The following is a 40,788-nucleotide window of genomic DNA, read 5'->3' as shown; positions in this document are numbered from 1 at the left end:
GGCCCCCCGCCGCCGCCCCCCCCCCCCCCCCGCGCGGGGGCGTCCGGGCCGCGCCCGCGGGGGCCCCCCGGGCCCGTGGAGTCCGGGGGCGCCCCCTTCGCGCGAACCGCTCGCGGTCAGTGGAAGAAGTGCCGAGTGCCGGTGAAGTACATCGTCACGCCCGCCTTCTTCGCGGCCTCGACGACCAGCTCGTCACGGACCGAACCGCCGGGCTGGGCCACGGCCTTGATGCCGGCCGCGGTCAGGATCTCCAGGCCGTCCGGGAACGGGAAGAACGCGTCCGATGCGGCGTACGCACCGCGGGCCCGCTCCTCGCCCGCCCGCTCGACGGCGAGCTTCGCGGAGTCGACACGGTTGACCTGGCCCATGCCGACGCCGACGGAGGCGCCGCCCTTGGCGAGCAGGATCGCGTTGGACTTGACCGCGCGGCACGCCTTCCAGGCGAAGGCGAGCTCGGCGAGTTCGTCCTCGGAGAGCGCCTCACCGGTGGCGAGGGTCCAGTTGGCCGGGTCGTCGCCGTCGGCCTGGAGCCGGTCGGTGACCTGGAGCAGCGCGCCGCCGTCGATCGGCTTGACCTCGACCGTGGAGGCCGGGGCGTCGGGGCAGCGCAGCACGCGGATGTTCTTCTTGCGGGCGAGGACCTCGACGGCACCGTCCTCGTAGGCCGGGGCGACGATGACCTCGGTGAAGATCTCCGCGACCTGTTCGGCCATGGCGACGGTCACCGGACGGTTGACGGCGATGACCCCGCCGAACGCCGACAGCGGGTCGCAGGCGTGCGCGTTGCGGTGCGCCTCGGCGATGTCGTCGGCGATCGCGATGCCGCACGGGTTGGCGTGCTTGATGATCGCGACGCACGGCTCGGCGTGGTCGTACGCGGCCCGGCGCGCGGCGTCGGTGTCCGTGTAGTTGTTGTACGACATCTCCTTGCCGTGCAGCTGCTCCGCCTCGGCCAGGCCGCCGGAGCCGGAGGTGTACAGCGCGGCGGGCTGGTGCGGGTTCTCGCCGTACCGCAGGACGTTGCCGCGCTCGTACGTCGCGCCGAAGAAGTCGGGGAAGCCCGAGTCGTCGGCGGCGGCGTAGTCGTCCGCGAACCAGGAGGCGACGGCCACGTCGTACGCGGCGGTGTGCTGGAACGCCTCGGCGGCGAGCCGCTTGCGGGCCGTCAGGTCGAAGCCGCCCGCCTTGACCGCGGCCAGCACGTCGGCGTACCGCTCGGGGCTGGTGACGACGGCCACCGACGGGTGGTTCTTGGCGGCGGCGCGGACCATCGACGGGCCGCCGATGTCGATCTGCTCCACGCACTCGTCGGCGGAGGCGCCGGAGGCGACGGTCTCCTTGAACGGGTACAGGTTGACGACGACGAGGTCGAAGGGTTCGACACCGAGCTCGGCGAGCTGCTCGCGGTGTGCGTCCAGGCGCAGGTCGGCGAGGATGCCGGCGTGCACGCGCGGGTGCAGCGTCTTCACCCGGCCGTCGAGGCACTCGGGGAAGCCGGTGAGCTCCTCGACCTTGGTGACCGGCACACCGGCGGCGGCGATCCTCCCGGCGGTCGAACCGGTGGAGACGAGCTCGACGCCCGCCTCGTGCAGACCGCGGGCGAGGTCTTCGAGCCCCGTCTTGTCGTAGACACTGACCAGGGCGCGGCGGATGGGCTTATTCACCGACATGACCGAGATGAACCTTTCGTCCCTCAATGCGATAGCCGTTACGGGCGAGCCGCCCCACGACCTCGACGAGCAGCTTGCGCTCGACTTCCTTGATGCGTTCGTGGAGAGCGGCTTCGCCCTCCGGCGTGTCCTCTTCGGTCACCTCGACCACGCCCTGCGCGATGATCGGACCGGTGTCGACGCCGTCGTCGACGAAGTGGACGGTGCACCCGGTGACCTTCGCGCCGTACGCGAGGGCGTCACGCACCCCATGGGCACCGGGAAAGCTGGGGAGCAGGGCGGGGTGGGTGTTGACGAAGCGGCCGCCGAACTCGGCGAGGAACCGTTTTCCCACGATCTTCATGAAGCCCGCGGACACCACGAGGTCCGGGCGGTGCGCCGCGGTGGCGGCGGCGAGCGCCGCGTCCCACTCCTCGCGGGTGGCGTGGTCCTTGACCTTGCAGACGAAGGTCGGGATCCCCGCGCTCTCCGCCCGTTCGAGGCCGACGATGCCGTCGCGGTCGGCGCCGACCGCGACGACCTGGGCACCGAAGCCCGCGGGGTCGTCGGCGATCACGTCGAGCAGCGCCTGGAGGTTCGTACCCGAGCCGGAGACCAGCACGACCAGGCGGGCCGGGGCGGCGGAAGGAGGCGGGGAGGCCACGGCTGGGGCCCTTTCTCGCGTGGTGAAGCCTCGCGCGGTGAAACAGAGCGACGCTATTTGTACGGTCGTACGAATGAATCGCGCCCCTCGATACGGGGAACTCTACGAAGAGGCCGACCGTCAGCAACGATACCGGCACCTTTGGGGACCCCCCACGGGACGGGGGTGAGGGCCTCGTCCGAAGGGGGCGGGTGGCCGCGCGCAAGGTATCGGCCACTCACCGCCGCGCTCCCAGCTTTCGGCCCCTCCTGGCCGGGAGGTAGCGTCAGGGACAGCGAACCGTCCGCAGGGCGGAAATGACGAGATGGGGAAGACGTTCACCATATGCCGGACCGACGCCGTCGCACCGCCTTCCGCCACCCGCTGCCCGAGCGGTCCTCACTGCTGCTGAGGGAACGCCAGTCCCCGTCGGGCCCCTCCTCGGACAAGGACGACAACCCGTTCGCCGCACCGCCGGAGAACCGCCCCGACCAGCCGTGGCAGCCGCGCCACCCGTCGCACGGCGGGAACGCGAACGGCGGCGGGAACGACGGCTCGGACGGGAACGGTGACGGGTCGCCCGAGGGCGGCTCCTCAGACGACCGTCCGGTCTGGGGCAGCCAGTGGAGCAGCCATCAGCCGGGCCGCCAGAGCGGCGGGTTCGGCGGCCGTCCCGGGGGCCAGGGCGGGCCGAACGGCCCCGGTGGCCAGGGCGGCCCCGAGAACAAGCCCGGTGGCCTGCGCTGGGACCCGACCGACCCCGCCCAGCGCCGCGCCCGTTACGCGCTGCTCTCCGGCATGTGGGCCTTCTTCTTCGCGATCTTCGACTTCCCGGAGATCGCCCTGCTGCTCGGCGCACTGGCCGTGTACTGGTCGATCAGCGCCCTGCGCGCCAAGCCGAAGAGCCCGACGACGGAGGGTGGCACTGCCGGTTCCGCCGGTACGGGCTCCGCCTCCGCCCCGTCCGGCGCTCCGGCCCCCGGGCCCGCCGCCCCCTATGCGCAGGGCCAGACCAGGCCGCAGACGACGGCCGCGGTCAGCGGTCTCGTCACGGCGCTGCTGGCACTGTCGATCGTCGCGACGACGTTCACGGTGCAACTGGTCTACCGCGACTACTACACCTGCGTGAACGACGCGCTCACCAAGTCCGGCCAGCTGGCCTGCAACGATCTGCTGCCGAAGCCTCTGGAGCCGTTCTTCGGAGTCAGGAACTAGCGCCTCCCGGTCCATCCGCCGGCCCTGCCTCCGAAGGCGGGGCCGGCGGCGTTTCGATCCCGGTGAAGAGGGGGGCCCAGGGCGCCTCCTCCTCGGCCCGCTCCTGCCAGGGGCCGGTCGGCAGGAAGTAGTACGACCCGAGACCGGAGCCCCCCGCGCTGTCGTCCCGCGCCGGTGCGGGCACGGGTGCGGACGGCGGCGCGGCAGCGGCTAGGCCGCGGCTGCCGGGCGCCGTCCCGGCTGCCGCGTCCTCGCCCCGGTGCGCACGCGGCAGCCGCCATGACTGCTGCCCGTCACCCGACTGCTCCAACGCCCTGACACCGGCTGCGGCGGGAATCGCACCGTCCTCCTCCGCGCCGGGGCACTCCCGCAGTCGCCATCCCCTCAGCAGCAGCGCCCCGGGCACTCCGAGCAGCATCGTCCATGCCAGCGCCGCCGCCCCGGTGAGCCACCAGACCGGGCCGAACTCCGCGAGCGCCCCGGTGCCCAGCGGCCCCCCGGCGGCCGCGGCCAGTACCGCCGCACCGACGCCGCATCCCACCGCGGCGAGCGCGGCCGTCAGCGTGGTCTCCCACAGACCCCACACCCCTTGCCGCATGCCCCGCACGGGCACCGCGTTCCGCGCCGTGAACCAGGCGATCGTCGCCCCGGCCGCGACCGGCACCACCACGGCCGCCCAGTTCGGAGGCGTCCCCGGCCCCACCGCCGGCACCGCCGCGAGCAGCGGAAAGTTCGGCAGCGCCGGGTGGCCGGTGAGGGCGAACGGAGTGACCGTGGACGCCGTACCCAGGGCGAAACCCGGTCCGAGCCCGTACGCGGCCGCCCACATGGCCGCGTTCGGGACGAGCACCAGGGCCAGGAGTGCGACCGAAGCCCGTCCCGTCCAGTCGCCGGAGAGCCCCAGGAACGAGTCCTGCACCGCCCGTTCGTGCCACACCAGCGCCACCGCTGTCACCAGCGCCCCGCCGCCCAGCAGCGCGACCGTGCCGGCCGCGGCCGACCGGCACACCGCGTCCACCCGCTCCGGGAACCGGGACCGCGCGAGCATCCGGCGCAGGCGCGCCGGCGCCCAGGACGGCGCCGGTCCGACCGGCCGACCGGCCGCCGTCCACACCCCGGCAGCCGCCGCGCCCGCCACCACCGGAACCATCCGGAACAGCAGCGACCACCGCTGCGCGGGCATCGGCCCGCCCTTCGCATAGAGCGCGACCACCGTCGCGACCAGCAGGTATCCGCCCGTGACCAGGCAGAAGGCGGTGCGGGCCGACGGCGCCGCGCGCCCTTCGTCGGACTCCATCACGTCGCGGGCGACCCGGTGCACGAGCCACACCAGCGCCGCGGTGAGCAGCAGCGGGACGACACCGACGGGTGCGGGAGCCCCGCTCAGCGTGTCGGTCCTGACGAGTTGGGCGCCGTGCGCCAGCAGCCAGATCCCGGCCGCCGTGTGGAGGGCCCCGCCCAAGCCGCTGTCGGGGGCCGGGGAGCTGATCCACACCACCATGACGAGCACGGTGAGCGAGCCGAGTCCGAGTCCCGCGGCAAGTACCCCCCGCAGAAAAGCGGATGCGAGTACGGAGGTCCGCCCCCGCCCTGCCGGGAGCTGTGAGCGTTCGGTCATTTGGGTCACATCTCATGTTCCCAACGACAGATGCCCATTTCGTGCAACAGGCGCATGACCGCTGTGTCGTTCAATATACGGTTATGCACTTTTTCACCCAGTGGAGGCACGCCGGAGGTCGGGAATGACGCAGAGTTCCACCGACACGGCCGACCCCTCCCCATTGCCCTCCCCCAAGGAGCGGCGCCGACTGCGCGAGGCGAAGGCGCTGAGTGAGGAACAGGTGGCGAGGGCCGTGGGTGTCACCCCGGCCACGGTCCGCGCCTGGGAATCGGGACGCACCAGCCCGCAGGGGCGCAAGCGTGAGACGTACGCGAAGCTGATATGCCCGGACGGCGCCGGCGGTACGGAGCCGCAGGACGCCGTCGAACGCGCCCCCGGCCACAGCGCCCGCGACGCACGGACCGGACCCTCCGGCCCGACGAAGCGGTCGCCGTCCCCGCCACAGCCCTCACCGTCCCCGGCGCCGGTCCCACCGCCACCACCGTCCCCGCCATCGGGACGCGCACCGGCGGGGACCGGATCGGTGCGCTCCGTCGCACCGGCACCCATACCCGGCGGGGCCGACACCCCGTCCCGTACCGCCGCGGAGGCTTTCGACGAGCTGTACGCGCGCAACGCCGGCGCCCTCTTCCGCCAGACGTTCCTGCTGACCGGGCGCCGGAACCTCGCAGGTGAATCCGTCGAGCGCGCCTTCGAACAGGCCTGGCACCGCTGGCCCGAGGTCGCGGTGGACCGGGATCCGGCGGGCTGGGTGCGGGCAGCCGCGTACGAGTACGCGGTGTCGCCCTGGCACCAGTTGCGCCGGGCGCACCGTCAGGTCGACCCGCCGCCCGACGCACCCGGTCCGCGCGCCCTGCTCCAGGCCCTGCTCGACCTGCCGTCGTCGTACCGCCGCACGCTGCTGCTCCACGACGGCGTGGGCCTGGATCTGCCGGATACCGCCGCGGAGACGGAGGCGAGCACTCCGGCGGCGGCGGGCCGGTTGAGGAACGCACGGGCCGCGGTCACCGACCGGATACCCGGGCTGGCGCTCCCGCCGGATCCCGCCGGCCAGTCGGCCCTGCTGCGCGAGCAGTTGGGTGCGCTCGCCCTCACCCAGCCGATGGCCGCACTGCCCGCGGCCCGCGCGATCCGGGCCGGCAGCGAGCACCGGGCCGTGCTCTGGACACGGGCGGCCATCGGCTTCATGGTCCTGCTCCTCGGTCTCGCGGCGATCGTCACGCTCACGGCTCCGGCGCGGTACGAAACGCCTTCGGCACCCGCCGAGCGGGTCGGCGGAGTGGCTCCGCGCAGTGGTCCGCAACGGCTGAGCCCGCACGACCTGAAGGTGCACAGGAATCTCAGCGAGGAGGTCGTGCACGGCCGGGCGCGGCTGGTTCCGCAGCCGAGATGACCCGGACGCCCCGGACGCCCACGAGACGGGCGCACACATGAGAAAACGGCGCGGGCCCGTACCCCTGGAAGAGGGGTACGGGCCCGCGCCGTCCGTCCGCCCGAGCGGAGACGGAACCGCAAGGAGCGATCAGGCGCCGAGGATCTCGCGCGCCAGCTTGGCGGTCTCGGTCGGCGTCTTGCCGACCTTGACGCCGGCGGCCTCGAGGGCCTCCTTCTTCGCCTGCGCGGTACCGGAGGAGCCTGAGACGATGGCGCCGGCGTGGCCCATGGTCTTGCCTTCCGGGGCGGTGAAGCCCGCGACGTAACCGACGACCGGCTTGGTGACGTTCTTCGCGATGAAGTCCGCCGCACGCTCCTCGGCGTCGCCGCCGATCTCGCCGATCATGACGATCAGGTCGGTCTCGGGGTCGGCCTCGAACGCCGCGAGGGCGTCGATGTGCGTCGTGCCGATGACCGGGTCGCCACCGATGCCGACGGCGGACGAGAAGCCGATGTCACGGAGCTCGTACATCATCTGGTAGGTCAGCGTGCCGGACTTCGACACGAGACCGATGCGGCCGGGCTTGGTGATGTCGCCCGGGATGATGCCGGCGTTGGACTGACCGGGGGTGATCAGGCCGGGGCAGTTCGGGCCGATGATCCGGGTCTTGTTGCCCTTCGAGCCGGCGTACGCCCAGAAGGCGGCCGAGTCGTGGACGGCGATGCCCTCGGTGATCACGACGGCGAGGGGGATCTCGGCGTCGATCGCCTCGACGACGGCGGCCTTGGCGAAGGCCGGCGGCACGAAGAGGACGGACACGTCGGCGCCGGTCTTCTCCATCGCCTCGGCGACGGAGCCGAAGACGGGTACCTCGGTGCCGTCGAAGTCGACGGTCGTTCCGGCCTTGCGCGGGTTCACGCCACCGACGATGTTGGTGCCATCGGCCAGCATGAGCTTGGTGTGCTTCATGCCGGTGGCACCGGTCATCCCCTGGACGATGACCTTGCTGTCCTTGGTGAGGAAGATAGCCATGGTGTTGGAGTCCCTCGTCCCTTACTTCGCAGCCGCGGCGAGCTCGGCGGCCTTGTCGGCCGCGCCGTCCATGGTGTCCACACGCTGCACGAGCGGGTGGTTGGCGTCGGAGAGGATCTTGCGACCCAGCTCCGCGTTGTTGCCGTCGAGGCGCACGACCAGCGGCTTGGTGACCTCTTCACCCTTGCTCTTGAGCAGCTCAAGAGCCTGGACGATGCCGTTGGCGACCTCGTCGCAGGCGGTGATGCCACCGAAGACGTTGACGAAGACGGACTTGACGTCCGGGTCGCCGAGGATGATCTCCAGGCCGTTCGCCATGACCTCTGCGGAGGCGCCGCCACCGATGTCGAGGAAGTTGGCGGGCTTCACGTTGCCGTGGTTCTCACCGGCGTACGCGACGACGTCCAGGGTCGACATGACCAGACCGGCACCGTTACCGATGATGCCGACCTCGCCGTCGAGCTTGACGTAGTTGAGGTTCTTGGCCTTGGCGGCAGCCTCGAGCGGGTTGGCCGCGGCCTTGTCCTCGAGGGCCTCGTGGCCGGGCTGACGGAAGTCGGCGTTCTCGTCGAGAGACACCTTGCCGTCCAGCGCCAGGACGTCGCCGGAGGCGACCTTGGCGAGCGGGTTGACCTCGACGAGGAGCGCGTCCTCGGCGACGAAGGTGTCCCACAGCGTCACCATGACCTCGGCGACCTTCTCGGCCACCTCGGCCGGGAACTTCGCCTGGGCCACGATCTCGCGGGCCTTCTCGATCGTCACGCCGGTGTTGGAGTCGACCGGGACCTTCGCGAGGGCCTCGGGGGTCTTCTCCGCGACCTCCTCGATGTCCATGCCGCCCTGCACCGAGGCCATGGCCAGGAAGGTGCGGTTGGTGCGGTCGAGGAGGTACGAGACGTAGTACTCCTCAAGAATCTCCGGCGCGGTCTCGGCGATCATCACCTTGTGGACCGTGTGGCCCTTGATGTCCATGCCGAGAATGTCGGTCGCCCGGGCGACCGCCTCGTCGGGGGTGGCGGCCAGCTTGACGCCGCCGGCCTTGCCGCGGCCGCCGACCTTCACCTGCGCCTTGACGACAGACTTGCCGCCCAGCCGCTCGGTCGCCTCGCGGGCTGCCTCAGGCGTGTCAATGACTTCACCGGCCAGCACCGGTACACCGTGCTTGGCGAAGAGGTCCCTCGCCTGGTACTCGAACAGGTCCACGCGCGTCCGTCCCTTTTCAGTGGTCTCGCGGTTCTTTTTCAGCGTGGGCGTGCCGCGAGGGGCAACGTGACTGCTCTGTCACAAGGAAGGCGCACACGGTTACCGAGTACGCGGCATGTCCATCTCGCAGGTTATCCCCGCGCCCCGCAGGACCCTAAATTGCAGATCACACCTGAGCGGTGATTACGGTCACAGACCGTGCTGGTGGCCGGGTCGCAGTGGACAAAACGGCACGTGGGCGTCGGCGGACCGGGAGGGTCCGGGACCGGGCGGCGCCCACGGTCCGGCCCGGTGGTCCCGACCCGGCGGAGAACCGTCCGCCGGCGCCGGAGGCCGCCCCGGCGCTCCGCGGCGGCCCGGATCTCCTCGGCCCGGGTACTCCGGAGCAGTGACGGCACGGCACGGTCCGGGACGATCCGGAGGTGGGCGGACGGACGGGCGGACGGGCGGAGTCGGCGGGCATTCGGTCGGGGCCGGACCTCCGCCGCGGCTGCCCGGCGTCCCGGGCGCGCGCGGCTTGCCTGTCAGCGAGAGATCTCCGTGTCCGGTACGGGCAGCGGCCTCCTCTCCAGCGCCGCGGCCATCACCTCCGGGAAGAGATCCGGAGTGCAGGCGAACGCCGGTGCTCCGAGGGCGCCGAGGGCCGCCGCGTGCTCGCGGTCGTAGGCCGGCGCGCCCTCGTCGGAGAGGGCGAGCAGGGTCACGAACTGCACACCGGACGCCTTCATCGCGGCGACCCGCTTCAGCATCTCGTTGCGGATACCGCCTTCGTAGAGGTCACTGATGAGGACGACGACGGTGTCGGCGGGACGGGTCACCCGGGACTGGCAGTAGGCGAGGGCCCGGTTGATGTCCGTGCCGCCGCCGAGCCGGGTGCCGAAGAGCACGTCCACCGGGTCGTCGAGCTGGTCGGTGAGGTCGACGACGGCCGTGTCGAAGACGACGAGCCTGGTCCGCAACGTACGCATGGAGGCGAGCACCGCGCCGAACACGGAGGCGTAGACGACGGAGGCGGCCATCGAGCCCGACTGGTCGATGCAGAGGATGACGTCCTTCTTCACCGACCGGTCGGCGCGCCCGTGACCGATGAGCCGTTCGGGGACGACCGTGCCGTACTCCGGGAGGTAGTTCTTGAGGTTGGCCCGGATGGTGCGGTCCCAGTCGATGTCGTGATGGCGCGGCCGGCTGATCTTCGACGAGCGGTCGAGCGCGCCGGTCAGCGTGGCCCGGGTCCGGTCGGCGAGCCTCTTCTCCAGGTCCTCGACGACCTTGCGCACGACGACCCGTGCCGTTTCCTTCGTCGTCTCGGGCATCGCCTTGCTCAACGAGAGCAGCGTCCCGACGAGATGGACGTCCACCTCGACGGCCTCCAGCATCTCCGGCTCCAGCAGCAGCGTGGAGAGGCCGAGCCGGTCGATCGCGTCGCGCTGCATGACCTGGACGACGGAGCTGGGGAAGTACGTGCGGATGTCGCCGAGCCAGCGGGCCACGGACGGGGCGGAGGCGCCGAGCCCGGCCGAGCGCTCGTTCCCGCCGCGTCCGCCGGGCTTGCTCCCGCCGCCGTACAGCGCGTTCAGCGCGCCGTCCATCGCCGCGTCCCGTCCGGTCAGCGTGCAGCCGGTGGACTCGGCGCTGTCGCCGCCCAGTACCAGGCGCCAACGCCGCAGCCGCTCCTCGTCCGTCGCGCCGCGCCCGGCTTCCGGGCGGTCCGGACCGGCCTCGCCGCCGGTGGGGGTGTCCGTGGCCGTCGTCATCCTGTTGCCCCCAGCAGTTCCGTGGTGTGGCCGGTGGCGCTGCCGGCCGGGTCTGCGGTGTCCGGTCCCAGCAGCAGCCGCAGGACCGGCATCACCGCTTCCGCCCGATCCTCGTCGAGGCCCGGACCGAAGCCGGGGGCCGCTGCTCCGGCTGCGCCCGCGGCCGGTGCCCCGGCGGCCGGGCCACGTCGTACGAGCTCGCCCAGCGTGCGCCGTACACCTGGTTCGTACGCGGAGAAGGTGCGGCGCAGCAGCGGCAGCACGTCGGTGAAGGTGCCGGCGGGGACACCGGCCAGCCAGGAGTCGACCAGCCCGAGCAGCCGCTCGTCGTGGACCAGGAGCACGCCGCCCCCGCCGACGAACCCCTCGATCCAGGCGGCCGCGTCGGCCGGGGGTGTGCCCGGTGAGAGCGCCAGGCCCATCAGCCGTGCCGCGTCGTCCTCTTCGATCCGCCCCTCGTCGAGCAGCAGCCGTGTCGCCCGGCCCCGGACGACCCCCGCGACCGTGTCCCGGGCGGCCAGCCTGCGCAGCACGGCGGTCCAGCGGCCGCGCAGCCCGTCCGCCGCCACGGCTCCGGCGAGCAGCCCGACCGCACCGTGGACGCCATCCACCTTGCGGCGCATCTCGGCGGCGCCTTCGGCGTCGAGCCCGGTACAGGCGGGCGGCAGTGCGACGCAGATCCGCTCGGCGAGCCCGGCCGCGACCTCGCCGAGTGCCGCGGTGTCCGTGGACCGCACGTCCCCGTATCTCAGCGTGCGGGCCAGGGCGGGCAGGGCGTCGGCGAGGTGGCCGACATCGGCGTCGAGCGCGGCCCGGTCGGCGAGCACTCGCATCACGACGGGCAGAGCGGCGGGCAGCGCGGCGAGGAGGCAGTGCTCGGCGAGCGCGGTGATCCCGGCGAGTGAGGTGGCCGACACGGCCTCCGATTCGGCCCGGGCGGTCGCGGCGGAGAGCACGGTGGTGCCCCAGACGCCGGCCTCCGCCACCCGTACGTACAGTTCGGGCTCCCAGCACAGCCGCCAGCTCTCCCGGAAGGTGCCGGTACTCCCCCGGCCGGCGGACGGTTCGCCCCAGCCGACGGCGAGGAGGCGGAGCCGGTGCAGCAGACGGCTGCGGGCCGCGTCGGTGTCCTTGCGGAGGTCGAGTTCCAGCTCCCGTTCCTGCGCCTCCGGTCTGAGCCGCAGGGTGCGCTGGAGCCGGCTCAGATCGCGCTGCAGCGGCACGGCCGGAGCGGTGTCCGGTACTTCGCCGAGCGTCTCGCCGACGACGAGCCGGTCCCGGACGAGTGCGAGCGGCACATCGGATCCGTCGCACATCACGGCGCGGATCGCGTCCGTCGCCTCGCTCAGTCCGGCGAGTGGACGGCCGCGCATGGCGGCGAGTGTCCCGGCGAGCCGGACCGCCTCGATGACGTGGGCGGACGACACGAACCGGTCCTCGTCACGCAGGAGTCCGGCGACCTTGGTCATCCACCGCTCGAGGGGACGGTCGGGGGCGGCGAAGAGGTGGTCGTACCAGCCGGGCGAGTCGATCCCCGCGCCGTATCCGCTGCGCCGGGCGAGCCGACGGTGGGTCCAGGGCACCCAGGTCAGCTCGGCCTTGAGCTTCGGCAGCCCCTTGAGGAGGGCCCGGTCGGCGGTGACGGTCGTCCGCGCGCGGAGCGCGGGCACGTGCCAGGCACCGCAGACGACGGCGATGCCGTCCCCGAACTCCTTGCGGGCGGCCCGCAGCTGGATCCGCATGTACGCCTCGCGGACGGCGTCGCGGGGGTGCCCGCCGTCCCCGTGCACCTCGCGCAGTGCCGCCATCGCCTCGCCGATCGCGGCGAAGGGGGCGCGCGGGTCGACGAGTCCGCCGTCCGGAGCACGGTGCTCGACGACGTCCTCCCACCAGCGCTCCGGGTCGTCGTATCCGGCGGCCTCGGCGAGCACCCCGATCGGGTCGACCGGTGGCGCGCCGGCGCCCTCACCCCCTTGCCCGTCCGCCCCGGCCCCGTCCGGGGAGTCCGTCATGGCAAGGGAGTTCGCCGCGGGCAGGTCGATGAAGCGGACCGGGACGCCGTGATCCAGCGCCCAGCGGATCGCGACCCACTCCGGTGAGAAACCGGCCAGCGGCCAGAACGCCGCCCGCCCGGGGTCGTCGACCGCGTGGGCGAGCAGCGCGACGGGCGGACGCATCCGGTCGTCGGCGGCGAGCGGCAGCAGCGCGTCTCCCTCCGGCGGGCCCTCGACGAGGACGGCCTTCGGGAGGGCGGCGTCCAGCGCGGCGCGGACCGCCCGGGCGGAGCCGGGGCCGTGGTGCCGGACCCCGAGCAGCAGCGGCCCGTCGGCGGGCGTGGTCCCGGTCATACGGAGACCTCGCGGCAGGCGCGGTAGAAGTCCTTCCAGCCGTCCCGCTCCCGGACCACGGTCTCCAGGTACTCCTGCCAGACGACCCGGTCGGCCGCGGGGTCGCGGACGACCGCGCCCAGGATGCCGGCCGCGACGTCTCCGGGCCGCAGCACGCCGTCGCCGAAGTGGGCGGCGAGCGCCAGTCCGTTGGTGACGACGGAGATGGCCTCGGCCGTGGACAGCGTGCCCGACGGGGACTTGACCCTGGTGCGGCCGTCGGTCGTGACGCCGTCGCGCAGTTCACGGAAGACCGTGACCACCCGCCGGATCTCGGCCATGCCGTCGGGGGCGGCCGGAAGGTCGAGCGAGCTCCCGATCTGGTCGACGCGTCGGGAGACGATGTCCACCTCCGCGTCGGGTGTGGCGGGCAGCGGCAGCACCACGGTGTTGAAGCGGCGGCGCAGCGCGCTGGACAGCTCGTTGACCCCGCGGTCGCGGTCGTTCGCCGTCGCGATGACGTTGAAGCCGCGAACGGCCTGGACCTCCTGGCCCAGCTCCGGCAGGGGGAGGGTCTTCTCCGACAGGATCGTGATGAGCGAGTCCTGCACATCGGCGGGGATGCGTGTGAGCTCCTCGATCCTGGCCGTCATCCCCTCCGACATGGCGCGCATCAGCGGGCTCGGCACGAGAGCCTCGCGGCTGGGTCCGTGTGCGAGCAGCTGCGCGTAGTTCCACCCGTAGCGGACCGCTTCCTCGGGCGTGCCCGCGGTGCCCTGGACGAGCAGCGTCGAATCGCCGCTGACCGCGGCGGCGAGGTGTTCGGAGACCCAGGTCTTGGCGGTGCCGGGGACACCGAGGAGCAGCAGCGCCCGGTCGGTGGCGAGCGTCGTGACGGCGACCTCGACGAGGCGGCGCGGCCCCACGTACTTGGGTGTGATCACCGTTCCGTCCGTCAGCACGCCGCCGAGCAGATAAGTGGCGACGGCCCACGGCGAGAGCCGCCAGCGTGCGGGCCGTGGACGGTCGTCGGCGGCGGCGAGCGCCTTCAGCTCGTCGGCGAAGGCGTCCTCGGCGTGCGGGCGCAGAGCCTCGGCGCCGATGCCTGCGGTGGTTTCGGACACGGTCATGGATCCCCCTCCAGATCGATCGACCGGATGTGGTCCCCACCGTGCACCATGCCACTGACAATGGACCGTTTCCGCAGGTGGAGGCCGATTGTCAGTGCCGCGTCCTACCGTCGTCACCATGCTGCTATCTCACGGGGGAGAACCCTTGCGCACCGCCGCCCCGGCGATGTGCATGACGGTGGACCAGGTCCTCGCGCTGGCGCCTGACGAGGCGTCACGCCGGGCGGGGGGCAGGCTCGGTTCGGCCGGGTCGTGGTCCGGTGCGGGCCACGACGGGGCGGGGGCGGCGTGGGGGCTGTGCAAGGGGAGCGGGAGCAAGCCGTACCGGACGGTGGTCGACACGACGGCGCCCGCGTACAGATGCACTTGCCCCAGCCGGAAGTTCCCGTGCAAACACGCGCTGGGTCTGATGCTGCTCCGGGCGTCGGACGGGACGGCGGCCGGTACGGCGGAGGTGCCGGACTGGGCCGGGGAGTGGCTCGACGGCCGGCGCAGGCGGGCGGCGGAACGAACGGGCCCGGGCCCCGGCCCGGCCGCGGCCGGCGCGGGTGCGGACGCGACCGGAGGTGGCGCGGGCCCGGCGGATCCCGAGGCCGCGCGGCGGCGCGCCGAGCGACGGGCGGAGCGGATCACCGGCGGCGCACAGGAGTTGGAGCAGCGGCTCATGGATCTGCTGCGCGGCGGCCTGGCAGCGGCCGACCGTTCGGGGTACGGGCTGTGGGAGGAGACGGCGGCCCGCATGGTCGACGCACAGGCACCGGGACTCGCCTCCCGGGCAAGGGAGTTGGGCGCGATCGCGGCGTCCGGTCCGGGCTGGCCGGTGCGGTTGCTCCAGGAGTGCGCGCTGCTCCACCTGCTGGACACCGCCTGGCTGGGCATCGACCGGCTGCCGGAGCCGCTGGCGGCGACGGTACGCACGCGGGTGGGGCTGACGGCCGCCGCCGGCGGTTCGCCGGTCCGTGACCACTGGCTCGTCCTCGCCCAGTACGACACCCCGGACGGCAGGATCGTCACCCGCCGGATATGGCTGTACGGGAGGGACTCGGGGCACACCGCGGTTCTGCTGTCCTTCGGGGCGCCCGGGCGCTCCCCCGGCCAGGCACTTCCGGTGGGCGCCACGGTCGACGCCGAGATCACGCCCTACCGGGGGGCCGGGCAGCTGCGGGCGGAGCTCGGCGGACAGTACGGCACGCCGGTGCCGGGCGGCGGTCCCCCGCCGGGCTCCACGACCACGGCGGCGGTCGCCGCGTACGGACAGGCCCTGCGGGACGATCCCTGGCTGGACTCCTGGCCGGTGACGCTGAGCGAGGTCGTCCCCGTGCCGTCGGGCGACGGCTGGCAACTGGCGGACGCCGTAGGCGGTTCGGCGCTGCCCGTCGCCCCGGCGGCGCTGTCCCGCCCCGGCCTGTGGAAGCTCGTCGCGCTCTCCGGCGGCGCGCCCGTCACGGTATTCGGCCAGTGCGGCCACCGTGGCTTCGAACCGCTCGCGGCCTGGGCCGGCGACCCGGCCGCCGGTGCGGCCGAGACCGTGCCGCTGATCTGATCCGTTCCGTATCCGACCCTGAAGGAGGACCGATGCCCCCTACCACCACCCCGTGGGAGGAGCTCGTCACATCGGCGCTGCTCGGCACCGACCGACGTCCGCCCGGGACGGGGACCGCGCCGGGACCGGTCGCGCTGCTCGACGCGGCGGCGCTCCACACCGTGCGGAGCAGGGCCGGTCTGCTGCCCGCACCCGCGGCCGAACGGCCCGGGACGGCCCCTGCCGATCCCCGGCCGCCCCTGCCGCCGGCCGCCCGGCACCGGCTCGCCCAGCTGCTCGCCGACCGGGCGGCACCGACCGGGGCGGGCGGCAGGCGCGGTGCGGCGCCGGATCTCACGGAGCTGATCCCGCAGTGGCTCGCCACCGCCGACCTGCGTGGCTACCGGGCGCCGGCCGAGCTGCTGCCGGCGCTGCTGGACGCGGCCCGTGCCCGCACCGACCTGCGGCCGCAGGCACTGGCGTTCGCCGGGCCGCGCGGACTGTGGCTCGCCGGGCTGAACCCCGAGTGGAGGTTCGCGCTGCGCGGCTCGTCCGGCGCCGCGCAACTGCCCGAGCCGACGGACGGCGAGGCGGTGCGGCGGCTGTGGGAGGAGGGCCTCTTCGCCGAGCGGGTCGCGCTGCTCGGAGCCGTGCGGGCGCACGATCCCGGTGGTGCGCTCGCACTGCTGGCCGGCAGCTGGTCCACCGAGCGTGCCGAGGACCGGCTGATGTTCGTGGACTCGCTGCGTTCCGGACTGTCCGGTGCGGACGAACCGTTCCTGGAGCAGGCACTCTCCGACCGCAGCCGCAATGTGCGCGCCACGGCCGCCGAGCTGCTGTCCGCGCTCCCCGGGTCGGCGCTGGCCGGGCGGATGGCGGCCCGCGCGTCGTCGTGCGTCAACCCGGACCTGACGGCCGCTGCCATGTCCGTCGCCGTGGAGGCGCCGCACGAATGCGACGCGGCGATGCAGCGGGACGGCGTGGTGACGGTGCCTCCCTCCGGCCGGGGTGAACGCTCCTGGTGGCTGGGTCAGTTGGTGGAGGCCGCCCCACTGGGCGGCTGGCGGGGACGGTTCGGCGGCCGGTCGGCGCAGGAGATCGTCGCACTGCCCGTCGCCGACGGCTGGCGCGAGGAACTGCACGCGGCCTGGTGCCGGGCGGCGGTCCGGCAACGGGACCCGGAGTGGGCCCGCGCGCTGCTCGGCTCCTCCTCGACGCCTCCGTCCACCGGGCCGGGTACGGCGTCGCTCGCCGAACGGTCCAAGCTCCTGGCGATACTGCCCGCGGCCGAACGGGCCGCGTGGGTGGCCGGCTTCATCGCCGCGCACGGGCTGTCTGAGGCGTTCCAGCTCCTGGGGGTCTGCACCGTCCCGTGGTCGGAGCCGCTCGGCGGATCGGTCGTCGACGCCCTCGACATCGCCCGCGACGCCGGGAGTTACCCGTGGAGCTTCAGCGGGGTGATGGGGCTGGCCGAGCGCTGTCTCGACCCGGCCGCGGCGGACCGGCTGGAGGTCCTCACGACGACACCTGACGAGCCGGAGGACGCGTCGCCCGGCGCGGCCGGCTACTGGTCGGAGGCGTTCCGCCGACTGGTCTCCACGCTGCGCCTGCGCGCGGTGATGGAGGCGGAACTGGCGGCGGGGGCGGCCTAGGGGTACGAGGGCCACGCCGGAACCGCGAGGTGCGCGGCCCCCGACCGCGCCGCGCCCTCGACGGCCGGACGGGCTGGATCCGGTCCGGTCCGGCCGTCGAGGTCACACGCGAGAGCACGGTGACCGGGCCGCGCGCCGGCCGGCCCGCCCGGACCGGGCGCCCCGATCCAGCGCCCCGATCCAGCGTCCGGATCAGGCGTCCGCAGGCTGCCGGACGTTCGCGTTCACCCAGTCGACGATCGAGGCGGTCGTCGCGCCCGGGGTGAAGATCGCCGCGACACCCTGCTCCTTCAGCGGCGCGATGTCCGCCTCCGGGATGATGCCGCCGCCGAACACCTTGATGTCCTCCGCGTCGCGCTCCTTCAGCAACTCGATCACCTTGGCGAAGAGCGTGTTGTGGGCGCCGGAGAGGATGGAGAGGCCGATCGCGTCGGCGTCCTCCTGGATCGCGGTGTCGACGATCTGCTCGGGCGTCTGGTGGAGCCCGGTGTAGATGACCTCCATACCGGCGTCGCGCAGCGCCCGTGCGATCACCTTGGCCCCACGGTCATGGCCGTCGAGGCCCGGCTTGGCCACCACCACTCGGATCGGACCGGTCACACCCATCACTGCCTCCACATGCGTCTCCCGTGCCGGAAAGGGCCGGGGATGTGAACGAACGTTATCGACAGCATCCCGCAACCCGCCGTTTCGCGGTGGACCGGGAGGGGGAAATCACACCTGGGACATGTTCGCCAGGCCGCGTTCCCGCATCACGCGACGCCATTGCCGCGCGGGGCACGAGGCAGGGGGAGCCGCTGCGAGGTCGCCGTATCACCGCGCCGTCAGCCGCACGGCACGGTGATACGGCTCGTCGGCCGATGGCCCGACCGGCCGTCCGCACCTCGACCACGGCACCCCATGAGGGCATACGGGAGCGGAGCCGCCACCCCGTGCGCCGAAGCAGGAGGTCGGCCATGAAGGTCCTGCCTTTCCTTCCACTGCTGCTGCGCCAGCCGTGTCTGCGCCGCACCTGGGTGTCATCGGCGCTGCTGAGAGCCACTGCACTGGAGCTGTTCGTGCTCGCCGGACATGTACTCCTCTATCCCGCGGGCATCGGCGGGGAGCGGCGGGACACGCCGCCCCGGTCCACCCGTCCGCCCACCGCTCCGGCCGGGACCCGCGCCCTGCCCACCGGGGACATCGAGCGTCCGCCGGTCGTGCTGCTGCACGGGTTCATCGACAACCGCTCCGTCTTCGTGCTGCTGCGCCGTTCCCTCGCCCGGCACGGCTGGCACCACCTGGAGTCCCTCAACTATTCGCCGCTCACCTGCGACATCCGCACCGCCGCCGAACTGCTCGGCCGGCACGTCGAGGAGATCTGCGCCCGCACCGGCCACCAGGAGGTCGACATCGTCGGGCACAGCCTCGGCGGCCTGATCGCCAGGTATTACGTGCAGCGGCTCGGCGGCGACCGGCGGGTCCGCACCCTCGTCACTCTCGGCACCCCGCACGGCGGCACCGCCGTCGCCCCCATGGCCAGCGCGCACCCGATCGTGCGCCAGATGCGCAGCGGTTCCGCCCCGATCGAGGAGCTGCGCCGCCCGGCGCCCGGCTGCCGGACCCGGTTCGTGAGCTTCTGGAGCGAGCTGGACCAGGTGATCGTCCCGGTGGAGGCGGCCTGCATCGACCATCCGGACCTCGATGCGCAGAACGTGCGGGTCAGCGGGATCGGCCACCTCGCGCTCCCGGTCCACCCGGCGGTCGCCGCCGGGATCCGGCAGGCGCTTGAATCCCCCGAGTCCGCCTCCGGTCTCATGGGAGCCACTTCGGTCGCCTGAATGACCGGAATCCTCACCGTTGCGGGCAGCCACGCCGCGGCGGGATGCGGTCAGCCGCGCGTTGACGCGTCCTGACACACCCGTAAATAGAACGCGTTTCGAACATAGGGCCAAAGCTCTGTGCACAGCCCGCCGAAAGACGGCCGATTGCCCGTTTCCTGTGCGGGCAAAACCTGCCGAAGATTGTCGGCGTCGCATACCGGCGGGTACAGTCGCGGCCACTGCTTTCCCCTGGGTCCTCTCACCGGGCCCCAGACCCAGGTCCTGCTGCCGAGGCGAGAGAGAAGTTGGTGAACGACCAGCACCCCCACGCCGGGCATGTCGGTTACGACAGCCACTCCACGGGCAGCTTCGACAACGACCCGCTCTTCGGCTCCCTCCCCGGCAGCTACGACAGCGGCACGTACGACACCACCGGCTACAACAGCGGCTACGACGCCGGACAGGCCGGGTACAGCGGCCAGTACGACTCCACGCAGTGGGCCACCGGCGCGCATCAGACCGCCGCGTACGACGCCCATGCCGCGTACGGGAGCCAGCAGCCGCAGCAGTACGACACCACCGCGACCTGGATGCCGGAAGCGCCGGGCATCCCCACGCAGGCCGGCACCCCGGACGCCTCGGGCCAGTGGGACACCGACGACTGGTACCGCAACAGCCAGTGGGAGATGGCCGCGACGGCCGCCTACGACACCGGCGCGTACGACGCCACCGCCTGGAACGGCGGCGGCGCGCCCGAACACCACCAGCAAACTGCGCAAACTGCGCAGGAGTCGTACGAGACCGAACAGGCCCCCTACGAAACGTACGAGACGTACGAGGACCAGGGTTCCTACGATCCGTACGAGCCCTACCGGACCGCGGAGACGGACGAGGCCGCGGAGACATCGGTGTTCGGCATCACCGGCACGGAGCACGATGCCACCGAGGACCCGGGGGCGGACCCCGCCCAGGACCATGCGGCGGACTCCACCTCCGACCACGTCCCGGACCACGCCGACATCCCCCGTCCGGCGAGCCGTCCCACCACTCGCGGCGGCGGTGGCGGCCGCGGCCGGCGCCGTACCCCCGCGAAGCGTTCCGCTCTCCTCACCGTCGCCGTCCCCTCCGCCTGCGTGATGAGCGTCGCCGGCATCGCCGCCGCCTCCGTCGGCGGGCTGGGCAGCGGCGAGGAGAAGCAGGACGACGCCACGTCGATGGCGGCCGCCGACCCCGGCAGCGTCAAGCCGGTGGCGGCCAACAACAAGCTGGACACCCAGCTCGCCAATCTCAGCGCCGACGCCGAGAACTTCGCGGACCGCGCCAGCCGCACCCAGGAACGCATCGACCTGAAGGAGCGGCAGGCCGCCGAGAAGAAGAAGCGCGAGGAGGAGGCGGCGCGCAAGGAGGCGCTGCGCCCCAAGTTCCTTCTGCCGGTCAAGGAGCACGGCCTCAGCGCGTACTTCGGCCAGGCGGGCGTCAACTGGATGTCCGTGCACACGGGGATCGACTTCCCCGTCTCGTACGGCACCCCGGTGATGGCCGCGACCGACGGCACCGTACGCACCCAGTGGAACAACGCCTACGGGAACATGGCCATCGTGACCATGGCCGACGGCACCGAGACCTGGTACTGCCACCTCAGCAGCACCAAGATCCGCTCGGGCCCGGTCAAAGCCGGTGACGTCATCGCCTACTCCGGCAACTCCGGCAACTCCACGGGCCCGCACATGCACTTCGAGGTCCGCCCCGGTGGCGGAGCGGCGGTGGACCCGCTGCCCTGGCTCCGCAGCCACGGCCTCGACCCGACCTGAGCGGCGGCCGGGAGACACGAGCCGGGCGGAGCGGGCAGGCCGACGTCGACGAGCCCGGCGCCGCAGCGACCTGACCGGCGTACTTCTGCGGACGCACGGACCCGGCCGCCCGGACCGTCATGAGCGCCACCCGCCCGGCAGGACGGCGAGCGCCCGCGGCCGGGTCGGGTCGCGTCGGGTCGGGTCGGGTCCTAGAGCTTCTCCACCGGCGCGTACCGCAGCAGCAGCTTCTTCGGGCGTTCGTCCCCGAAGTCGACCGTCGCCTTCGCCTGGTCGCCGATCCCCTCGACCGCCGTCACGGTGCCGAGCCCGAACTGGTCGTGCGTGACCCGGTCCCCGACCACCAGCGTGACCGTCGGCTTGTCCGAGGTACGCCGGGTCGCGAAGCCCGAGGGGCCCGAGCGGCTGCGCGACGAGGACAGCGACGAGGTGATCCCCGACGTCGGTCCGGCCGGGGCCGCCATCGGCCCGGTCCGCTTCCACGCCAGGTGCTGGTCGGGGATCTCCTCCAGGAACCGCGACGGCGGGTTGTACGAGGGCTGGCCCCACGCACTGCGCATCGCGGCCCGGGTCAGGTAGAGCCGCTCGCGGGCGCGGGTGATCCCCACGTAGGCGAGGCGCCGCTCCTCCTCCAGCTCCTTGACCTGCCCCAGCGCGCGCATGTGCGGGAAGACGCCGTCCTCCATGCCCGTCAGGAACACCACGGGGAATTCCAGCCCCTTGGCGGTGTGCAGCGTCATCAGCGTGATGACGCCGGAGCCGTCCTCGTCCTCGTCGGGGATCTGATCGGAGTCGGCGACGAGCGCGACCTTCTCCAGGAACTCGGCGAGCGTCCCCGCGGCCGCTCCCTCCGGCCCGTCGGACTCCCCCCGCTCCTGCTCGAATTCGAGGGCGACGGCGGCGAGTTCCTGGAGGTTCTCGATCCGGGTCTCGTCCTGCGGGTCCGTGGACGCCTGGAGTTCGGCGAGGTAGCCGGTCCGCTCCAGCACCGCCTCCAGCACCACGGCCGGTCCCGCGCCGGATTCGACGATCGTGCGCAGCTCCTCCATCAGCGTGTTGAACCGCTTGACGGCGTTGGCCGAGCGGGCTGCCATGCCGTACGCCTCGTCGACCCGACGGAGCGCCTGCGGGAACGTGATCTTCTCGCGCATCGACAGGGCGTCGATCATCGCCTCGGCGCGGTCGCCGATGCCGCGCTTGGGCACGTTCAGGATGCGGCGCAGCGGGACGGTGTCCTCGGGGTTGGCGAGCACCCGGAGGTAGGCCAGGATGTCGCGGACCTCCTTGCGCTCGTAGAAGCGCACACCGCCGACGACCTTGTAGGGCAGGCCGACGCGGATGAAGATCTCTTCGAAGACACGGGACTGCGCGTTCGTGCGGTAGAAGATCGCGACGTCGCCCGCCCTGGCGTCACCCGCGTCGGTCAGCCGGTCGATCTCGTCGGCGACGAACTGCGCCTCGTCGTGCTCGGTGTCCGCCACATAACCGGTGATCCGGGCACCCTCGCCCGCGTTGGTCCAGAGGTTCTTGGGGCGGCGGCTCTCGTTGCGTTCGATGACCGCGTTGGCCGCGGAGAGGATCGTCTGCGTGGAGCGGTAGTTCTGCTCCAGCAGGATCGTCTTCGCGTCCGGGTAGTCCTCCTCGAACTGGAGGATGTTGCGGATCGTCGCGCCGCGGAAGGCGTAGATCGACTGGTCGGCGTCGCCCACGACGCACAGCTCGGCGGGGGCGTCCGCCGGGCCGGCCGGGCCCACCAGCTCCCGTACGAGCGTGTACTGCGCGTGGTTGGTGTCCTGGTACTCGTCGACCAGGACGTGCCGGAAGCGGCGGCGGTAGTGCTCGGCGACATCGGGGAACGCCTGGAGCAGATGGACCGTCGTCATGATGATGTCGTCGAAGTCCAGCGCGTTGGCCTCGCGCAGTCTGGCCTGGTACATCGCGTACGCCTGGGCGAGGGTCTTCTCGAAGCCGTCGGCGGCCTGGCCGGCGAAGGTCTCCTCGTCGATCAGCTCGTTCTTCAGGTTCGAGACCTTGGCCGTGAACGACTTCGGCGGGAACCGCTTCGGGTCGAGGTCCAGATCGCGGCAGACCAGGGCCATCAGCCGCTTGGAGTCGGCGGCGTCGTAGATCGAGAACGACGAGGTGAAGCCGAGCCGCTTCGACTCACGGCGCAGGATCCGCACGCACGCGCTGTGGAACGTCATGACCCACATGGCGTTGGCGCGCGGTCCGACGAGCTGCTCGACGCGCTCCTTCATCTCGCCCGCGGCCTTGTTGGTGAAGGTGATCGCCAGGATCTGGCCGGGGTGCACCCCGCGCTCGGCCAGCAGGTGGGCGATGCGGTGGGTGAGCACCCGGGTCTTCCCGGAACCGGCCCCGGCGACGATGAGCAGCGGTGAGCCGGCGTGCACGACGGCGGCGCGCTGCTCGGTGTTCAGCCCGTCGAGCAGCGCGGCGGCGTCGACGACCGGACGGTGGGCGCCGTCCCGGTAGTACCCGTCCCGCGGCGGCGGAGGTGCGTCGAAGACGCCCGCGAAGAGATCCTCCGGCACCGCTTCGGGTGCGGAGTCCTCGGGGGGCGGCGGGGGCTCTTCCTCCGAGTGCTGGAGGCCGGCCAGGAAACTGTCGTCAAAGAGGCTGCTCATCGCCTCACGAGTCTAGGGCGCCGCACCGACACTCCGCGGCCGCATGGGAAACCGCGGACGGAAGACGCGCACGTACGGAGAGCGCGTGACCGCACCGGGTGAGAAAACCGGGGCGCGGACCGGCCGCGCCGCGTCCGCTCCGCCAAGGTCACGAAAATGTATCGGGCATATCGAACATCAACCTTCACAGCAGCACCACGGTTGGCTAGCGTGCTCGATCGGGCGGCCCGTACCCCCTTGAGGCGATCCACGCCGAGCGGGCCCCCACGCCGAATCCGGACCGCCCTCGCGGGAGTTCGGAACCGGGGACCCACACGCATCACCGGGGTGAATCGGTCCGCGTCCTCCACCGGGACCGTAGGGCAGCCTTCCGTTCCGCCCGAACCCGACAGCTAACCCGGTAGGCGGTCCACGGAAGGAGATGCCGGTTTTGGCATCGCATCGCAAACCGCGCAGCCGGGTACGCACCACCACCCCCGCCGTCGGGCTCACCACGGCCGCGCTGGCAGGTGTGACCCTGCTGTCCACCCAGAGCGCGCTGGCCGCCCCGGCCGCTCCCAGGCCCAGCATCGAGGACGTACAGAAGAAGGTCGACGACCTCTACCGGCAGGCGGGCACCGCGACCCAGCAGTACAACAAGGCGAAGGAGGCCTCCGCCACGCAGCGCGTCAAGGTCGACGCCCTGCTGGAGGACGTGGCCGAACGCGCCGACCGGCTGAACGAGGCGCGCAGGACGCTCGGCAGTTACGCGGCAGCGCAGTACCGCACCGGCTCCATCGCACCGATCGCGACCTTCTTCCTGGCCGACGACCCGCAGTCGTACTTCGACCAGGACCAGCTGATGGCACGGATGACCGCCCGGCAGCAGAAGGCGGTCACCGACTTCGGCACCCAGCAGGCAGCGGCCTCGGGGAAGCGCGCCGAGGCGGTGAAGAGCCTGGAGACGCTCACCGAGTCCCAGGACACGCTGCGCACCAGCAAGCAGGACGTCCAGCGGAAACTGGGCGAGGCCCGCACGCTGCTGACGAAGCTGACCGCCGAGGAGAAGGCGCGGCTCGCGGCGCTGGAGCGCAAGAAGGAGGCGGAGGCCAGGCGCAAGGCCGCGGAGCTGGCCCGGCAGCAGGCCGCCGCGAAGGCCGAGGCGCCGACGGAGGCCGCCGGAGGCGCCGGGACCGGTTCCGGCAGCAGCGCCACCACGAAGGCCGAGAAGGTCCTCGCCTTCGCGCGCGCCCAGATCGGCAAGCCTTACGTCTGGGGCGCGACCGGCCCGTCCTCGTACGACTGCTCCGGGCTGACCCAGGCCGCCTGGAAGGCGGCGGGCGTCGACATCCCCCGGACCACCTGGGACCAGGTGGAGATCGGTACCCGGATAGCGACGGCGGATCTGCGCCCGGGCGACCTCGTCTTCTTCTACGACGACATCAGCCATGTGGGGATCTACAAGGGCGACGGGATGATGATCCACGCCCCGAAGCCGGGAGCCAACGTCCGCGAGGAGTCCATCTACTACATGCCGATCTATGGCAGCGTGCGCCCGGCCTAGGGCGTGTCCGCCCACGGAACGCGTGAGCTCCTGCCGGATCGGGCAGGAGCTCACGCACGGACGGGGCCGGCTCAGGTCCAGAGGGTCGCGATGAAGATGTTGGCGACGGTCAGCCCGCCGACCGCGGCGAAGACGCCCTTCTCCACCCTCTCCTCGTCGCGCTTGACGTAGATCAGCGCGAGGATCACCACCAGGACCGCCAGCTTCACGCCGATCTTGATGTTGTTGACCGGGTGGTCGTCGGCCTGGTTGAAGCCGACCAGCGCGACCCCGGTGACCAGCATGGTCAGTGCCCCGTGCAGCATCGCCGGGACGAAGCGGGCCGTGCCCGCGCCCATCGCCTTCATCTGGGTCAGGAAGCCGCCCAGGAGGGAGGCGATACCGATGATGTGCAGCGCGACGAAGACATTGATGAGTACCTGCATGGAACCGCAGCCTAGCTGGGGCCATACCACCGCTCTCCGGCGAGGTGGGGCTTCCTCGGTCTTTCACTCGCGCCGGTACGAATTGCCTGGCTCCGCCGCCATCTCCCCGGTCACTCGACGACAACGCCTCGCCAAATTCAGGCAATAACAGTCATTACGACTCCTGCTCAAGGGCCGGGTTTAGCGTCCATAGCCAGGTGACCGGCTTCACCACCGCTCCGCACCCGGACGGCAGCCGGGCCACCCCGCCGAGAAAACCGGCGGCGGGCCGCTCCCCCTGTTGGCGTCCCGCCGCCGGACCCCGGTGGCCCGCCGGTAGGCCCCGACGGGCAGTCGACAGCAAGGAGCCCCGCCCTCGTGGCAGCGCATCGGAAACCCAGGCAGCGTCCCCGCACCGGCTCCGCCGCCCGCACCGCGGCCACCCTCGCGTTCGCCGGAGCCGCGACCGCCGCCGCACTGCCGGGCTCCGCACACGCCGCCCCACAACCGACCCCCGCCCAGGTCAAGGCCAAGGTGGACCGGCTGTACCACGACGCGGAAGTCGCCACCGAGCAGTACAACGGCGCGAAGGAGAAGGCCACCGCCGCCGCCAGGTCACTGGACGCGCTGCGCGACGAGGCCGCCCGCAGGGCCGACCGGCTCAACGAATCCCGTCGCGCGCTCGGTTCGCTCGCCGCCGCCGAGTACCGCAGCGGCGGCCTCGACCCCGCCGTACAGCTGTTGCTCTCCTCGGACCCCGACCAGTACCTGCAGCGGGCCTCCTACGTGGAACGGGCGGCCGACCGGCAGGCCGCCGAGGTCGACAAGGTGCGGCGACAGGTCGCCGAGATCGCCCAGCTGCGCGCCGAGGCGAAGGAGCAGCTGGCCACGCTCACCGCCCGCCGCGCCGACCTGGAGAAGCACCGGACGGCGGTCAGGACCGGACTGGCCGAGGCCCAGCAGCTCCTGGACACCCTGTCGCCGGCGGAGCGCACCGCGTACGACCGCTCGGACACCGCCCGCGGCGCCGGTCGCGCCGACCGCGGCGCCCCGCGGCTCGGCGCCGTCCAGGCTCCCAACGCCCGTGCCGCGGAGGCCATTTCGTTCGCCTTCGAGGCGCTCGGCAAGCCGTACGTCTGGGGCGCGACCGGCCCGTCCTCGTACGACTGCTCCGGGCTGACCCAGGCCGCCTGGCGCTCCGCCGGTGTCTCCCTCCCCCGCACCACGTACACCCAGATCAACGCGGGGCAGCGGATCTCCCGTTCCGAACTCGCTCCCGGAGACCTGGTGTTCTTCTACTCCGGTGTCAGCCATGTCGGCCTCTACATCGGCGACGGCGAGATGATCCACGCGCCGCGTCCGGGAGCACCGGTCCGGGTCGCCCCGATCGACGAAATGCCCTTCGCCGGAGCGACCCGGGTGGCATAGGCTCCGGGCGCCCCGCAGCCCGGAACCCCGCCGGGCCGGCCGAAGGAGAACCCGGTATGCCCTTGGACGCAGAGGTCCAGACCCACGCCCGTACACTCGCCCTCCGGTCGCCCGACCATCTCCGGGTCGGCCCGTTCACCTTCCGCCACAACCCCGGCTGGGAGATCAAGTACGCCAACTACGCGATCCCCGACCGTGACGCCGAACCCACCGCGGCCGAACTGGACGCCCTGATCGCCGCCTTCCGCGAGCGCGACCGGATGCCGCGCCTGGAGTACCTGCCCGGCTGGGCACCCGCGGTCGAACGCGCGCTGCTCGCCGCCGGTTTCACCGTCGAGAACCGGCCCCCCGTCCTGGCCTGCGTCCCCGGCGGCCTGCTGCCGACGAGGCCGGTGGACGGCCTCGCCATCGCCGAACCGGCCACCGACGCGGAGTTCGGCGCCGCCGCCCTCGTGCAGCACCACGGCTTCGGGGGAACCGGCGAGGCCGGGGGCGGCGAGGCCGCCTGGCTGCGCGCCGCGGTGGCGGGCGGCGGAGTGGCGGCGCTCGCCACGCTGGACGGTGTCCCGGCGGGCGCGGGCGGCTGCTCGCTCCCCGTCGACGGCCTCACCGAACTCTCCGGCCTCGCCGTCGCCGACGGCTTCCGCCGCCGCGGTATCGGCGCCGCGCTCTCCGCCCATCTGACCGCGACCGCGTTCGAGCGTGGCTGCCGTGTGGTCTGGCTGGAGCCGGGCGACGCCGACGTGGAGCGGATCTACGCGGGCGTCGGCTTCCGCAGGGTCGGCGAGAAGCTGAACATCTCGCTCGACCCCGACCGGTCGGCCGGCTGATCCGGAGCAGTCGCCGGGCCCGGCCCGTGGGAACCGGCCGCCGGGCCACCGGACTCGGACCGCCCTCGGGCCCGGGCCGGCCGGCGGCTCAGACCAGCCGCCGGGCCGTCGCCCACCGCGTCAGCTCGTGCCGGTTCGACAGCTGGAGCTTCCGCAGCACCGCCGAGACATGCGACTCGACGGTCTTCACCGAGATGAACAGCTGCTTGGCGATCTCCTTGTACGCGTAGCCGCGCGCGATCAGCCGCAGCACCTCGCGCTCGCGCTGCGTCAGCCGGTCCAGGTCCTCGTCGACCGGCGGCGCGTCCGTCGAGGCGAACGCGTCGAGGACGAACCCGGCCAGCCGGGGTGAGAAGACCGCGTCGCCGTCCTGGACCCGGAAGACCGAGTCGACCAGGTCTGCGCCGGTGATCGTCTTGGTGACATAGCCGCGGGCGCCGCCCCGGATGACACCGATGACATCCTCGGCCGCGTCCGAGACGGACAGTGCCAGGAAGCGCACCGGGTTCTCGACCGAGCCCATCAGCGGGGCGCAGCGGCGCAGCACCTCGACGCCGCCGCCGCCCGGCAGGTGCACGTCGAGGAGGACGACCTCGGGGCGGGTCGCCGTGATGACGGTGACCGCCTGGTCGACGTCGGCGGCCTCGCCGACGACCTCGACGCCGGTCTCCTCGGTGCGGCCGATCTCGGCCTGGACTCCGGTGCGGAACATCCGGTGGTCGTCGACGAGCACGACCCGTACCCGGCGCTCCGGGCCCCCGGTCGCTTCGGTGGTCTCGGTCATTCGCTCGCCCTTTCCATCTCCAGCTCGACTTCCGTGCCCCCGCCGGGCACCGAACGCAGCCGCGCCGTACCGCCGTTGCGCTGCATCCGGCCGATGATTGACTCCCGTACGCCCATTCTGTCCCCCGGTACGGAGTCCAGGTCGAATCCCGGGCCCCGGTCCCGTACGGAGACGAAGACGGTGCGGCCCTCGACCTCCGCGTAGACCTGCACGGCGCCGCCTTCGCCACCGTACTTGGCGGCATTGACCATCGCCTCGCGCGCGGCCTGCATCTGGGCTGCCAGCTTCTCGTCGAGCGGGCAGTCGCCGACGACCACGACCTCCAGCGGGACACCGTGCTTGTCCTCGACCTCGGCGGCGGCGCGCTTGACCGCTTCGGCGACGGTCTCCGGTTCGTCGTCCTCGTCCTTGCCGTTGCCCTCGGGGTTGTACAGCCAGTTCCGCAGTTCGCGTTCCTGGGAGCGGGCCAGTCTGCGGACCTCGCCCGCGTCCTCGGCGTTCCGCTGGATCAGAGTGAGGGTGTGCAGCACGGAGTCGTGGACGTGCGCCGCGACCTCGGCGCGCTCCTGGGCCCTGATCCGCATCAGGCGTTCCTCGGAGAGGTCCTGGGTCATGCGGACGAAGTAGGGGCCGGCCAGCAGCGCGATGCCGGTGAGGACGGCGATCGCCGCGGTCAGGACATTGCCGAGCTGCGCCGCCGAGCCGCGTACCACCATGAAGACGGCCAGACCGAGGCCGACCAGGGCGACCCCGGCCAGTGCCCGGGCCAGATGCAGCACCCGGCGGCGGCTGCCGACTTCCATCCAGCGGGCCCGCCGGGCGTTGTCGGCCTGCCGCCACACCAGGACGGAGCCCGCTCCGATCAGCAGCGTCGGCCAGATGTAACGGTCCGCCTTGCTGCCCATGTCGACGTTGCCGACGAAGACGACGGCCCCGACGAGCAGTGCGACAAGGGCGAAGACCTGCCCCTTGTCGGGCTTGCGGAGTCTGCGCCGGCCGTCGGGGGCGGTCTCGAAGACGGACCGCGGGGCGTCGACCCCGCCGACACCGAGCGGCACGACGATCCAGAACACGGCGTAGAGCAGCGCGCCGAGACCGTCCGCGAAGAAGAGCCCGAGGAAGACGAACCGCACCCAGGCGACGGGCAGCCCGAGGTGACCGGCGAGTCCGCGCGCGACTCCGCCGAGCAGCCGGCCGTCGGCGCTGCGGTACAGCTTGCGCAGCTGCGGCTCCTCCGGTTCGGCGTTGAGGGAGCTTGCGGCTCGGGTCGTGGCGGCTGGCATGGACCGATGGTCACACGGCCGGGCGGGCCGCGGCATCAGGGTCGGCCCCCACGCGACCCTGAGACGGCCGGACGGGCGTCCCGCCGGGTTCCGCGGGTTCCGGGGTCTCCCCTCGGGGTCCGCGGCGGCCAATATCAGGGTCCGGCCAGGGTCGGTGCGGGTCCCCTCGGTGCCGCCCGCCCGTCACCATGGACGCATGACCGTTCCGCAGGACGCCGGCCCCGGCGTCGCACCGCCTCCCGCACCGAGACCGCAGCTGCACCGCAGCCCGCGGCAGAAGATGGTGGCCGGGGTGTGCGGCGGACTCGGCCGGTACTGCGACGTGGACCCGGTGATCTTCCGGATCGTGCTCGGTGTCCTGTCGGTGACCGGCGGTGTCGGCCTGATCTTCTACGGCTTCGCGTGGCTGCTGCTCCCGCTGGAGGGCGAGGAGGAGAACGAGGCGCGCAGGCTGCTCTCCGGCCGGGTCGAGGGGGCGTCGCTGATCGCGGTGCTGCTCGCGCTGATCGGCTGCGGGCTGTTCCTCTCCATGCTGGGCAACGGCGGCACGCTGGCGTTCTCCGCGATGCTGACGCTCGCCGTCATCGGCTTCAGTGTCTGGACGCAGCACCGCAGGGCCGCTGCTCCCGAGGATCCGCTGCGCCCGGCGGCCGCGCAGGCGGTGGCGGACGCGCCGCCGGAGGTGAAGGCGCCGCCGTCGCCGGGCAGCCCGTCCTGGTGGCGGGATCCGATCATCAAGGACGGCACCTCGGGGCCGGTGGGCGCCGGCTACCTGTGGGGGCCGGCGGGCGCGGCGGACGGCGGCGCGACGGCGCGTCCCCGAGGGGCGGCGGACGCCCCGTACCGCGCGCCCGGGCGGGTGCGGGCGAACCGGGGGCCACGCTCGATCGGCGGTCTCGTGCTGCTGTGCGCGCTGGCCGCGGGCGGTCTGGGCACCGGACTGAGCTGGGAGACCCATCCGTTCGGTACGAGCCTGCAGTTCGGGCTGGCCGCGGCGCTCGCCGTGTTCGGTGCCGGGATGGTGGTCAGCTCGTTCCTCGGCAGGACCGGGTTCGGCACGGTCCTGCTGTCGATGATCACGGCGGTGCTGCTGGCGGGGGCGACCGCGCTGCCGAAGGACATCAGCACCCGGTGGGTGCGTGAGGAGTGGCGTCCGGTGGCGGCGGCCGGGGTCCGGCCGGGTTACGAGCTGGACTCCGGCGTCGGCACGCTCGATCTCACCGGGCTGCCGGTCCCGAAGGGCGACACGGTCCGGACGGGGGTGCGGGTCGGCGCGGGCCGGGTCGCCGTCGTCGTGCCTCCGGCGGTGACGGTCCGGGTACGGGCGGAGGCCGGGATCGGTGCCATCCGGCTGCCGGGCGATCCGCCGGACGATGTGGACGTCGGTCCCTCGCGGAACGCGCACCGGACGATCGCCCCGCCCGCGGGCGTGACGCCGGCCGGCACGGTCGAGCTGGATCTGGAAGTCGGTATCGGACAGGTGGAGGTCATCCGTGCTGCGTCATGAGATCCGGCCGGGCCGGGCGGTCGCGGGCATCGCGATGCTCGCCCTGGCCACCGGCTACGCGGCGGACGCGGCGGGCGTCTGGGACGCCCCCTGGGTCTTCTTCTTCCCGGTGTTCTCCGGCGGCCTCTGGCTGGCCGCCACGACGACGTGGATCAGCTACCGGATCCGTCGCCGCCGCGACGCGAGGAGGGCGTCCAGGGAGAACGACGCGGCGCCGCCGAGCACCAACGGCAGCCAGGCCATGAGGTAGACCAGGTCGTTCCCGAAGTAGTACGGCGTGACCTGCCAGCTCACCGTCAGCCACAGGCTCAGCGAGATCAGCGCCCCGCCGAGCGCGGCGAGCCGTGCCCACAGTCCGATCAGGGTGCCGATGCCGACGGCGAGCTCGCCGAGGGCGATGGCGTACCCGAAGGCTCCGGGGCCCTTCAGCGCGAGGTCGACGAGGGCGGGGATCGCGGCGGAGTCGCGGACCGCGTGCATCGCCGCGCCGATGGATCCGGGACCGTCGGCGCGGAAGAAGGAACTGTCCGTCAGTTTGTCGAGCCCGGCATAGATGAACGTGACGCCGAGAAAGATCCGCAGCGGCAGGAGAGCCTGCTCCCGCGCCAGATCCCGTATGTTCCTCGCCTCACCCAGACCGCGCGTATTCATGCCATACCCACCCATAGCGAACTCACCTTCCGTCGACCCGTCACCAGACCATACGTAAGCCGCGAACAGGCTGCTCAACAGCCCTGCGGTTGGTTCGGGCGCGGCCGGTGACACGCACCCGGTCCGCCGGTCCGGCGCGGGCCGGTCAGTCCGTGACGTCGATCTCGACCCGGTTCGTCTCCACTCCGGCGGCCGTCACGACCTGGACGTCCACCCGCCCGGGTTCCACCTCCACCGGCACCGGCACGACGAGCACGGTGTCGGCCGGGTTGGCGAAACCGCCGGCCACCGGGACCAGTGGCACGTGGACGTGGACCCGGCCGATCCGGACGACCATCCGGGCCAGCCGGTCCGGGGCCCCGGCGCCGGGCGGCACGAAACCCGCGCCGCGGATCTCGATGTCGTCGCCGGTCCGGATCGGCGCGTCCAGGTCCCCGGCTTCCCGGGCCCGCACGACGGACAGCACGACCGGGCGCCCGCCCTCCGCGTACTTGCCCGCGAAGTACGTCGCCGCGGAGACGGCCACCAGCAGCGCCAGCCCCCAGGGGAGATCGGGCAGCTGATCGGGCCGGCGGGCCAGCCGGACCGCGGCGAAGAGCACGGCGACCGCGCTCACCAGCACGTACTGAACATCGGTGAAGGTGCCGCGCCCGGAGTCGTCGGTGAGCAGATCGGCGGCGCGCGGCCGGTCGGCCCGCAGCTTCTGCAGGCGCTGCGCGAGGACGCGTACCGTCACCACCCTGCGGACGAGCACGGCGATGGCGCACACCAGCGCCAGCACGGTGAGCACCCCGGCGCCGCGTGCCAGGTCCAGCCCGTCGATCAGCGCGTCACGCTCCGCATGGCCGGAGGCACCCGCCAGTTGCAGCGCGAGGACGAGTACGGAGAAGACGGCGAGCAGCACCCAGGCGACTGCGACCGCCCGGGAGGTGGACAGCCGGTTGTCCTCGCCGATCAGCGGGGCGAGGACGCCGCCGCGGGACCGGTGGAAGCGGGCGGCGCCGGTCAGCAGCCCCGCGGTGACGAGTCCGGCGACCAGACCGGCGGTACGGGCGGTCGACCAGCCCGCGCCGATGGCGGTGCCCGCCTCACCGACGACCAGCACGGCGACGCTCCCCCAGACCGCGATCAGGGTGCGTGTCCAGACCTGGTGGAGCCAGGCGTCGCCCGCTTCCCGGCTGCGTTCGGCGACCGTGCGGGCCGACTCGGTCAGCTCGTCGGAGACCCACTGCCGGGTCGCGGACGTCGACTGGGCGACGCCGGCCGGCAGCCCCTGGCCCGCGGCGAGTCCGTCCCGCTTGGCCAGGAAGGCGGCCACCGCGCGCCGGTGCCCCTCGCGTGCTCCGTGCGGGCAGTCGCCGCACGTACAGCCACCGCCGTGCGTGCCTTGTCGTGCCTCGTCCAACGCCACGGAGAACGCCGCCCTTTCCCGCCCGGGTACAGCCAACTGACCACTGATTTCTGCGAATTGTGCCGTACCGGGCGGCTGGCGGCCGCATCGGGGCCGCCGGGACCAGCGGATCGTCAGAACGTTCGAGAGATCCGCTTCCACAGCGGCTGGAAGTTGATCCACGCCACCAGATCGCTGCCGAGCTGCTCACGGGTGGCGACCGCGTCCCCGTGTTCGATCAGCACGGGCTTCCCGGCGGCCTGCGCGGCGAGCTGCACCTGGCAGGAGCGCTCCATGGTGAGGAACCACCAGGCGGCCGCTTCCACCGAGTCGCCGACCGTCAGCAGCCCGTGGTTACGCAGGACGAGCGCCTTGCGGCGGCCGAGCGTGTCCGCGATCCGGCGCCCCTCCTCCTCGTCGACGATCACCCCGGTGTAGGTCTGATGGACCGCGTGATCCTCGTAGAACGCGCAGGACTCCTGGGTGATGGGCTCGATGAACTCACCGAGCGAGGAGAGCGCACGCCCGTACACGGAGTGGGTGTGCGCGACGGCGACGACGTCCGGCCGGGCCCGGTGGATCTGGGCGTGGACGGCGAACGCCGCCTGGTTGACGTGGTGGCGCCCCTCGACGACCTGCCCGTCGCCGTTGACCAGGATCAGCTCGTCCGGTCGCAGCCCGTCGAAGGGGGCACCGAACGGATTGACCCAGAAGCAGTCGGCGAACTCCGGGTCCCGCGCGGTGAGATGGCCGGAGACGCCGTCCTCGTACCCGAACTCCCCGAACAGTCTCAGCGCCCCGGCCAGCCGCTCCTTCCGGTACGCGCGTTCCTCGCCGGCCGACTCGTGGACGGGCGGCATCGCGAACTGCAGCTGTTCGACGGGTATCGGGGTGGGCTCGGGCATGACGACTCCTCGGTGCTCCCAGGGCATTCGGTCGGAAGCTACCGCCGGTCACCTCAGGTGGGCCAGAACGATCACATACCGATTCGCGCACGGGTCCGGCCACCGCGGATTCGGACCGGTGTTCACCTGCTGAGTACGAGGTAGGCGAGGCCGAGCGTTCCCCGGTAGCCCCCGTAGTAGCCGGTGCGCCGGTCGTCGACCGCCGCGACGACACCGTCGTGCAGCGGATGCCCCGGGTTGGCCAGCGCCCAGCGCTCACCCCGCCCGATGTTGGCGTTCGCCTCGAAGAGATCCCATTCGCGCTGGTCGGCGACGGTCACCTGGAGCGGCCGCAGCCCGGCGGCCTCGGCCTGCCGGATCAGCTCCAGCAGCGAACCGAAGTCCTCCGGTTCCGCCCCCAGTCCGGCCAGCGCCTGCGGCGACGGCTCGCGCTCCCAGAACCCTTCTCCGAACAGCACCCGACCGCCCGGCCGCACCGTCGCCCGCAGCGCCTTCAACGCCTCGGTGGTGGAGCCGGGCCAGGCGTGCGCGGCCCCGATGGACACGGCCAGGTCGTAGCCGTCGTCACCCCACTCGGCGGCGGGCGTCTCGTGGAACCGTACGCGCTCCGCGAGTCCTCGCTCCCCGGCGAGCGCGCGGCCCCGTGCCACGGCCTCGGTATCGGTCTCGACGCCGTCCCCGGTGCTCCCGGGCGCCGACTCCACCAGCCGCATCAGCAGCTCGCCCCAGCCACTGCCGAGATCCACGATCCGCGCCCCGGGACCGGGAGCGCAGGCATCGACGAGCTGGGCGGCATGCTCCTCGGAGAGCGGAGTGTTCCAGGTCAGACGGTCGTTGTGGGCGGCGGACATCAGGGCGCGTATCTCATCGGCGGACATGGGAATGGAGCCTGGCACAGATAGCGGTTCGGTTCTGCCCTTTTTCACGGGCCCGGGACCAGGTGCGTGGACGCGCCTCCGGCGGGCGGGCGTGCCGCTCCGCCCACCGGAGGCGGATACGGCGATGCCGCCGCCCGGACGAACGGACGACGGCATCACACGGACCCTGCGGGGAGGGTCACTCCCACTCGATGGTGCCCGGCGGCTTGCTCGTGACGTCGAGCACGACGCGGTTGACGTCGGCGACCTCGTTGGTGATGCGGGTGGAGATCTTGGCCAGGACCTCGTACGGCAGGCGCGACCAGTCCGCCGTCATGGCGTCCTCGGAGGAGACCGGGCGCAGCACGATCGGGTGACCGTAGGTGCGGCCGTCGCCCTGGACGCCGACCGAACGGACGTCGGCCAGGAGGACCACCGGGCACTGCCAGATCTCGCGGTCGAGTCCGGCCGCGGTCAGCTCCTCGCGGGCGATGGCGTCGGCCTCGCGCAGCAGGTCGAGCCGGTCCTTGGTGACCTCGCCGACGATCCGGATGCCCAGGCCGGGGCCGGGGAACGGCTGGCGCTGGACGATCTCCTCCGGCAGGCCGAGCTCCTGGCCGACCATCCGGACCTCGTCCTTGAACAGCTGGCGCAGCGGCTCGACGAGCTGGAACTCGATGTCGTCGGGGAGCCCGCCCACGTTGTGGTGGGACTTGATGTTGGCGGTGCCTGTGCCGCCGCCGGACTCGACGACGTCCGGGTAGAGCGTGCCCTGCACGAGGAACGCGACGTCCTCGCCGGCCGCGCCCGCCTCGGCGACGAGCTCGGCCTGGGCCTGCTCGAAGACACGGATGAACTCACGGCCGATGATCTTCCGCTTCTGCTCGGGGTCGGAGACCCCGGCCAGCGCGTCGAGGAACCGCTCCTCGGCGTCGACGACCTTCAGCTGGACGCCGGTGGCGGCCACGAAGTCCTTCTCGACCTGCTCGGTCTCGCCCTTGCGCATCAGACCGTGGTCCACGTACACGCAGGTCAGCTGGGAGCCGATGGCCTTCTGCACGAGGGCAGCGGCGACCGCGGAGTCCACGCCGCCCGAGAGGCCGCAGATGGCGCGCTTGGTGCCGACCTGCTCGCGGATCAGCGCGATCTGCTCCTCGACCACGTTGGTCGTGGTCCAGGTCGGCTCGATGCCGGCGCCGCGGTACAGGAAGTGCTCCAGCACCTGCTGGCCGTGCGTGGAGTGCAGGACCTCGGGGTGGTACTGGACGCCGTAGAGCTTCTTCTCGTCGTTCTCGAAGGCGGCGACCGGTACGACGTCCGTGGACGCGGTGACGGTGAAGCCCTCGGGGGCTGCGGAGCAGGCGTCGCCGTGCGACATCCAGACCGACTGCTCGGCGGGCGTGCCCTCGAAGAGCGTGGAGCCCGTCTTGGAGACGGTCAGCGGGGTGCGGCCGTACTCGCGGGCACCGTTGTCGTCGACGGTGCCGCCGAGCGTGGTGGCCATCAGCTGGAAGCCGTAGCACATGCCGAAGACCGGGACCCCGGCCTCGAACAGCGAACGGTCGAGGCTGGGCGCGCCCTCCGCGTACACCGAGGAGGGGCCGCCGGACAGGATGATCGCCCGGGGGTTCTTGGCCAGCATCTCGGCCACCGGCATCGTGGACGGGACGATCTCGCTGTAGACCCGGGCCTCACGGACGCGTCGGGCGATGAGCTGGGCGTACTGCGCGCCGAAGTCGACGACAAGGACCACGTCGGGTGCGGTGTCGGGGGCGGCGAGGGGTGCTGCTGGCACGGGCGGCCTTCCGGCGGTGAGAGGGGGGTCGGTTCTCCCGATTCTACCGGGGTCGCGGGAGAGACCCGCCTCGCGTCCGCCGGGGCCGGGTGTACGGCCGTTCGTGTGGCGGTGTCTCACCATCCGGGCCCCGCGTTGTCCCGCCGTGCGACGGGGGCCATACTGACGGCATGCGTCAGCACACGATCTTCGTCTTTACCTATGGCACCCGGTCCGCCGGCTGCCATGGTCGTGCTGCTTGAGCCACTGACAAGCAACGTTCCAGGCGCCCCGGGCCGACAGGCCCGGGGCGCTCTGCGTTCGGGGCTCGTTCGCTCCGGGGGCCGCACCCCACCAGGAGTCACACCATGAGCAGCAGCACCGCCGCCGAGAAGACCCTCATCGAGAAGACCGGCGCGAACACCGACGAGGCCGCCGCACTGATCAGCAACGCCCGTGAGCGCATCGACACCCTCGACGACCGGATCATCGGCCTGATCCAGGAACGGATGGCCGTGTCGGCGGTCATCCAGGAGGCGCGGATCACCTCCGGCGGCCGCCGGGTCAACCTCTCCCGCGAGATGGAGATCCTCGGCCAGTACCGGAACGCGCTCGGCAGGCCCGGCACCTCACTCGCGATGACGCTGCTGGAGCTGTCCCGCGGCCGCGTGTGAATCCCCGCAGGCCGGGGGCGCAGCGGCCGGAGAGGGCTGTAAGGGCGTATCTGAGTTCGGACCGGCTCTCACCCGTACGGCGCGTGACCGGGCCCACGGTGGCTTCGTTGGTCCCGGTGTCCGTGCCAGCCAGGTGCGGCTCTGGAAGAAACCACGCGTGGGCTCCGCTGGAGCGTGTGGCGTACTGCAGGTACGCCGTGGGACCGCGCCCCAGCGTGCGTGACCGGTCGGCAGGGGACAGCAGCCCGGTCACCCAAGAGCGGCCGGCCCCGGGGACGCCCGGGGCCGGCCGCATCGGGTCGAGACGGTCGCGCCGGGCGCGGCCCGCCCCGCACGGCCGGCCCCGCACCAGTCGGGCGACAGGCCCCGTCCATCCCGCCTCCGCGTCCGTCCTGGGCCGGCTTCCCGCGCACGGCCCCCGCACTCCGGGTGCGCCGACGCCGGCGCACCCCTCCCGTGGCCTCGCCCCTCGCCGCCGGCCCCCCGGGGCCGACGAAGCCGCCCGCCGGCGCCGGCACCGATCGGCAGGAGCCCCGCGGCCCGGTTCCGCACCGGTCGCGGGTCCTTCGCCGCGCCGCGGCGACGGGACCCGGACGGCCCACGAACACACCACGGAACGTGACGTGACAGGCGTCACATAGAGATTCTGTGAAGGCCGGGACAACCATCGCGGCGGGTGGCAGGTCATGCATGCAGAACACCGGCCCCACCCGTGCCCTCGCGACCGAGGACTCTCACGGGCGGAGCGGCCGCAGTGCTCGGCGCCGGCCCGACCTCGTCGCGCGGCGTTGCGGGAACGGTGACGCCGCCGCGTTTCACGCGCGTCGTCACCGGCAGGGCGTGAGGGGCTGCACTCGGAGGGGGGTGCAGCCCCTTTCCACTGCGCCGGTCCGGCTAGTGCCCGCTCTTCGGCGGAACCGTCGGCAGGCCCAGGAACGGCAGTTTCAGGGCGCCGAACGCCTCCTTCGGCACGGCCGGCGCCATCGGTTCGACCGCGGCCAGCCGCTCGTACGCCCCGCCCTGCTCCGGACGCGGGTCCGCCTCGCCCTTGTTGGGCCAGAACGACATGGCCCGCTCCGCCTGCGCGGTGATGGTAAGCGACGGGTTGACGCCGAGGTTGGCGGAGACCGCCGAACCGTCGACGACCGATATGCCGGAGTGTCCGTACAGCCGGTGGTAGGGGTCGATGACCCCCTCCTCGGCGTTCGCCCCGATCGGGCAGCCGCCGAGGAAGTGCGCCGTGAGCGGGGTACCCATCAGCTCGCCGACGTTCGATCCGGGGAAACCGTTGATCTCCTCGGCGAGCAGCGAGGCGCTGCGCGTGGCCTCCTCGATCTGCGTCGGGTTGGGCGCACCGTGCCCCTGCCGGGCGGTGAGCAGGCCCTTCCCGATGCCGCCGGGCTTGCGGTACGTCGTCAGGGAGTTGTCCAGCGACTGCATGACGAGGCCGATGATGGTCCGCTCCGACCAGCGACGGTTGGAGAGCGAGCGGACGGCGAGTGCCGGGTGCCTGGCCATGTTGCCGAGCCAGCCCAGTACCCGGCGGCCTCCGTACGGGACCTGGAGGATCGACATCGCGCCCATGGCGTTGGAGCCCTTGCCGTAGCGGACCGGCTCGATGTGGGTGTTCTCGTCGGGGTGGATCGACGAGGTGATGGCGACACCCTGGGTGAAGTCGGCCTTCGCGGTGCCGTGCTTCCTGCGGTAGCGGCGGTCGCTGGTCTGCGAGCCGACGAGCGCCTCGGAGTTGGTACGGGTCAGCTCACCGAGCCGCGACGACAGCCGGGGCAGCAGCCCCTGGTCCCTCATCGTGTGGAGCAGGGTCTGGGTGCCGTACGTGCCCGCCGCGACGACCACCTTGCGGGCGCGCAGCAGCGTCGGCTTGCCCTTCCTGCGGCGGTCCGTCGGGACGGTGGTGACGTGGTAACCGCCCTCCGGGTCGTCCGTGATCGCGACCACGGAGGTCATCGGGTGGATGACCGCTCCGGCCTTCTCTGCGAGGTGGAGGTAGTTCTCGTTGAGGGTGTTCTTCGCGCCGTGACGGCAGCCCGTCATGCATTCGCCGCACTCGGTGCATGCCTTGCGGGCGGGGCCCGCGCCGCCGAAGTACGGGTCGGCGACGGTACCGCCGGGCTTCGCCGTCGACGTACCGTCGGCGTCCTTGCCGTCGCCGAAGAAGACGCCGACCGGGGCCAGGTGGAAGGTGTCGCCGACGCCCATGGCCTGCGCGGTCGCCTTCAGATGGACATCGGACGGGGTCATCGTCGGGTTGAGGCGGACTCCGAGCATCCGCTTGGCCTGGTCGTAGTAGGGCGCCAGCTCGTCCTGCCAGTCGGTGATGGCGGCCCACTGCCGGTCCTCGAAGAACGGTGCCGGGGGTACGTACAGCGTGTTGGCGTAGTTGAGCGAGCCGCCGCCGACACCCGCCCCGGCGAGCACCATCACATTGCCGAGCAGATGCACGCGCTGGATGCCGAAGAGCCCGAGTGCGGGGGCCCACAGGTAGTTCTTGATGTCCCAGGAGTTCTTGGGGAGGGTGCCGGGGGTGAAGCGGCGGCCCGCCTCCAGGACCCCCACCCGGTACCCCTTCTCCGTCAGCCGCAAGGCCGACACCGCACCGCCGAAGCCCGAGCCGACCACAAGGACGTCGTAGTCGTACGCCGCGTCGTCATCGGTCTCGCCGGCCGGTTCGGCCTGATTCTGGGCAGGGCTGTCCTGGGACATGGCTCTCCTCGGTACGAAAAGGGCAGAAGGTGCCGCGGTGTTACGGGGTCAGCGCAGGCGGAACGCCTTCATCGCCTTCAGACTGCGGCTCATGAACGCCGCGTACTTCTCGTCGTCCATCCCGAAGGACGGGGCGAGCGGGATCAGCCTCTGCTGGGCCACGGTCTGGGCCTCGGTGTACTTGAGGATGCCCTCGGAGCCGTGCCGCCGGCCGAGACCGGAGTCCTTCATGCCGCCCATCGGGGACTGCACGCTGCCGTACGCGGGGGCGTACCCCTCGTTGATGTTGACCGTGCCGGTGCGCAGCCGGGCGGCGACCTGGTGACCGCGCTTGGAGTCCTTGGTCCAGACGCTGGAGTTCAGGCCGTACGGGGTGGCGTTGGCGAGGGCGATGACCTCGTCCTCGTCGGAGAAGCGGTAGAGGGAGACGACCGGGCCGAAGGTCTCCTGGCTGCAGACGGCCATCGGTGCCTCGACGCCGTCGAGGATGGTCGGCTCGTAGAACAGCGGGCCGATGTCGGGGCGGGCGACACCGCCGGCGACGAGCGTGGCGCCCTTCTCGACGGCCTCCGCGACATGCTGGGTGACGGTCTCCAGCTGGCGCTCGCCGACGAGCGAACCCATGTCGGCGCCGTAGGCGAGGGAGTTGCCGA

At 72.4% G+C, this 40,788-nt stretch carries 32 protein-coding genes and 1 riboswitch (1 of these 33 only partly in view); of the genes, 12 read left to right on the top strand and 20 right to left on the bottom strand.

The features are described from left to right. Window positions 1-116 precede the first annotated feature (116 nt). Both purH and purN read right to left on the bottom strand, forming a co-directional pair. Complete coding sequence (purH, locus tag ACFVXE_RS14045; RefSeq protein WP_389671379.1) at window positions 117-1,670, bottom strand: bifunctional phosphoribosylaminoimidazolecarboxamide formyltransferase/IMP cyclohydrolase; 1,554 nt, start codon at window positions 1,668-1,670, stop codon at window positions 117-119. Continuing rightward, window positions 1,657-2,313 (bottom strand): phosphoribosylglycinamide formyltransferase, encoded by a 657-nt coding sequence (gene purN, locus ACFVXE_RS14040; protein ID WP_389671378.1) that lies wholly within the window; start codon window positions 2,311-2,313, stop codon window positions 1,657-1,659. The genes purH and purN overlap by 14 nt, the downstream gene beginning before the upstream one ends. 324 nt (window positions 2,314-2,637) lie before the next feature. Between purN and ACFVXE_RS14035 the strand changes: the two genes are divergently transcribed. Beyond that, window positions 2,638-3,507 carry a hypothetical protein gene (locus ACFVXE_RS14035; protein WP_389671377.1) on the top strand — a complete coding sequence of 290 codons (870 nt, stop codon included), beginning with the start codon at window positions 2,638-2,640 and terminating at the stop codon, window positions 3,505-3,507. On the opposite strand, the gene ACFVXE_RS14030 is transcribed toward ACFVXE_RS14035, so the two are convergent. Then, window positions 3,497-5,125, bottom strand: a complete 1,629-nt coding sequence (locus ACFVXE_RS14030) for a DUF6350 family protein (RefSeq protein ID WP_389671376.1) — start codon at window positions 5,123-5,125, stop codon at window positions 3,497-3,499. The two genes, ACFVXE_RS14035 and ACFVXE_RS14030, sit on opposite strands and share 11 nt — an antisense overlap. A 124-nt stretch (window positions 5,126-5,249) precedes the next feature. On the opposite strand from ACFVXE_RS14030, the gene ACFVXE_RS14025 reads away from it, so the two are divergent. Continuing rightward, window positions 5,250-6,521, top strand: coding sequence for a helix-turn-helix domain-containing protein (locus tag ACFVXE_RS14025; RefSeq protein WP_389671375.1), 1,272 nt, complete (start codon window positions 5,250-5,252; stop codon window positions 6,519-6,521). A gap of 129 nt (window positions 6,522-6,650) precedes the next feature. Here ACFVXE_RS14025 and sucD read toward each other — a convergent pair whose 3' ends face one another. From sucD to ACFVXE_RS14000, 5 genes are all read right to left on the bottom strand, one after another. Then, window positions 6,651-7,535, bottom strand: coding sequence for a succinate--CoA ligase subunit alpha (gene sucD / locus ACFVXE_RS14020; RefSeq protein ID WP_359106757.1), 885 nt, complete (start codon window positions 7,533-7,535; stop codon window positions 6,651-6,653). A 21-nt stretch (window positions 7,536-7,556) separates the two neighbouring features. Next, a complete protein-coding gene (gene sucC / locus ACFVXE_RS14015; protein ID WP_389671374.1) occupies window positions 7,557-8,738 on the bottom strand; it encodes an ADP-forming succinate--CoA ligase subunit beta in 1,182 nt (393 codons plus the stop codon). Window positions 8,739-9,262: 524 nt separating this feature from the next. Next, window positions 9,263-10,492 carry a VWA domain-containing protein gene (locus ACFVXE_RS14010; protein WP_389671373.1) on the bottom strand — a complete coding sequence of 410 codons (1,230 nt, stop codon included), beginning with the start codon at window positions 10,490-10,492 and terminating at the stop codon, window positions 9,263-9,265. After that, window positions 10,489-12,840, bottom strand: coding sequence for a DUF5682 family protein (locus ACFVXE_RS14005; RefSeq protein ID WP_389671372.1), 2,352 nt, complete (start codon window positions 12,838-12,840; stop codon window positions 10,489-10,491). The genes ACFVXE_RS14010 and ACFVXE_RS14005 overlap by 4 nt, the downstream gene beginning before the upstream one ends. Further along, window positions 12,837-13,949, bottom strand: coding sequence for an AAA family ATPase (locus ACFVXE_RS14000; protein ID WP_389671371.1), 1,113 nt, complete (start codon window positions 13,947-13,949; stop codon window positions 12,837-12,839). Before ACFVXE_RS14000 ends, ACFVXE_RS14005 begins: the two co-directional genes overlap by 4 nt. A gap of 118 nt (window positions 13,950-14,067) precedes the next feature. On the opposite strand from ACFVXE_RS14000, the gene ACFVXE_RS13995 reads away from it, so the two are divergent. Next, window positions 14,068-15,492, top strand: coding sequence for an SWIM zinc finger family protein (locus ACFVXE_RS13995; RefSeq protein WP_389671370.1), 1,425 nt, complete (start codon window positions 14,068-14,070; stop codon window positions 15,490-15,492). A 32-nt stretch (window positions 15,493-15,524) separates the two neighbouring features. Next, window positions 15,525-17,123: a DUF5691 domain-containing protein gene (locus tag ACFVXE_RS13990; protein ID WP_389671369.1), complete on the top strand. Its 1,599-nt coding sequence runs from the start codon at window positions 15,525-15,527 to the stop codon at window positions 17,121-17,123. 192 nt (window positions 17,124-17,315) lie between these two features. On the opposite strand, the gene ACFVXE_RS13985 is transcribed toward ACFVXE_RS13990, so the two are convergent. Then, on the bottom strand, window positions 17,316-17,729 hold the full coding sequence (locus ACFVXE_RS13985; protein WP_389671368.1) for a cobalamin B12-binding domain-containing protein: 414 nt from the start codon (window positions 17,727-17,729) through the stop codon (window positions 17,316-17,318). Window positions 17,730-18,079: 350 nt separating this feature from the next. Here ACFVXE_RS13985 and ACFVXE_RS13980 point away from each other — a divergent pair, with 350 nt between their 5' ends. Then, window positions 18,080-18,943 (top strand): esterase/lipase family protein, encoded by an 864-nt coding sequence (locus ACFVXE_RS13980; protein WP_389671367.1) that lies wholly within the window; start codon window positions 18,080-18,082, stop codon window positions 18,941-18,943. Between the two features lie 290 nt (window positions 18,944-19,233). Next, window positions 19,234-20,736 carry a M23 family metallopeptidase gene (locus tag ACFVXE_RS13975; RefSeq protein WP_389671366.1) on the top strand — a complete coding sequence of 501 codons (1,503 nt, stop codon included), beginning with the start codon at window positions 19,234-19,236 and terminating at the stop codon, window positions 20,734-20,736. A gap of 191 nt (window positions 20,737-20,927) precedes the next feature. Here the strand turns inward: ACFVXE_RS13975 and pcrA are convergent, their stop codons facing one another. Beyond that, complete coding sequence (gene pcrA / locus ACFVXE_RS13970; RefSeq protein ID WP_389671365.1) at window positions 20,928-23,381, bottom strand: DNA helicase PcrA; 2,454 nt, start codon at window positions 23,379-23,381, stop codon at window positions 20,928-20,930. A gap of 257 nt (window positions 23,382-23,638) precedes the next feature. Beyond that, window positions 23,639-23,804: riboswitch (cyclic di-AMP (ydaO/yuaA leader) on the top strand. On the opposite strand from pcrA, the gene ACFVXE_RS13965 reads away from it, so the two are divergent. Further along, entirely contained in the window at window positions 23,803-24,924 is a 1,122-nt protein-coding gene (locus tag ACFVXE_RS13965) for an NlpC/P60 family protein (protein WP_389671364.1), read from the top strand. Its footprint overlaps the riboswitch before it by 2 nt. Before the next feature lie 71 nt (window positions 24,925-24,995). Here ACFVXE_RS13965 and ACFVXE_RS13960 read toward each other — a convergent pair whose 3' ends face one another. Further along, a complete protein-coding gene (locus ACFVXE_RS13960) occupies window positions 24,996-25,349 on the bottom strand; it encodes a hypothetical protein (protein WP_389671363.1) in 354 nt (117 codons plus the stop codon). A 357-nt stretch (window positions 25,350-25,706) separates the two neighbouring features. Here ACFVXE_RS13960 and ACFVXE_RS13955 point away from each other — a divergent pair, with 357 nt between their 5' ends. Continuing rightward, the gene (locus tag ACFVXE_RS13955; RefSeq protein WP_389671362.1) at window positions 25,707-26,756 is read left to right on the top strand and encodes an NlpC/P60 family protein; all 1,050 of its coding nucleotides are present in this window, start codon (window positions 25,707-25,709) and stop codon (window positions 26,754-26,756) included. A gap of 56 nt (window positions 26,757-26,812) precedes the next feature. After that, window positions 26,813-27,586 carry a GNAT family N-acetyltransferase gene (locus ACFVXE_RS13950; protein WP_389671361.1) on the top strand — a complete coding sequence of 258 codons (774 nt, stop codon included), beginning with the start codon at window positions 26,813-26,815 and terminating at the stop codon, window positions 27,584-27,586. Window positions 27,587-27,674: 88 nt separating this feature from the next. Here ACFVXE_RS13950 and ACFVXE_RS13945 read toward each other — a convergent pair whose 3' ends face one another. Both ACFVXE_RS13945 and ACFVXE_RS13940 read right to left on the bottom strand, forming a co-directional pair. Next, window positions 27,675-28,370, bottom strand: a complete 696-nt coding sequence (locus tag ACFVXE_RS13945; protein WP_389671360.1) for a LuxR C-terminal-related transcriptional regulator — start codon at window positions 28,368-28,370, stop codon at window positions 27,675-27,677. Continuing rightward, window positions 28,367-29,653, bottom strand: a complete 1,287-nt coding sequence (locus ACFVXE_RS13940; RefSeq protein WP_389671359.1) for a PspC domain-containing protein — start codon at window positions 29,651-29,653, stop codon at window positions 28,367-28,369. The genes ACFVXE_RS13945 and ACFVXE_RS13940 overlap by 4 nt, the downstream gene beginning before the upstream one ends. 196 nt (window positions 29,654-29,849) lie before the next feature. Between ACFVXE_RS13940 and ACFVXE_RS13935 the strand changes: the two genes are divergently transcribed. Together ACFVXE_RS13935 and ACFVXE_RS13930 are read left to right on the top strand one after the other, a co-directional pair. After that, window positions 29,850-31,160: a PspC domain-containing protein gene (locus ACFVXE_RS13935; RefSeq protein ID WP_389671358.1), complete on the top strand. Its 1,311-nt coding sequence runs from the start codon at window positions 29,850-29,852 to the stop codon at window positions 31,158-31,160. Continuing rightward, entirely contained in the window at window positions 31,147-31,410 is a 264-nt protein-coding gene (locus ACFVXE_RS13930) for a hypothetical protein (protein ID WP_389671357.1), read from the top strand. Before ACFVXE_RS13935 ends, ACFVXE_RS13930 begins: the two co-directional genes overlap by 14 nt. Here ACFVXE_RS13930 and ACFVXE_RS13925 read toward each other — a convergent pair. The 5 genes from ACFVXE_RS13925 to guaA form a co-directional block, all read right to left on the bottom strand. Beyond that, complete coding sequence (locus ACFVXE_RS13925; protein WP_389671356.1) at window positions 31,317-31,826, bottom strand: DoxX family protein; 510 nt, start codon at window positions 31,824-31,826, stop codon at window positions 31,317-31,319. The genes ACFVXE_RS13930 and ACFVXE_RS13925 overlap by 94 nt on opposite strands. A 130-nt stretch (window positions 31,827-31,956) precedes the next feature. Next, the gene (locus tag ACFVXE_RS13920; protein WP_389671384.1) at window positions 31,957-33,222 is read right to left on the bottom strand and encodes a hypothetical protein; all 1,266 of its coding nucleotides are present in this window, start codon (window positions 33,220-33,222) and stop codon (window positions 31,957-31,959) included. Window positions 33,223-33,335: 113 nt separating this feature from the next. Continuing rightward, window positions 33,336-34,106 carry a class II aldolase/adducin family protein gene (locus ACFVXE_RS13915; RefSeq protein ID WP_389671355.1) on the bottom strand — a complete coding sequence of 257 codons (771 nt, stop codon included), beginning with the start codon at window positions 34,104-34,106 and terminating at the stop codon, window positions 33,336-33,338. A 122-nt stretch (window positions 34,107-34,228) separates the two neighbouring features. Beyond that, on the bottom strand, window positions 34,229-34,984 hold the full coding sequence (locus tag ACFVXE_RS13910; protein WP_389671354.1) for an SAM-dependent methyltransferase: 756 nt from the start codon (window positions 34,982-34,984) through the stop codon (window positions 34,229-34,231). 178 nt (window positions 34,985-35,162) lie between these two features. After that, complete coding sequence (gene guaA / locus ACFVXE_RS13905) at window positions 35,163-36,758, bottom strand: glutamine-hydrolyzing GMP synthase (protein WP_389671353.1); 1,596 nt, start codon at window positions 36,756-36,758, stop codon at window positions 35,163-35,165. Between the two features lie 347 nt (window positions 36,759-37,105). On the opposite strand from guaA, the gene ACFVXE_RS13900 reads away from it, so the two are divergent. Continuing rightward, window positions 37,106-37,411 carry a chorismate mutase gene (locus tag ACFVXE_RS13900; protein WP_389671352.1) on the top strand — a complete coding sequence of 102 codons (306 nt, stop codon included), beginning with the start codon at window positions 37,106-37,108 and terminating at the stop codon, window positions 37,409-37,411. A gap of 894 nt (window positions 37,412-38,305) precedes the next feature. Here ACFVXE_RS13900 and ACFVXE_RS13895 read toward each other — a convergent pair. Beyond that, window positions 38,306-40,135, bottom strand: a complete 1,830-nt coding sequence (locus ACFVXE_RS13895) for a GMC oxidoreductase (RefSeq protein ID WP_389671351.1) — start codon at window positions 40,133-40,135, stop codon at window positions 38,306-38,308. 48 nt (window positions 40,136-40,183) lie between these two features. Next, on the bottom strand, window positions 40,184-40,788 hold the final stretch of the coding sequence (locus ACFVXE_RS13890; RefSeq protein ID WP_389671350.1) for a succinic semialdehyde dehydrogenase. It continues 1,021 nt past the right edge of the window; only the last 605 of its 1,626 coding nucleotides appear in the window; the start codon falls outside the window, past its right edge; it ends in the stop codon at window positions 40,184-40,186.

It is taken from the genome of Streptomyces sp. NPDC058231 (assembly GCF_042882275.1).
In the GTDB taxonomy this organism is placed as follows: Bacteria; Actinomycetota; Actinomycetes; order Streptomycetales; family Streptomycetaceae; genus Streptomyces.
Note: the sequence above shows the minus strand (reverse complement) of the source record. Positions and strands in the feature narration are given on the sequence as shown.

Bases quoted from the DNA above. Each gene is read 5' to 3' on its own strand.
- purH (WP_389671379.1), bottom strand. From the start codon at position 1,670: ATGTCGGTGAATAAGCCCATCCGCCGCGCCCTGGTCAGTGTCTACGAC.
- ACFVXE_RS14035 (WP_389671377.1), top strand. From the start codon at position 2,638: ATGCCGGACCGACGCCGTCGCACCGCCTTCCGCCACCCGCTGCCCGAG.
- ACFVXE_RS14030 (WP_389671376.1), bottom strand. From the start codon at position 5,125: ATGACCGAACGCTCACAGCTCCCGGCAGGGCGGGGGCGGACCTCCGTA.
- ACFVXE_RS14025 (WP_389671375.1), top strand. From the start codon at position 5,250: ATGACGCAGAGTTCCACCGACACGGCCGACCCCTCCCCATTGCCCTCC.
- sucD (WP_359106757.1), bottom strand. From the start codon at position 7,535: ATGGCTATCTTCCTCACCAAGGACAGCAAGGTCATCGTCCAGGGGATG.
- ACFVXE_RS14010 (WP_389671373.1), bottom strand. From the start codon at position 10,492: ATGACGACGGCCACGGACACCCCCACCGGCGGCGAGGCCGGTCCGGAC.
- ACFVXE_RS14005 (WP_389671372.1), bottom strand. From the start codon at position 12,840: ATGACCGGGACCACGCCCGCCGACGGGCCGCTGCTGCTCGGGGTCCGG.
- ACFVXE_RS14000 (WP_389671371.1), bottom strand. From the start codon at position 13,949: ATGACCGTGTCCGAAACCACCGCAGGCATCGGCGCCGAGGCTCTGCGC.
- ACFVXE_RS13995 (WP_389671370.1), top strand. From the start codon at position 14,068: ATGCTGCTATCTCACGGGGGAGAACCCTTGCGCACCGCCGCCCCGGCG.
- ACFVXE_RS13990 (WP_389671369.1), top strand. From the start codon at position 15,525: ATGCCCCCTACCACCACCCCGTGGGAGGAGCTCGTCACATCGGCGCTG.
- ACFVXE_RS13985 (WP_389671368.1), bottom strand. From the start codon at position 17,729: ATGGGTGTGACCGGTCCGATCCGAGTGGTGGTGGCCAAGCCGGGCCTC.
- ACFVXE_RS13980 (WP_389671367.1), top strand. From the start codon at position 18,080: ATGAAGGTCCTGCCTTTCCTTCCACTGCTGCTGCGCCAGCCGTGTCTG.
- pcrA (WP_389671365.1), bottom strand. From the start codon at position 23,381: ATGAGCAGCCTCTTTGACGACAGTTTCCTGGCCGGCCTCCAGCACTCG.
- ACFVXE_RS13965 (WP_389671364.1), top strand. From the start codon at position 23,803: ATGCCGGTTTTGGCATCGCATCGCAAACCGCGCAGCCGGGTACGCACC.
- ACFVXE_RS13960 (WP_389671363.1), bottom strand. From the start codon at position 25,349: ATGCAGGTACTCATCAATGTCTTCGTCGCGCTGCACATCATCGGTATC.
- ACFVXE_RS13950 (WP_389671361.1), top strand. From the start codon at position 26,813: ATGCCCTTGGACGCAGAGGTCCAGACCCACGCCCGTACACTCGCCCTC.
- ACFVXE_RS13945 (WP_389671360.1), bottom strand. From the start codon at position 28,370: ATGACCGAGACCACCGAAGCGACCGGGGGCCCGGAGCGCCGGGTACGG.
- ACFVXE_RS13940 (WP_389671359.1), bottom strand. From the start codon at position 29,653: ATGCCAGCCGCCACGACCCGAGCCGCAAGCTCCCTCAACGCCGAACCG.
- ACFVXE_RS13935 (WP_389671358.1), top strand. From the start codon at position 29,850: ATGACCGTTCCGCAGGACGCCGGCCCCGGCGTCGCACCGCCTCCCGCA.
- ACFVXE_RS13925 (WP_389671356.1), bottom strand. From the start codon at position 31,826: ATGGGTGGGTATGGCATGAATACGCGCGGTCTGGGTGAGGCGAGGAAC.
- ACFVXE_RS13915 (WP_389671355.1), bottom strand. From the start codon at position 34,106: ATGCCCGAGCCCACCCCGATACCCGTCGAACAGCTGCAGTTCGCGATG.
- ACFVXE_RS13910 (WP_389671354.1), bottom strand. From the start codon at position 34,984: ATGTCCGCCGATGAGATACGCGCCCTGATGTCCGCCGCCCACAACGAC.
- ACFVXE_RS13900 (WP_389671352.1), top strand. From the start codon at position 37,106: ATGAGCAGCAGCACCGCCGCCGAGAAGACCCTCATCGAGAAGACCGGC.
- ACFVXE_RS13895 (WP_389671351.1), bottom strand. From the start codon at position 40,135: ATGTCCCAGGACAGCCCTGCCCAGAATCAGGCCGAACCGGCCGGCGAG.